The sequence below is a fragment of the Bradyrhizobium sp. A11 genome (genome assembly GCF_042077125.1).
GTDB classification, from domain to species: Bacteria; Pseudomonadota; Alphaproteobacteria; order Rhizobiales; family Xanthobacteraceae; genus Bradyrhizobium; species Bradyrhizobium japonicum_B.
In genome coordinates this window covers 2,052,296-2,109,966 of the sequence record NZ_CP149509.1, presented here as the reverse complement: position 1 = coordinate 2,109,966, position 57,671 = coordinate 2,052,296, and the positions used below count along the sequence as shown (strand labels likewise).

The following is a 57,671-nucleotide window of genomic DNA, read 5'->3' as shown; positions in this document are numbered from 1 at the left end:
CGCGCCCGCCTGCGGACCTCATCGAGCAGCTATGCAGCGAAGCGCAGCGGCGGCTGCCAGGCTGATATGATACTCTCCCTTACAACTATCAAGAAAATAGAACAGGGAGAGAACCCGTGCTCAACCGACGCAGCGTCTTGCTTGCCTCCCTTGCCGCCGGAACAGCCATGACCAGCAGAGCTCACGCGCGTGCGGCGCAGCCCGCGACGCCGGTCAACTTCGACGTTCCCGCGCATGCCTGCGACTGCCACACCCACATCCATGGCGATGTCGAAAAATTTCCATTCTTCGCAGGCCGCGTCTATACGCCGGAGCCGGCAAGCCCTGAAGAAATGGCCGCGCTGCACAAGGCGCTGCATATCGAGCGCGTGGTGATCGTCACCCCGAGCGTCTACGGCACCGACAATTCCTCCACCCTGTTCGGCATGAAGGCACGCGGCGCGACCGCGCGCGGGGTCGCCGTGATCGACGACAAGGCCACCGAGGCACAGCTCGATGCGATGCATCAAGCCGGCTTCCGCGGCATCCGCCTCAATCTGGCGACGGGCGGCGTCAACGATCCCAATGTCGGCCGGCCGCGCTTCACCGCCGCCGTCGAGCGCATGAAGGCACGCGGCTGGCACGTGCAGCTCTACACCACGCTGGCGATGATCTCGGCGATCAAGGACCTCGTCGAGGCGGCGCCGGTGCCGGTCGTGTTCGACCATTTCGGCGGGCTCGAGGCCTCGCTCGGCCTGGAGCAACCCGGATTTTCCGACCTGATCGCGCTGGTCAAGTCCGGCAAGGCGTATGTGAAGATCTCTGGCGCCTATCGCTCCTCGAAGCTCGCACCCGACTACCAGGACATGGTGCCCTATGCCCGGGCGCTGATCGCGGCTAATGCGGACCGCATCGTCTGGGGCACCGACTGGCCGCATCCGGATTCCAGCCGGGTCGAGGGCCGCAAAGCAACCGACATCGCGCCGCTCTACCAGATCGACGACGGCCGCCTGCTCAACCAGCTTCCGGTGTGGGCGCCGGATGCGGAGGTACGCAAGAAGATCCTGGCCGACAACGCGGCGCGGCTGTACGGGTTCTGACGCTCAGCGCCCGCGGCGCGAGAAGAACGAGATCAGGACCGGCAAGGTCACGAGGATCACGACCGGCGCTAGCATCATGCCGGTGACGACGACGACCGCGAGCGGCTTCTGCACCTGCGAGCCGATCCCCTCCGACAGCGCCGCCGGCAGCAGGCCGACGCCGGCGACGATGCAGGTCATCAGCACCGGCCGCAGCTGCAACTCTCCCGTGCGCACCACCGCGGTCATGCGGTCCATGCCTTCTTCGATCAGCTGGTTGAACTGCGACAGGATGATGATGCCGTCCATCACCGCGATGCCGAACAACGCGATGAAGCCGATCGCCGCGGAGACGCTGAAGGCCGTGCCTGAAATCAACAGGCCGAGCACGCCGCCGAAAATCGCCATCGGGATCACGCTCATCGCGAGCAGCGTGTCGGTCATCGAGCCGAAATTGAACCAGAGCAGCACGCCGATCAGCGCCAGCGAGATCGGCACCACGATCGACAGCCGCCGGATCGCGTCCTGGAGATTGCCGAACTCGCCGACCCATTCCATGTGCGAGCCGGGCGGCAGCTGCACCTGCTCCGCGATCTTCTGCTGGGCCTCGCTGATCGCGCTGCCGAGGTCGCGCTCGCGCACCGAGAACTTGATCGGCAGATAGCGTTCCTGCTGCTCGCGATAGATGTAGGCCGCGCCCGAGACGAGGCTGATGTCGGCGACCTCGCTGAGGGGAATCTGGGTGACGCTGCCGTTCGGCCCGGGCGCGCCGATCCGCAAATTCTGGATCGCCTCCGCGCTCCTGCGATATTCCGGCGCGAGGCGGACAATGATCGGGAAGTGACGATCGCTGCCAGGTTCGTAGAGGTCTCCCGCGGTGTCGCCGCCGATCGCAACCTTGATCGTGGCATTGATGTCGCCCGGCGCAAGGCCGTAGCGCGCGGCCTTGGCGCGGTTGATGTCGATCTGGATGGTCGGTTGCCCGAGCGAGGTGAAGACCGCAAGGTCGGTGACGCCCTGCACGGTGGCCAGCACTTGCTTGATCTTGTTCGCGGTGTCGGTGAGCGCCTGCAGGTCGCTGCCGAACAGCTTGATCGAGTTCTCGCCCTTCACGCCGGAGACGGCTTCGGAGACGTTGTCCTGGAGATATTGCGAGAAGTTGAATTCGACGCCGGGGAAGCGATCGTCGAGCTGCTTGAGCAGCTGCGCGGTCAGCTCTTCCTTGTCGCGGGTGCCGGGCCACTGGCTCACGGGCTTGAGCGGCGCGAAGAACTCGGCGTTGAAGAAGCCGGCGGCATCGGTGCCGTCATCGGGACGGCCATGCTGCGATACGACGGACTCGACCTCGGGCCGGGCGCGGATCAGCTTGCGCATCTCGTTGACGTAGGAATTGCCTTCCTGGAGCGAGATGGTCGGCGGCAGGGTGGCACGAATCCAGAGATTGCCCTCCTCCAGCTTCGGCAGGAATTCGAGGCCGAGCAGCCGGCTGAGCGCCACCGTCATCAGCACCAGGCCGGCCGCGCCGCCGAGCACGACATTGCGATTGGCGACAGCCCATTGCAGCAGCGGCGAGTACAAGCGATGCAGGATCAGCATGACCCTGGTCTCGGTTTCCTCGACATGCGCGGGCAGGATGATCGCGGACAAGGCCGGCGTGACGGTGAACGTCGCAAGCAGCCCGCCGGCCAGCGCATAGGCATAGGTGCGCGCCATCGGCCCGAAAATGTTGCCCTCGACGCCAGACAGCGTGAACAGCGGCAGGAACGCCGCGATGATGATCGCCGCGGCGAAGAAGATCGAGCGCGAGACGTCGGCGGCCGCGCTGAGGATGGCGTGGCTCTTCATGCCGAACGTCGTCTCGGGCGACATAAGCCCGGCTTCCGAGATCGGCGTCGTGTGCGTCAGGCGGCGGAAGATCGCCTCGACCATGATGACGGTGGCATCGACGATCAGGCCGAAATCGATCGCGCCGACCGACAGCAAATTGGCCGATTCACCGCGCAGCACCAGGATGATGACCGCGAAGAACAGCGCGAACGGAATCGTGGCCCCGACGATCAGCGCGCTGCGGAGATCACCGAGGAAGATCCACTGCAACAGCACGATCAGGACAATGCCGACCACCATGTTGTGCAGCACCGTGTGGGTGGTGAGCTCGATCAGGTCGCCGCGGTCGTAGATGCGTTCGATGCGCACGCCGGGCGGCAGGATGCTGGAACTGTTGATTTGCTGGACGAGCTGATGGACACGCTTGATGGTCGGCGAGCTCTGCTCGCCGCGCCGCATCAACACGATGCCCTGCACGATGTCGTCGGCCTCGTCGAGGCCGGCAATGCCGAGGCGCGGCTTCTGGCCGACGGTGACGGTGGCGACGTCCTTGACCAGCACCGGATTGCCGCCGGTCTGCGCCACCATGGTGTTGGCGAGATCGTCGATCGAGCGGATCAGGCCGACGCCGCGCACCACGGCCGATTGTTGGCCGATATTGACGGTGTTGCCGCCGACATTGACGTTGGAATTGCCGACCGCCTGCAGCAATTGCGGCAGCGTCAACCCATTGGCGACCAGCTTGTTGAAATCGACCTGGAGTTCGTAGGTCTTGCTCTTGCCGCCCCACCCGGTGACGTCGATGACCCCAGGCACGGCGCGGAAGCGGCGCTGCAGGATCCAGTCCTGAATGGTCTTGAGGTCGAGCACGCTGTAGTTCGGCGGACCCACGAGACGGTAGCGGAAGATCTCGCCGATCGGGCTCAGCGGCGAGATCTGCGGCTGCACGTTGCCCGGCAGCGGCGCAAGCTGCGCCAGGCGGTTCAACACCTGCTGCAACGCCTCGTCATAGGTGTAGGCGAAGGAGAACTGAATCTTGACGTCGGAGAGACCGTAGAGCGAGATGGTGCGGATGGTCGTGATGTTTTTCAGGCCGGCGACCTGGGTCTCGATCGGGATCGTGATGTAGCGCTCGATCTCCTCCGCCGACAGTCCCGGGCTCTGCGTCACGATATCGACCATCGGCGGGGTCGGATCGGGATAGGCCTCGATGTTGAGCTGATTGAACGCGATCAGGCCGCCGATCAGCACGGCGACGAACATGCCGACCATCAGGAAGCGCCGGTTGACGGCAAGAGCGACGAGACGATCCATTCAGGTCTTCAATTTCTTGGGTCGTCGTCAGCTGCCGGACGCCGCGCGGTCGATGAACAGGCTGCCTTTGGTGACGATCTGCTCGCCGGGCTTCAGGTTGCCGGTGACCTCGACGAGGTTGCCATTGACGAGGCCGATCTTGATCTGGCGCAGCTCGACCGATTTGTCCTCGCGCGCGACCCAGACACGAACCTTGTCGGCTTCATAGATCAGGGCCTGTTTCGGCACCGCCGGCGCGGCGCGATCACCCGCCGAGTAGATCGTGACGTTGGCGAACATCTCCGGCTTGAGCAAGCCGTCCTTGTTGTCGATGGTGGCGCGCACCAGCAGGCGGCGGGTGTTGGGGTCGATCGCGGCGGCGACATAGTTGATCTTCGCGGTGAGCGGACGGCCCGGCAGCGCCATCACGTTGACGGTGACGTCCTGTCCGATGCAGACCGCAGCCGCATCACTCTCGCGCACGAAGGCGGTGAGCCAGACGGTGGAGAGGTCGCCGATCACGAAGACCGGATCGCTGGCGCCAGAGTTGACGTATTGGCCAGGGCCGATCTTGCGCTGCACGATGGTGCCGGAGATCGGCGAATAGATCGTGATCTCCCGATCGATGACGCCTTTTTCCCGGAACGCCTTGATGGCCTCGTCGGTGAAGCCGAGGATGCGCAGCTTGTTGCGCGCCGCTTCCAGCGCCGTCGCCGAGGAGCGCATGTCATTCTGCGCCTGAACCTGCGTCGCTTCCGCCTGCTGATAGTCCTTCAGCGGAATGGCATGGCCCTCATAGAGATCCTTGGCGCGCTTGAACTGGATGTCGGAGAGCTCGAGCGCCGACTTCGCCTTGTTCTGGGCGGTCATCGCCGCGATGAAGTCGTTCTGGGCCTGCACCGTATCGGCGGCTTCGATCGTGAACAGCGGTTGCCCCTGCTTCAGCGTCTCACCCGGCTTGGCCAGCAGCTTGGTGACACGGCCGGCATAGGGCGAGAACACCGGCGTCGACCGGTCCTCATCGACGGCGATCTTGCCCTCGGTGACGTATTCGGCGCGGAAGGCGCGGGCCTTGACCGGCTCGATCGTCAGCGTCGCCCATTCGGACGGCGTCGGCGTGAAGGTCTGCGCATTCCTGCGCGACTGGCTGGAGATTTCGGAGTGCTTCTTTTGCTTGGGCCCCATAGCGAGGAAGCCGTAGGCGCCTGCGCCGGCGAGAGCTAGTAAAACTACGGACGTGATCAGCCGCTGTCTGAACAGCTGCAGTCGCTGGGTATTTTCAACCACCATGGAGCCCGGCCGTGTCTGCGACGATCTCGGCAGATGTCTGCCTTGTCGGTTGCGCTAATAGTGCCGAACTGGAATTTCAAACAACCTAAAAAACGCTGGTGCCTTTCGGTTTGCGTAAAAAATATCGCGACATGTCAGCTTCATGTCAGCTTCGCGCCGGCCAATGCGCCGGATGAGAGCCGAGCGGCATCGCCGGACGAGACCATTGCGCCGGTGTCGTCGACAGCAGCGCCGAATGGCGCACCGCCTTCAGCATGCCGAATCCGGATGGCATGCTCTCGATGAACGCGGCATATACGGCCTCACCCGAAAGATCCGGGGTATTCAGCCCGCCATCGAGCCGGCCGAGATTCCATAGCCAGCGTCCGGTCTGCGCCAGCGACACACTTACGTGCCAACTGCCGCCGTCGCGGGCTTGGCGCATCTTGGCCATCATCGCACCGAGCGCCATCAGATAGCCGGTGGCGTGGTCGAGCATCTGCGCCGGCAATTCCTTGGGAGCATCGAGGCCGGCGGCTCGGCCCTCGGCGTGATTGAATCCGGTCGTGGTCTGCACCAGGGAATCGAAGCCGCGGCGCTCGGCCCAGGGCCCGGTGTGGCCATAGGCCGACAGCGTCACATAGACGATGCCCGGACTGATCTTCGCTGCATCCTCCGGCGAAAAGCCGAGCGCGGCAAGCGCACCCGGGCGATAGCCTTGCGAGAAGATGTCGGCGTCCTCCAGCAGGTCGCGCAATTGCGCCCTGCCCGTGTCGGTCTTCAGCTCGATGAAGGCGGTGAGCTTGCCGCGGCCGGTATCGATGGTGAGCCAGTCGATGGCGGGCAGCGCCGGCCCCGACACCAGCAGCACATCAGCGCCGTGCGCGGCGAGCGTGCGGCCGGCAACGGGGCCTGCGATGACGCGGGAGAGATCGAGCACGCGAAGACCTTCGAGCGGACGATCGCCTTTTGGCCACGGCTTTGGGGAGGCTTCGCCGATCTTCTCGATCGAGATCAGCGGCAATCGCGCGAGCGCGCGCGCCTGCGGCAGTGCAGACCATTCGTCGTAGCTCCGCATCAGCGCAACCACACCGCCCGCCGCGTAAGCTGCCGTCTCGAAATCCTCGCCTTTCCATTGCATCAGCGCAGCCTGCACCTTGTCGCGCGCCGGCTCGCAACCGAGCACATCGCAGACGGCCTTGCGATGATGCGGGAAATTGGTGTGGCAGCGAACGAAGCGGCCATCGCCGGTCCTGTAGACGCCGGCGATCGCATCCCAGGCCGGCGGCGGCGGCTTGTCGTCGACACGTAGATAGCGCTCGGAGCGGCATTCAGCGACGGCGTGGCGCATGTCGACGGAGACGTCTTGCATCTTCCCGCTGCGCAGCCGCCAGATCTCGGCCGCGGCGAGGCCGGCGGCGGCGATCGTGGCTTGGCCGGCGACGGCCACGCGAAATGAAGAGGGAATCTGCGGCTCGTCGCCGCTCAGCCGCACGCGTTCGAGCGCGGCCGGATCGCCGCCGGCCGAGGTCCAGATGTCCTTGAGGATATCGGCGGGGCTTTGCATGGCTGCTTCTCTCCCTTACCCTTTTTGCGACCATCCATCAGCACATAAGGGAATGCAATGGCCGCCATCGATCCCCTCATCGCAGGTGCCGTATTCATCGCGACGGCGGCCACCGACGCCGTCTACGTCATGTTCACCTCGGCCGTGATCGCGCGCAAGCGCATTCCGGCGGCGAACTGGAGCGCGGTCTGGTACCTGCTGTCCTCTTATGCCGTGATCAGCTACACCGAAAACGCATTCTACGTCGCCTTCGCGGCAATCGGCTCCTGGACCGGCGCCTATGCGTCGCTGACCTTCCTGCACCGCCCGCCCGGCGGCCCACCGGTGGGAGCGGCGCCGGAGTGAGGTGGGCGAGGTCTCTCTCCACGTCATTGCGAGGAGCTCTTGCGACGAAGCAATCCAGACTGTCGCCGCAAATGCATTTCTGGATTGCTTCGCTGCGCTCGCAATGACGAATTGATAGTTCAGCATTCCTGCCAAAACAGCTACTCTCTCTGCGCCAACAACAAGGACAACCAAACAATGGATCTCGGTCTCAAGGGAAAGAACGCCATCGTGCTCGGCGGCACGCGCGGCATCGGACGGGCGATTGCGGCAACGCTCGCCGGTGAAGGCGCCAATGTCGCGGTGTGCGCACGCAATGCGGAGCAGGTTGCGGCAACGGTCGCGGAGCTGAAGGCGAGCGGCGTCAAGGCTGTCGGCGGCGCCGTCGACGTCACCGACGGCGCCGCGTTGAAATCGTGGATCGAAGGCGCGGCGAAGGAGCTCGGCGGCATCGACCTGCTGTTCTCCAATGCCGGCGCAATGGCGCAAGGCGGCGATCCCGCGTCGTGGGAGCAGAATTTCCGGCTCGACGTTCTCGGCGCCGTGCACGCCTTCGACGCCGCGCGGCCGTTTCTCGAGGCGAGCGGTGCCAGCAGCGGCGACGCGGCCGTCGTGATCATCTCCTCGATCTCGGCGGCGCAGGCCGACACGGCCAGCTCCTACGGCCCGATCAAGGCGGCGCTGATCCACATGGCCAAGGGCCTGGCGCGGCAATACGCCAAGAAGAAGATCCGCGTGAATGTGGTGTCGCCGGGCACCGTCTATTTCAAGGGCGGCGTCTGGGAGATGATCGAGAAGAACATGCCGGAGCGCTACAACGACGCGATGAAGCGCAACCCGACCGGCCGCATGGCAACGCCGCAGGAGATCGCGAACGCCGCGGTGTTTCTGGCGAGCCCGGTATCGGGATTCACGACCGGATCGAATCTGGTCGTGGACGGCGCGATCTCGAACCGGGTGAATTTTTGAGGGCGCGCTGCATCGTCAGCGCAGAACGCGTAGGGTGGGCAAAGCGAAGCGTGCCCACGCTTCCGTTTCCGTATCGGACAGGTGGTGGGCACGGCGCTGACGCGCCTTTGCCCACCCTACGGCAGTAGATGTGTGGCGGCATCCCACGCCACACCCTCAATGAAAATCCCGCGACGGCGGCAGGATGCGGACGTTGCGGGGGTGACGGATCTTCTGCGCCGGCATGTCCGCGAGCGCGCGAGGGTCTTCGTTGAGCGGCTCGACCAATGTGGCGCCTGCCGGCACCGGGTGCTGGCGGCTCAGCGCGTCGTTGGCGAGGCCGACCAGATCGTGCGAGCGGTCGATCATGCGCTGGGCGATGAGGTGCGTCACCTTTTCGGGGCTGCTCTGGATATAGCCCTGGACCTCGATGAGCCGCGCGCCCATCACTTCCTTCCGGTACTGCTCCATGATCTTGGGCCAGACCACGACATTGGCGATGCCGGTTTCGTCCTCCAGCGTCATGAACACGACGCCGCTGGCGCTGCCCGGCCGCTGCCGCACCAGCACCACGCCGGCGCAGCGGACGCGGCGCCGCTCGTTCTCATGATTGATCTCCTTGCAGGCGACGATCCGCTCGCGCGTAAACATCTCGCGCAAGAACTCCATCGGATGGCCCTTCAGCGACAGCCGGATGGTCTGGTAGTCCGCGACCACCTGCTCGGCGCGCGGCATCAGCGGCAGCGGTCTTGCGCCTTCGTCCGGCTGCTCGCGCGCGGTGGCCGCCTCGAACAGCGGCAGCGGCACGTCGTCCGGCAGCCGTCGCACCTGCCACAGCGCCTCGCGGCGGTCGAGCCCGAGCGAGCGGAACGCGTCGGCATCCGCCAGCAGGATCAGCGCGCGCTTGGGCAGACCGGTGTCGCGGGCGAAATCCTCGAGCGAGGTGAAGGGTCGGCGATTGCGGGCGGCGACGATGCGGTCGGCCCAGTCCTGCTGAGGCATCGGCCGCGCTACACCTCTCCCATAGGGAGAGGTGAACGGAGCCTGCGGCAAGACCGGCCCAATCACGGAAAATTCTTCAGGCAAGCCCCGGAATGACAGCTGGGAGCGTTTCAGCCTCTCCTCATCCTCGTCCAGCCAGTGGAAGCCGTCGATCTGGCGGAAGCCAAGGCGGACGGCACAATATTTGCCGCTCCCCTGCTCCAGCGTATTTTGCGCAAAGCTGTAGGACACGTCGATGTCGCGGACCTCGACGCCGTTCTTGCGGGCGTCGCCGACGATTTGCGCCGGGGCATAGAACCCCATCGGCTGCGAGTTCAACAGGCCGCAGCAGAACGCATCCGGGTGATAATGCTTCAGCCATGAGGAGATGTAGACGAGCTGCGCAAAGCTCGCGGCATGGCTCTCCGGGAAACCGTAGGAGCCGAACCCCTTGATCTGGTCAAAGCAGCTTCTGGCGAAGTTGGGATCGTAGCCGCGGGCGACCATGTTGCCGATCAGCTTCTCCTCGTATTGGCCGATGGTGCCGACATTGCGGAAGGTCGCCATCGAGCGGCGCAGGCCATTGGCTTCCTCGGAGCTGAAATGCGCCGCTTCAATCGCGATCCGCATCGCCTGCTCCTGGAACAGAGGCACGCCAAGCGTCTTGTGAAGCACCTTGTAGAGCTCGTCCCTGTCGCCATGCTCCGGCGACGGCGAGGGATAGCTCACCTTCTCCACCCCGTTCCGCCGCCGCAAGTAAGGATGCACCATGTCGCCCTGGATCGGCCCGGGGCGCACGATCGCGACCTCGATGACGAGATCGTAGAAGGTCCGCGGCTTCAGGCGCGGCAGCATGTTCATCTGGGCGCGGCTCTCGACCTGGAACACGCCGAGCGACTCCCCGGCACACAGCATGTCGTAAACCCTGGGATCGTCCTGCGGGACGCTCGCCAGCACGAAACGCTCGCCCTTGTGCTGGTCGATCAGGTCAAAACACTTCCTGATGCAGGTCAGCATGCCCAGCGCGAGCACGTCGACCTTCATCATGCTCAACGCATCGACGTCGTCCTTGTCCCATTCGATGAAGGTGCGGTCGTCCATGGCGGCGTTGCCGATCGGTACATAGGTGTCGAGCCGATCCTGGGTCAGCACATAGCCGCCGACATGCTGGGACAGATGGCGCGGGAATTCGATCAGCTCGGTTGCGAGCTCGACCGCGAGGTTGATCATGGGATTTTGCGGATCGAGCCCGGCCTGCCGAACCTGCATCTCGTTGAGGCCCTTGCCCCAGCTGCCCCAGACGGTGTCGGCGAGCGCGGCGGTGACGTCCTCGGTCAGGCCCAGCGCCTTGCCGACGTCGCGAATGGCACTGCGCGGGCGATAATGGATGACGGTCGCGATGATCGCGGCGCGGTGGCGACCGTAGCGGCGATAGACATATTGCATCACCTCCTCGCGCCGCGAATGCTCGAAATCGACGTCGATGTCGGGCGGCTCCAGCCGCTCCTTGGAGATGAAGCGCTCGAACAACAGATCGACCTTGGTCGGATCGACCGAGGTGATGCCGAGCACGTAGCACACGGCCGAATTCGCCGCCGAGCCGCGGCCCTGGCACAGAATGTTCTGGCTGCGCGCATAGTGCACGATGTCATGCACGGTGAGGAAATAATGCGCGTATTTCAGCTCGGCGATCAACGCGAGCTCCTTGTTGAGCGTCGCCCGCAGCTTGCCGTCGATCTGGCCGTCGAAATACTTCTCGACACCCGCCCAGGTCAGATCCTCCAGATGCCCCTGTGCGGTCTTGCCCGGCGGCACCGGTTCATCAGGATATTGGTATTTGAGCTGATCGAGGGAGAAGTCGATTGCGTTTGCGAAGCGCATGGTCTCCGCGATCGCATCGGGGAAATCGCGGAACAGACGCGCCATCTCGCGCGGTGTCTTCAGGAACCGTTCGGCATTGGCTTCCAGCTTCCGCCCCACAGCCTCGATCGTGGTCTTTTCCCGGATACAGGTCAGCACATCCTGCAGCGGACGGCGGCCGGGATCGTGATACAGCACCTCGTTGGTCGCGAGCAGCGGCACTTTCGCCTTCATCGCGAGATCATCGAGCCGCGCCAGCCGGCGGCGGTCGTCGCCGCGATAGACCAGGCTCGCCGCCAGCCACACGCCTTCGGCGCGGCCCGCCTTCAGCTGCGCCAGAACGTCCAGCGCCTGGGCCGGGTCGAAGCGATGCGGCAGCGTCAGGATCAGGAGCTGGCCTTCGGAAAATTCCAGCAGATCGGCGAGGCTGAGACGGCACTCGCCCTTCTCGATCCGCGTGATGTCGTCGCCGCGCTTGCCCCGGGTCAGGAGCTGGCACAGCCGGCCATAGGCGGCGCGGTCGCGCGGATAGACCAAGATGTCGGGCGTGCCATCGATGAAGACGATGCGCGCGCCGATCAGGAGCTTCGGCTTGTGCAGCACCTTGTCATTGTCGAGCTCCTTGTAGGCCCGCACCACGCCCGCGAGCGTGTTGTGATCGGCGATGCCGATTGCGGGAATACCGAGCGCGCTGGCCTGATGCACATAGGCGCGCGGATCCGAGCCGCCGCGCAGGAAGGAGAAGTTGGTGGTGATGCCGATCTCGGCATAAGCGGGCATATTCATGCGAAGAGACCGTGCACATACCAGCCGGGCGAGGCGGGCTTGCCGTCGCCATCGAACACCTCCCCCTCGTAAAGTCCGTCGCGAAAGATCCAGAAGCGCCGGCCCTCGGCATCCTCGATGCGGAAATAATCTCGGGTCAGCTGCTTGCCGTCCTGCCGCCACCATTCCATCGCGATGCGCTCGGGCCCCTCCACCCGCACCACGGCATGCAGCGCGCGGCGCCAGGTGAATTGATGCGGCGGACCATCCGGCACGGCTGCGAACGGCACCTTGATCGGCTCCGGCTTGTCGAACAGCCTTAAGGGACGCAGCGGCGGCTCGCTCTCGATCCGCGCGGGCCATTCGGCCTGCATGGCGGCAGCAAGATGATGCTGCGCCGGGGCGGCCATCACTGCACATTCGGGAATATGGGTATCCTCAGGCAGGTGCACGACGACGCGTTTTCCCCCGATGCGCGCGGCGATGCGGTCGATCAGCGCGGCGAGCTCGTCATTGTCGTGGACATGGGCGTCGAGATCGCGCTGCTCCTGCACCACGATCTCGGTGCGGCTCGCCGACAGGCGCACCATGTCGAAGCCGAAGCCGGGATCGAGCGGATCGGCGAGCGCATCGAGACGCTCGCGGAACAGGCGGTCGATTACCGCGCTTTTCGTCACGGGACGTCCGGTCTCGACCATGATCGCGCGCACCACGCCGTCGGTGCGGAAGAAGGCGGCCTCCAGCCGGCGCGCGCCTTTGCCCTGCTTCTCCATGGACGCGATCAACGTGTCGGCCAGGCGCGACAGTGTCATCGCGATCATGGTGTCGGTTGCGATCGGCTCGGCGAAGCGCTTCTCGACGATGTAGTCGGGCAGCGGCTTGCGCGGGCTGATCGGCGCATCGCCCTGCCCCAGCGCATGCGCGAGCAGCGTGGAGAACCGGGCGCCGAACCGCGCCGTGATCTCGCTTCGTGTGCGCGAGGCGACGTCGCCGATGGTCTTCAGGCCGGCGCGGCGCAAGCCAGTGGTGATGGCTTCGCCCGCACCGAGCGCGGACACCGGAAACCGCTCGATCGCCGCCGCCTCGCCGCCATCGGCGACGATGCTGCCGGAAGCCTGCCGCGTCAGCGTACGCGCGCAGACCGACGTGCCGGCGATCGCCGCACCGACGGCAAAGCCCTGCCGGCCGAGCGCACGAACCAGCGTCGTGAGCAGCGCAACCTCGCCGCCGAACAGATGCGCGCAGCCGGTGATGTCGAGGAACAGCCCGTGCGGCGGATCGAGCGCCACCAGCGGCGTGAAGCGGTCGCACCAATCGGCGATATCGCTGAGCGTCTTGGCATCGGCCGCGACATCGGCGTCGAACACTTTCAAGTCCGGACACATCGCCCGTGCATTGGCCAAGGGTTGGCCGATGTACAGGCCGAGGCGCTCGGCGGTCTCGTCCAGCGCATGGATCACCAGCGCATTGTTGTCCTTGATGACGACGATGCTCGGATGCGTGGATTCACCCAGTCCGGCGCTGCCAAGGAACCGCTGAATCCGGTCGATGGGCAGACGCGGCAGCCACAGGCTGAGAATACGTCGACGGCTCACTGAACTGGCACTCATCACAATTCCATTCCATGATCCACCGGCCGCAGGGGCCATGACGATTGCGCAAGAGCTCAGCATCGAAGCGCGGCGCGCCCCAAACGCTCCACACAGGTCCCGGCGGCGAATGCGCCGCGCGCAGCATCCATCGCGTCTCCGCGGTGGAGGGTAGCGGTTGCGCGGCCATGCGCAGCATCAGGCCGGTGACGCCGGAGCCTTGCGCGGCCAGCGTCAGCTTGCGGCTCGCCACCAGATCGAACTGCCTGGTCTCGCCCCAGAGCTCGAGCACGACGGCGCCCAGCGCGTCGCAGGCAAGCGCATCGGCCGAGGTTCGCAGCGCGCTCTCGACATCGGCGGCGCGGACCATCACCACGCGGCGCGGATCGAGGCCGAGCTCTTTGAGCCCGCTCATCGATAGCGCGCCGGTTTCTATTTCCGAAAAATCCTGCCGCACCCACAGCAGCGGCTTGCGTGCCGTCACGCGCCCCGCAAGCCCCATCACAAAACCCGTTGCGGCCACGCCCTGGCGCCCCTCGCAAAACACCTCGTGGATCGCCGCACGCGCGAGCCCGCCCTTCAGCGCGTCGTCGATCCCGCTGTGGCCGAGCGCCACCCGATCGTGCTGATGCACGATCTCCGCCGTCTCGATGCGCTCGATCTGGCCGCGCAAGATCGCAAGCGCGCTCATACGTGCGCCGCTCATGCTCGCCGCTCCTTCAGGAATTGGTGCCGTGGCCTTCAAAAGAAGAACCAGCGGCTGGCTCATTTGTTCATGATATGTTCTAATATAAAGCTAACGGCGCGCGGAGAGTCAATCGAATTGGCGCGCTTTCGGATTCATCAGCGGAATCAATGGGATTTAGACATGGACGTGCAACGTAAGCTGGAGATCCTGGCCGATGCCGCCAAGTATGACGCGTCCTGCGCCTCCAGCGGCACCGAGAAGCGGGATTCAAGCGACGGCAAGGGCATGGGCTCGACCGCGCCCGGCATGGGCATCTGCCATTCCTATGCGCCGGACGGACGCTGCATCTCCCTGCTCAAGGTGCTGCTGACCAACGCCTGCAATTACGACTGTCTCTATTGCATCAACCGCGCCTCCTCGAACGTGCCGCGCGCCCGCTTCACCATCGAGGAGGTGGTCAAGCTGACGCTCGACTTCTACCGGCGCAATTACATCGAGGGCCTGTTCCTCTCCTCCGGCATCATCCGCAGCCCCGACTACACCATGGAGCAGGTGGTGAGCGTCGCGCGAAAGCTGCGCGAGGAGCATCACTTCCGCGGCTACATCCACCTGAAGACCATTCCCGAGGCCGACGATACGCTGATCGCGGAAGCCGGCAAATATGCCGACCGCCTCTCCATCAACATCGAGATGCCGCAGGAAACCAGCCTGCAGCAATTCGCGCCCGAGAAGGACGTGCGCGCGATCCGCCGCACCATGGGCCGGCTGCGGCTGAAGCTTGACGAGGCCGAGGAGAACCGCGCAACGAGAACGAAGGCCAAGCCGCAGCGCTTCGCGCCGGCCGGCCAGAGCACGCAGATGATCGTCGGCGCCGACAGCGCCTCCGACCACACCATTCTCCACACCAGTTCAAATCTCTACGGCTCATACAAGTTGAGGCGGGTCTACTATTCCGCCTTCAGCCCGATCCCGGACGCCAGCCGCGCCTTGCCGCTGGTGCAGCCGCCCTTGCTGCGCGAGCACCGGCTCTACCAGGCCGACTGGCTGATGCGGTTCTACGGCTTCGATGTCGCGGAGATCGTCGACGACAGCGCGATGCTGCCGCTCGAGATTGATCCAAAGCTCGCCTGGGCGCTGCGTCACCGCGACCGCTTTCCGCTCGACGTCAACCGCGCCAGCCGTGAGGAGCTGCTGCGCGTGCCGGGCTTCGGCACCAAGGCGGTCGAACGCATCATCGCGGCGCGGCGCACCACCACCATCCGCCTCGCCGATCTCGCGCGGCTGCATGTGCCCCGCAACAAGGCGATGCCGTTCATCGTCCTCAGCGATCACCGGCCGTCGCCACACCATCTTGACGACGCGCGGCTGATCGAACGGTTCAAACCGAAGGCAACGCAACTGGGGTTTGGCTTCTGATGCAGTACATCATCCTCGATACCGAAACCGATTTCGACGGCTGGCGCAAAGCCGCGCGCAGCCTCGTGCTTCACCACGTGCCGCCCAGCGATGTCACCTGGACCGTGCAAGGCGGTGAAGCAGACTTGTTCGCCCCGCCCGCGCCATCACCGATCCTCGAGGTGAACGACAGCACCTTCACCGTGTCAGGCAAATTCATCGAGCTTGCGAAAGCAGCGATCCTGCACCGCGATCCCGAGCGCTTCGCCATCCTCTATCGGCTGCTGTTTCGGCTGAAGGACAATCACGATCTCGTCGAGGTTGCGACCGACCCTGACGTTGCGCAAGTCACCGCCATGGCGAGAGCGGTCCATCGCGACGAGCACAAGATGCATGCCTTCGTGCGCTTCCGCGAGATCGGCAGGGAACGCGAGGCGCATTACGTCGCCTGGTTCGAGCCGGAGCATCACATCGTCGAGCTCGCCGCGCCGTTCTTCGCAAAACGCTTTGCCGACATGCCCTGGTCGATCCTGACTCCCGACCTCTGCGCGCATTGGAATGGCCATTCGCTTTCGTTCACGCCGGGCGTCAGCAAGAGCGAGGCGCCAAGCGAAGACCGGCTCGAGGAAACCTGGCGGCGCTACTACGCCAGCATCTTCAATCCGGCGCGGCTCAAGGTGAAGGCAATGCAGGCCGAGATGCCGAAGAAATACTGGAGGAACCTGCCCGAGGCTTCGATCATTAAGCCCCTGATCGAGGACGCCGAGCGCATGACCGGTGCTATGATCGCCAATGCCGCAACCGATCCGCACAAGCCCCAGAAGCGGCCGGAGGCTCCGATGAAACGCAAGCCCGCTGCCGACGATCTCGAAGCGCTCCGCGAGGAAGCCGCGCATTGCCGCGCCTGCCATCTCTACAAGGACGCGACCCAAACCGTGTTCGGCGAAGGCCCGAAGTCCGCCAACATCATGCTGGTCGGTGAGCAGCCCGGCGACAAGGAAGACCTCGCCGGCCATCCCTTCGTCGGCCCGGCCGGCCAGATGCTAGACCGTGCGCTGGAGGAGGCCGGCGTCGACCGCAAGAAGGTCTACGTCACCAACGCGGTCAAGCACTTCAAATTCGTGCCGCGCGGAAAGATCCGCCTGCACCAGAAGCCGAATACGCCGGAGATCCGCGCCTGCCGGCAATGGTACAAACGCGAAGTTGCGGCGATCCAGCCCGAACTGATCGTGGCGATGGGGGCAACCGCCGCGCAAAGCGTGTTCGGCAAGATCACCCCGATCGGCAAGAACCGCGGCCGCCTCATCGAGCTTCCCGAGGGGCGAAAAGCGCTGGTGACGGTGCATCCGTCCTATCTGCTGCGGCTGCCCGATCCGGAAGCCAAGGCGCTGGAATATCGGCGCTTTGTCGAGGACCTGAGGATCGCCGCGAGCTTGCAGAAGAAGGCGGCGCGCGCCGCGTGAACTACGACGCCGCCAGCTGTTCCTCGACCAGCTTCACCCAATAGGACGTGCCGTAGACGATCGCCTCGTCGTTGAAATTGTAAGCGGGGTGATGCAGCCCGGCGCTGTCGCCGTTGCCGCAGAAGATGAAGGCGCCGGGCCGCGCTTCCAGCATGTAGGCGAAATCCTCGCCGCCCATCAGCGGCGGCATCTCATGCACATTGGCATCACCTGCGACCTGCTTGGCGATGCGACGCGCCACCTCGGTCTCGGCGGCGTGGTTGTTCACGACCGGGTAGTTGCGCTTGTAATGCAGGTCGATCTTGGCGCCGGTGATCTGCGCCACGCCAGCCACGACCTCGTGCACGCGCTTCTCGACCAGCTTGCGCACCTCGGGCGAGAGCGTGCGGATGGTACCCCGCAGAGTCGCGGTCTGCGGAATGACGTTGCGGGCGTTGCCGGCGTGGAATTCGCAGATCGAGATCACGGCCGATTCCAGGGGATCGACGCTGCGCGCGACGATCGATTGCAGCGCCGTGATCACCTGGGCGCCAACCAGCACGGAATCGACGCATTTGTGCGGACGCGCGGCGTGGCCGCCGACGCCCTCGATCATGACGTCGACCTCGTCGGTCGCCGCCATGATCGGACCAGGCCGGATCGCGAACGAGCCGACCGGGATGCCCGGGCCGTTATGCATGCCGTAGACCTGTTCGATGCCGAAGCGCTCCATCAGGCCGTCCTTGACCATGGCCGCGCCGCCGGCGCCGCCCTCCTCCGCCGGCTGGAAGATCACCACGGCATCGCCGGCGAAATTGCGGGTCTCGGCGAGGTAGCGGGCTGCTCCGAGCAGCATCGCGGTGTGACCGTCATGGCCGCAGGCGTGCATCTTGCCCGGGATCCTGGAGGCGTAAGGCAGGTTGGTCTGCTCGTCGACGGGCAGCGCGTCCATGTCGGCACGCATGCCGATCACCTTGAGGCCTTCGCCGGCCGGCTTGCTGCCCTTGATGACGCCGACCACGCCGGTCTGGCCGAGGCCGGTCACGACCTCATCGCAACCGAACTCGCGCAGCCGGTCCGCCACGAATGCTGCGGTGCGATGAACGTCGTACAGCAGCTCGGGATGCTGGTGGATGTCCCGGCGCCAGGCCTGAATGTCGGATTGGAGGTCGGCGACGCGGTTGACGATGGGCATGGAGGTCTCGAGCTTTGTTGAAATACAGGACTGTCTACCATGCAAGCGTCGGTCCAGCTAACTCCCGCAGATCGAGGGTAGCCCTGTCCTCTCGTCATGGCCGCGCTTGCGGCCGGCTCGTCTCCAACTTGGCCTGAACTTGTCTTGAGCTTGTCTTGAGCTTGTCTTGGCCATCCACGTCCGACTATTAGGACAGAAAGCGCGTGGATGTCCGGGACCAGCCCGGCGTGACGCCTGTTTGGGTGGAAGCAGAATGCCAAGGCGGCTCGAAGGTGAGTTTGACTACATTGTCGTCGGGGCCGGCACCGCCGGCTGCATCGTCGCCAACCGGCTCTCGGCCGAGCCCAAGAACCGCGTCCTCATCCTCGAAGCCGGCGGCGACGACAACTGGATCTGGTTCCATATCCCGGTCGGCTATCTCTTCGCGATCGGCAATCCGCGCTCGGACTGGATGTTCAAGACCGAGGCCGAGCCCGGGCTGAACGGCCGCTCGCTCGCCTATCCCCGCGGCAAGGTGATCGGCGGCTGCTCGGCGATCAACGCCATGATCTCGATGCGCGGACAGGCTGCCGATTACGATCACTGGCGCCAGCTCGGCATGACCGGCTGGGGCTACGACGACGTGCTGCCGCTGTTCAGGAAGCTCGAAGATCATTTCCTGGGCGCGAGCGAGCATCACGGCGCCGGCGGCGGCTGGCGCATCGAAGCACCGCGGCTGTCATGGGACATTCTCGATGCGGTCGGCGACGCCGCCGAGGAGATGGGCATCAAGCGCATCCCGGATTTCAACACCGGCGACAACGAAGGCACCAGCTATTTCCACGTCAACCAGAAGCGCGGCCGGCGCTGGTCCTCGGCGCGCGGCTTCCTCAAGCCGGCCCTGAGGCGGGCCAACCTGCGGCTCGAGAAGCATGTGCTGGTCGACCGCCTGATCATCGAGCAAGGCCACGCCGTCGGCGTGCGCTTCATCCAGAACGGCGAGATGATCGAGGCGCGCGCGAAACGCGAGGTGATCCTCTCGGCCGGCTCGATCGGCTCGGTGCAGGTGCTGCATCGTTCCGGCATCGGGCCTGCCGACTGGCTGTCGCCGCTCGGCATCGACATCGTCATGGACAGGCCCGGGGTGGGTCGCAATCTTCAGGATCACCTGCAGCAGCGCGCGATCTACAAGGTCGAGGGCGTGCGCACGCTGAACGAGACCTACTACAATCTGTTCCGCCGCGGGTTGATGGGCCTCGACTACGCCTTCCGCCGTCGCGGTCCCCTGACCATGGCGCCCTCGCAGCTCGGTATCTTCACCCGCTCCGATGCGACGCGATCCCGCGCCAACATCCAGTTCCACGTGCAGCCACTGTCGCTCGACAAGTTCGGCGATCCCCTGCACCGCTTCCCCGCCATCACGGTGAGCGCCTGCAATCTCCAGCCGACCTCGCGCGGCACCGTGCGGCTGCGCTCGGCGAGCCCGGACGAGAAGCCCATCATCGCGCCGAATTATCTGTCGACCGGCGACGACCGCCAGGTCGCCGCCGACGCCATCCGCACCACGCGTCGCCTGATGCAGCAGAAGGCGCTCGCCAAATATCGCCCGAGCGAATATTTGCCCGGCCCCACCGTCGGCGACGACGACGCCTCGCTGGCCAAAGCCGCCGGCGATATCGGCACCACCATTTTCCATCCCGTCGGCACGGCGAAGATGGGGGCGGTCAGCGATCCCATGGCGGTGGTCGACGAGCGCCTGCGCTTCTACGGACTCGCAGGCTTGCGCATCGTCGATGCCTCGATCATGCCGACCATTACCTCCGGCAACACCAACACGCCGACGGCGATGATCGCGGAGAAGGGCTCTGCGATGATTTTGGAGGATGCGAAGTAGCGTCCCGCCATCATGATCAATCCACAGCGCTTTTCCATCGGCCCGGCCGGCGCAGAGATCGCCATGTTGCAGTGGGGCGAGCGCGGCAAGCCGCCCGCTCTCCTCGTGCACGGTACCGGCTTCGTTGCCGCCGTCTGGGACGAGGTCGCGTGCGAGCTCGCATCGGCCTACACCGTCTACGCGCTGGACCGCCGCGGCCATGGCGCCAGCCACAAGCCCGGGGCCTATCATTTCCTCGATTATGCCGATGACGTCCGCCGGGTGATGGATGCACTCGAGCTGCGCAACGTCCACGGCATCGGCCACAGCGCGGGCGCGACCGATCTTCTGCTCGCGGCGAAACTGCTGCCGGGACGCTTCGCGCGCCTGTTCGTGATGGAGCCGACCGTCATGGACCCCCGTGCGGCCCGTTCCGGAGGATTGAACGACGAATCCGTCGCCCGCCTGCAAGGCACGCTGCGCCGGCGCGCCGAGTTCGACAGCGCCGACGCCGTGTTCGAGCGCTACCGCGCGGCGCCGGCGTTTGCGGACTGGACCGAGACCTCGCTCCGCGCCTATGTGCGCCACGGCTTCGTGCCGCTCGATGATGGCCGGGTGCGACTCTGCTGCACGCCCGAGATCGAGTCCGCAATCCTGCATCCGATCTACGAAGCGATGGAGCAGGTTTACGTTGGCGATGCCCGCGGCAATCCGTTTGGCTTACTCGCCGAGATCGACTGCCCGGTGCGCGTCACGACCGCTGCGAAGTCGGGACCGATCTACTGGGAGATGGCGCGGCGCGCGCTGTCGCTGATTCCGCGGGCCAGCACGCAGGTCTTCGAGGACGCCGGACATTGCGTGGCTCAGGAAGTGCCGGCGGCCGTGGCCGCAGCCGTGCGGGAGTTCGCGAAATAGGTCTCGTGCCCCGGACGCAGAGCAGCACGCAAGTGATGCGCTGTAGCGCCGGGGCCCATCCTGCCGCATGTCGTACGGCCTGTTGTCCCGCCGCTCCGTGCTGCGAACGCCTCAGGCCGACCTTCTCACCGCGTTGTCCACCAGCGTCTTGCCGAGCGACCAGATCGCGCCGGGGACCTTGTGGCTGCCGGCGATGACGTCGTCGAACGACTTTTCGATCCAGCTGCAGTCTTCCTCGGTGATGGTGAGCGGCGGCAGCAGCTTGATGGTGTGGCTGCCGTGGCCGGCGACCTGCGTGAGGATCTTGTGGTCCTTGAACAGCGGCACGGTGATGAGCTGGCAGAACAGGCCCTTGTTGGCGGTCTCCAGCACGTTCCAGGAGGCGCGCAGGCGCAGCGATTTCGGCGGACCGAACTCGACGCCGATCATCAGGCCCTTGCCGCGGACTTCCTTCATCAGCTCGTAGCCGGGCACCATGCGCGTCAGCGCGAGGCGCAGCTCGGCGCCGCGCTTGGCGGCAGACTCGATCAGCTTCTCGGATTCCATGACATCGAGCGTGGCGATACCGGCGGCCATCGCGAGGTCGTTCTTGGAGAAGGTGGAGCCGTGCACCACGGCGCGGTCCATCTGGTTGAAGATCTTGTCGAAGATGGCCTTGCGCGTCAGCACCGCGCCGACCGGCACGTGGCCGCCCGACAGCGATTTCGACAGCAGCACCATGTCGGGCTCGACGTTCCAGTGCTCGACCGCGAGGAAGCGGCCGGTGCGGCCCATGCCGGTCTGGATCTCGTCGGCGACGAACAGCGTGCCGTATTTCTTGCAGAGCGCCGCCGCGCCGGGCAGGAACTCGTCGGTGGGCATGTTGACGCCCTTGCCCTGGATCGGCTCGACGACGAAGGCCGCGACCTCGCGCGAGGCCAGCGCCTTTTCCAGCGCCGCCAGATCGTTGAACGGGATCGGGGTGCAACCGGGCAGCAGCGGCTCGAAGCCGTTGCGGAAATTCGAATCGCCGGTGAGCGACAGTGCGCCATAGGTCAGGCCGTGATAGCCGTGCGCGCAATAGACGATGCCGGGACGCCCCGTCGCGCCACGCGCGAATTTGATCGCGGCTTCGACGCATTCGGCGCCGGAATTGGCGAAGAACGCCTTGTCGAGATACGGCACGTATTTCAGCAGCCGCTCGGCCAGCACGCCGGCGAGCGTCGAGACGTCGAACTGGACGAGGTTGGGCAGGTCGGCATCGAGCACGCTCTTGAGCGCCTCGCGCATGACCGGATGATTGCGCCCGATCGCAAACACGCCAAAGCCGGACAACAGGTCGAGATAGCGGGCGCCGTCGCGATCGTAGAGATACTGCCCCTGCCCCTTCTGGAAGCCGACGTCGTAGCCGATGGTCTTGAGGACCCGAACGAACTGCTCGTTCAGATACCGATTATGCAGGGTGCTGCGCTGGGCCTGACGGTCCGCGAATAGCTGAGACATGTCTGGATTTGGGCTGTGCATCCGTTACATACTTCGGTTGAGGGCCGGCTCGTCAACTGAAAAGGGACCGTTGCTGAAAACGGTCTGTGCGGCCTTTTGCCCTTTTTCGGACCATCTTCGCAAGCACAGCTTTAAACCATGTTGCACTGCCGAGGAACTACCATGCGTTTAGCCCTTTACACCGGTCTCATCCTGGCTGGCGGTTACACCTGTCTGACCCCGGCGCTCGCCGCCGACCCCACCGGCGACTGGCGGGTCGCCGACGGCGTCGCCAACATCCGCGTCGCCCAATGCAATGGCAGCATGTGGGGCGCCGTAGCCTGGGAAAAGAAGCCCGGCGGGCGCGACGAGAACAATCCTGATGTCTCGAAAAAGAACAGGCCGACGCTGGGCATGGTGACGCTGATCGACATGAAGAAGAAGGCGGGCGCCGATCAGTGGGAGGGACAGGTCTATAACGCCCAGGACGGCCAGATCTACAGCGCGACCATCACGCCTGTCAGCACCGACCAGCTCGAAATCAAGGGCTGCGTGATGGGCTTCCTGTGCGGAGGCGAGACCTGGACCCGGGTTGGCCCGCCGATCCCCTCGAGCACCGCCAATGCCATGGCCAAGGGCGCGCCGAAGCCCACCGGCGCGGCGCCGAAAGCCGCAGGTACGACGGTTGCCGCCGCGCCAGCGCCTGCGCCCGCGGCCCCGAAGCCCGCCGCCGCAGCCAAACCCGGTCAGAAGAGCGCCACCGATCCGGTCGGCGACATCTGCCTACTCCCTGAGATTGCGGGGTTTGCCCATTAGGGCCGGCTGGAACAGCAGCACGGCCGCGAGCGTCGTCACCAGCGAAAGGGCCAGCAGCTTGCCCATGCTGGACGTGCCGGGATGGCTCGACAGCCACAGGCTGCCGAACGCTGTCGCCGTCGTCAGCGCGCTGAAGAAGATCGCGCGTGTCAGGCTGGTCTGGAGCAGGTTGGTCCTGCCCGAGCGCCAAGCCACGACATAATAGATCTTGAAGGCGACGCCGACGCCGAGCAGCAGCGGGAATGCGACGATGTTGGCGAAGTTGAGCGGCAGGCCGATCAAGACGCAGATCTCGAGCGTGACCGCGCCGGCAACCAGGAGCGGCACCAAGGTCATCAGCACGTCGACGAAGCGGCGCAGCGTGATCCACAGCAACAGGCCGATCACCAGCAGCGCATAGATGCCGGCATGGATGAACGCCCGCACCACGGTGTCGCCGGATTTCAGGATCGAGACCGGCCCGCCGATTGCGGTCGGCTCGGCAACGAGCACCGCCGCCGCAAATTTGCGCAGCGTGTCGTTGTCGTTGGGATCGCCCTTGGGCAGCGCCTCGACGCGGATGACGCCGTCCTTGCTCTTCCAGGCACTGACGAGGTCGGGCGGTAGCGATTTCAGGGTGACGGGCTCGGCCTGCATCGCGTTCTTGAGCTGGTCGAACACGATCTTCATCGGCGTGACGAACACGTCCTGCGCCTTGTTGCGCGTGGCCTCGTCGCCATTGGCGAGCTTTTCGAGCGCGTCCGCCAGACGGCGCGAGGCGACCGCACCCGGTCCCTTGGCATCGCCCGCGGTCCGGCGCAGATTGTCGACGGAGGATTTCAGCGCCTCGACGTTCTCCTGGTCCGACGGCGCCGCATCGATCTGATCGGGGTTGAGCGCGGGGTTCAGCACCTTGGCGCCCTGCGCGAGCAGCTTCAGCTTCGGCGGCTGGTCCTGCGGCACGAAACTGTCGAGCGACATCACCCTGAGCACCTCGGGCACCTTCTCCAGCTTCGCCTCGATCTGTCGTGCCTGCTCTTCGGACGTGGCCATCACGTTGATGGCATTGGCGCCGGTGTTGGGGTCCTTGCGCAGATCGAGGAAGGTCGCGATCGATTCGGCCTTCGGATTGCGCAGGTTCATCGGGTTGAAGTCGAACTTCATGAAATAGAGCAGCGGCAGGCCACCGAGCGCCAGCAGCAGCGTGCCGCCGACGATCAGCACGCGGTGCTTCTCCAGGAAGTGGTCGAGCGGCGCCAGGAAGGCGTAGCCGACCGGCTCCTTCTCGCCCGGCGGGTTCAGCAGCTTCAGCATGGCCGGCAGAACGGTGATCGACGAGATGAACGCCACCAGCATGCCGACGCCGGCGATCTGGCCGAGCTCCGCGATGCCCTGGTAGTCGGTCGGCATGAAGCAGAGGAAGCCGGCGGCGGTCGCCATCGCCGCGAGCGACAGCGGCACCGCCGAGCGCTTGGCCGCCAGAACCAGCGCGCCCGTAAGATCGTTGTGCTTGTAACGCTCCGAGCGGTAGCGGACGCTGTACTGGATGCCGAAATCGACGCCGAGGCCGACGAACAGCACCGCGAACGCGATCGACAGCAGATTGAACGATCCGACCATCATCAGGCCGGCCGCGGTCGTGAGCGCAAGGCCGACGAACAGATTGACGAACACGGCGAAGATGATCTTCGACGAATGCAGCGCGAGCCAGAGGATGACCAGCACGACGAGAACCGTGCCGACGCCGTTGATGACGGCGCCCTCCTGGACGGTGGCGTATTCCTCGTTGGCGATCGGGACCGGGCCGGTCAGCCGCACCCGCGCCTGGTACTTGGCCGGGAAATCCAGGTCCGCAGCGGCCTTGCGGATCGCATCGGTGGCATCCTTGCCGGGCTCCAATGCGTTGTAGTCGAGGATCGGCTTGAACTCGATGAAGGCGCGCTTGTCGCTATCCTTCAACGGCTCGTCGCTGACGAGCTCGCGCCAGGAGAAGCTCGCATCGCCCTTGTTGAGCACGGTCTCGACCGTCTGCGCGATCAGGTTGAAGGGCCGCTCGGTGTTGTCGAGCTTGACCTGGCCGCGCTTGACGCCCGCAAGTCCGGTCTCCAGCGCGCCGGTCAGGCCGCGGATCGAGGGATCGCCGGCCATGATCTCGATCAGGGGCGCGGCGGCTTCGAACTGGCCGGTGATCTTGCCGACCTCTTCGGTCGGCAGGAACAACAGGCCGTTCTTCTCGAAGAACTCGCCGCCGCCGAGCTGTTGCATCGAGTGGAAGTTGGTCTTGTCGCCCTTCAGCCTGGCATAGAGCGCGTCTGACGCTGCGCGCGCCATCTCGGGCGTTCGGGCTTCGACCACGGCCAGGATCAGCTCATTCTGGTCGAACGCCTTGTCGAATTGCTGGTCACGCTTGCGCCAGTCGAGGTTTTGAGAAATCAGCGAATTGATGTCGGTGTTGATGGCGAAGTGCCGGGACGCGTAATAGCCCGCGCCCACCGAGAGCAGGAGCCCGAGAACGACGACGAGGGAGGCAAACCGGGTGCAGGCCCTGACGATGGCAACGACGACGCTTTGCAGCACTTCTTTTCTTTCTGCGGTTAACAGCTTGCCGGAAACGCCCGCTGTTTATCGGAGTTCCCAGGCGAAACCTATTGCTGTTTTGGGTGGTTCTCGCCGCAACGAGGTTCGAAGTAAACGGCGGGAGACCGGGCAAAATCATGCGGGGGCAGCCGGTATAGCCGGGGAGTTGAGGCGGGAAAGTGACGAAAGACTGGGCACTTTCGACGCGCTTGGCACTTGGGGAAGTTTACGTATTATAATACCTCCGTCGGGACTCGAACGGGGCCGGAGGTTTCATTTGACCTTTCCTTGCTGCCGATTTTTTGACACAAAGTCTTGCGCCTCCATGCGCCGGCGCCCCGATGGGGGTGGGCGGCTACCGCGTGCGCGAACCAATGGTGCGGATATTGCAACTCATTGGTCAGTATCGGCATGCCGCCGGGGACTTTGAAGCGGATTGGTGCAACTTGCGTGATGGGCAACCCATGGAAGTTTATCTGGCGCAGCCGCGCGGCTTCTGCGCGGGCGTGGTGCGAGCAATCGAGATCGTGGAACGGGCGCTGGAGAAGTACGGCCCGCCCGTCTACGTGCGCCACGAGATCGTGCACAACAAATACGTCGTCGAGAGCCTGAAGAACAAAGGGGCAATCTTCGTCGAGGAGCTGTCCGAGGTCCCCCCGAAATCGGTCACGGTCTTCAGCGCCCACGGCGTCGCCCGCAGCGTCGAGGAGGAGGCCGCCGCGCGCGACCTCCCGGTGCTCAACGCCACCTGCCCCCTGGTCACGAAAGTTCACAATCAGGGGAAGCGCTACATCACCAAGGGCCGCACGCTGATCCTGATCGGCCATGCCGGGCACCCCGAGGTCGAGGGCACGATGGGCCAGGTTCCCGCCCCCGTCCTGCTTGTTCAAAGCGTTCAAGAGGTTAAGGCCCTGACGCTGCCGGCGGATATGCCAGTGGCCTACATCACCCAGACCACCCTGTCGGTCGACGACACCAAGGACATCATTGCGGCCCTTCAGGCCCGCTTTACAGATATTCAAGGTCCGGATATCCGGGATATCTGCTATGCGACACAGAACCGCCAATCTGCGGTAAGGGACTTGAGCAAGCTGGTCGACGTGATCCTGGTGGTGGGCGCCGCCAACAGCTCGAACTCGAACCGGCTTCGCGAAATCGGCACCGAGGCCGGCGTCGCGAGTTATCTGATTGCCGACGGCAGCGAGCTCGATCCGGAGTGGCTGAAGAATGCGAGGACCGTGGGCATCACGGCCGGCGCTTCGGCGCCCGAGGTACTCGTGGATGACGTCATCGAAGCGATGCGGCGGATCGGACCGGTGAAGGTCCAGGTGTTGCCGGGCCGCGAGGAAAACATCGAATTCCGGCTTCCGGCCCAACTGGCCGCGAGCTGACCCACCCGAATTCAAAAGCCCAGAAAGAAACTTGTAATGGCTATCCCGTTCTTCAAGGAAATGCGTATCGGCGGCTATTTGCTCAAGCAGAAACTGCTTGGCCGCAAGCGCTACCCGCTCGTGCTGATGCTGGAGCCGCTGTTTCGCTGCAACCTCGCCTGCGTCGGTTGCGGCAAGATCGATTATCCGGATGCGATCCTCAACCGCCGCATGACCGCGCAGGAGTGCTGGGACGCCGCCGACGAATGCGGCGCGCCGATGGTCGCGATTCCCGGCGGCGAGCCGCTGATCCACAAGGAGATCGGCGAGATCGTGCGCGGCCTCGTCGCGCGCAAGAAGTTCGTCTCGCTCTGCACCAACGCGCTGTTGCTCGAGAAGAAGCTCGATCTGTTCGAGCCCTCGCCCTATCTGTTCTTCTCGGTGCATCTCGACGGCCTGCGCGACCACCACGACAAGGCGGTGTCGCAGAAGGGCGTGTTCGACCGCGCCGTCTCCGCGATCAAGGCGGCCAAGGCGCGCGGCTTCACCGTCAACGTCAACGCCACCATCTTCGACGGCCATCCGGCCGAGGAGATCGCCAAGTTCCTGGACCTCACCGTCGAACTCGGCGTCGGCGTCTCGATGTCGCCTGGCTATGCCTATGAGCGCGCGCCGGACCAGGAGCACTTCCTCAACCGCACCAAGACCAAGAAGCTGTTCCGCGACGTCTTCGCCATGGGCAAGGGCAAGAAGTGGAACTTCATGCATTCCGGCCTGTTCCTCGACTTCCTCGCCGGCAACCAGGAGTATGAGTGCACGCCCTGGGGCATGCCCGCGCGCAACATCTTCGGCTGGCAGAAGCCCTGCTATCTGCTCGGTGAAGGCTACGCCAAGACCTTCAAGGAGCTGATGGAGACCACCGACTGGGACAGCTATGGCACCGGCCGTTACGAGAAGTGCGCCGACTGCATGGCCCATTGCGGCTATGAGCCGACGGCGGCGACCGCCGCTCTCAACAACCCGCTGAAGGCGATGTGGGTGTCGCTGCGCGGCATCAAGACCTCCGGCCCGATGGCGCCGGAGATCGACATGTCGAAGCAGCGCCCGGCGCAGTACATCTTCTCGGAGCAGGTCCAGAAGAAGCTGTCCGAGATCCGCAAGGACGAAGCCGAGGCCGCGCAGGCAAAGGCCGCGCAGAAGGCTTCGACGGCGGCGTAGGCGCGGACGCACTCAAATCTCACGACAAAGGCCCGGCCGCGATCGCGACCGGGCCTTTTGCTTGTACGGGATAATGCCGCAAGGATGGGTCTTCGTGTCCCGGACGCGCTGCAGCGCTCTTTGCGCTGCTGCGCAGAGCCGGGACCCAGCAGCCGCGTGGCGTGACGATGCATGGGCCCCGGCTCTGCAGCGCACCGCGCCCGACGATGCTTCGCATCGCGGGGGGCGCGCGCTGCGTCCGGGGCACGAGAGGGGATCGGATCATTCTCTCTCCGCCGTCATTGCGAGGAGCACTTGCGACGAAGTAATCCAGACTGTCACCGCGGAAATATCCTGGATTGCTTCCGCCTTCGCCAAAGGCTTCGGCGGACAAGTCGCTGCGCTCGCAATGACGGAGTATGTGCGTCGGCTTGCTTCCTCAGCGCTCTCATCGCAGACACGCCTTCCCGTTCTCGCGACGCATTCGCCCGAGGCTTGCTGTCGTTTCGCGCCCCATGAAAGACCAAAGGGCGCAGGGAAGGCCGGGCGCCGGCGGCACCCGCAGATCCGTGCACAACGAAAAATGCACACGGGGTGGATCACAGGTGTGCCGGTCGCCCGGCCTTCCCTGCGCGGATGGTTTTAACGGTGTCCTTCGTGCTCTCCTTGGGGAGCGTTGCACTATTGCCCCCGTCACCTCGCCGCTGATCGATGCACATTCCGGTTGGCTGCCGCATCACGGCGAGGTTTGACGCCAGAACCCCGGGCGTCGGGACCACACGACTTCTCCGTCCGCGGGCGTCCCTGCCTCAGCATCCGGAGCCCGATGTGCGCGCCCCCAACCATCAACAAGACCGCTGTGACCGCGCCGTGTCGTAGCGCGCCGCGCATGACTCAACGGTCACCCGTCCCTGTCACCGCCTCTCGCGCCGGCGCTACCGCGTCCACCGCACCCCGACCCGCATCTCGTGACGATCGCGAAGCGCCCCTCTGGCAGGGCCGGGATGGATGCTCTATGCCACAAATCCGAAATTCTGGAAAGTAGAATATTTTCACGGGGAGGGATTGACGGATGTTCTGGTGTTTTGCCCGACGGCTCTCGTGGGCCGGCCCCGCGGGTCGTCATGTGGAGCTTGGCAACCATCCTGCCGATTGCACCAGCGATCAGTCGGATGATGGCCGCGATTACGGAGAGCGAGGATAGGAGAGCGATGGGTTTCGCAAGGGCTCAACCCATCCTACGAAGCGGACCTGTAGCCCGGATGCAGCGCAGCGAAATCCGGGACGGTCTCTCCGCGTTGCACGGCCCCAGATTACGCTTGCGCTCCATGGGCCACGAACACCAGACAAAAAAGGCCCGGTCGCGCGACCGGGCCTTTTCCTCTGTCAGTTCGAACGAACCCGCTTACGCCGCCTTCGACACCAGCACTTCGCTCTCGATCAGCTCCGTCCCGATCAGGTAATCCCGGCAGCCGCGCAGGCTCCGCAGGGCGCGGTTGAAGTCGATGCCGGTCGAGACCAGGGCGTGCAGCGTTGCCGGATTGCGCGCGATGCCGCGCAGCACGGCGGCGAGGTCGATCTGGCCGTTCGGCTTGATGGCGGCACGGGCGATCGCCGGCAGCGCGCGGTGGGCGGGGTCGCTGATGACGCGAACCGCGGCAAAGGGCAGCCCGGCCTCAGTGGCGTAGGCGGCGGCGATGTGGCTTTCCATGTCGACCGCGGCGGCGCCCGTCTCCGAATGCAGCGCCGCCTTGCAGGCGCGCTTGGTGACCACTTCCTCGGCGCCGGCGAGGCTGCCGCGCACCACGCGGCGGCGTCCCGACGTCAGGCGCTCGATCAGATCGTCGCCGAGCGAGAGCCCCGCGGCCCAGCGGGCGTCGCCCGAGAGCACCTCGGTCGCCAGCACGACGTCGCCGGAGCGCAGGCTCGGGTCGAGCCCGCCGGCGACGCCGAACGAGATCACGCCGCGAATCGTTTCGGGGTCCACCACGGTCAGAAGCGCCCGCAATTGCGTCGGGCTGCTGGATGAACAGATGACCGCCATTCCCGGCCCGGCCGCGATGCGGGCCTCCTGCACCAATCCGGTCACGATCAGTATCGGCCGCGGGTCGATGGCCTGACCCACGGTAAAATAGTCCCCCGTCCCCAAAGTCACATTCCGACCCCTACCACCCTGCTGTTGGTGTTCCGCAAGTTCCGATACCGCGCCAACGCCCACAGCGGAAAGAACTTTGGGTAACCATGATACCGCAGATAGAACACGCGGGGGAAGCCTGTGGCGGTGTACCGCTGCTCGTCCCACAGTCCTTTTTTGTTTTGTGTTGCAATCAGGTACTCCACCCCACGGGCGACGGCCGGGTGATCAACCTCGCCTGCCGCCATGAGGGCAAGCAAGGCCCATGCCGTTTGCGAGGCGGTCGAGGGGGCGGCTTCCCAGCCCTTGTAGTCCAGCCGGTAGCTGACGGCGTCTTCGCCCCAGCCGCCGTCCTCGTTCTGGATCGAGGCCAGCCAGGCGGCGGCTTTGCGAATCATGGGATCCCCGTGGTCGACGCCGGCCATGTTGAGGGCGCAGAGCACCGACCAGGTTCCATAGATGAAATTCATGCCCCAGCGGCCGTACCAGGAGCCCTCGGGGTGCTGGGTCTTGCGCAAATAGGCGACCCCGTCGGCCACGTGCTTGCTGGTCGCCGCGGTCTCGCCGAGCTGGGCCAGCATCGAGATGCAGCGCGCCGTGACGTCCTCGGTCGGCGGATCGAGCAGCGCGCCATGGTCGGAGAACGGGATGTTGTTGAGGTAATATTCGAGATTGTTGACGTCGAAGGCGGCCCAGCCGCCGTCGTCGCTCTGCATGCCCTCGATCCACTCCCGGCCCCGGGCAATCGCGGCGTCGTAGCCGGTGGCGCCGTGCTCCCGGCGCATGCGGTCCATCGACATCACCACCACGGCGGTGTCGTCGAGGTCGGGGTAATGCGCGTTGTTGTACTGGAAGGCCCAGCCGCCCGGGCGCACGTCGGGCCGCTTCACCGCCCAGTCGCCCTTCAGCTCGAGCTCCTGCCTCGGGATCAGCCAGTCCAGGCCCTGCTTGGCCGCCGGCACCGCCTTGTCGCCGCCGGCCTCCAGAAGCGCATGCGCCGTCAGCGTCGTATCCCAGACCGGAGAGACGCAGGGCTGGCAATAGGCCTCGTCGTCGTGGATCACGAGCAGCTTGTCGATGCCTCGCCGCGTGATCGCGCGCGGCGGATAATTCTCATCCTTGCCGAGCGCGTCGTACATCATGACGATGTTGGCCATGGGCGGATAGATCGCGCCCATGCCGTCCTCGCCGTTGAGGCGCTCCTCGGTGAAGGCGAGCGCGGCGTCGATGGCACGCTTGCGCAGGCTCTTGGGAAACAACGGCTCGATCACGCGCAGGATGGCGTCGAGCGAACGAAAGAGCAGGAACCAGGCCAGGCTCTGGTGCGGCGCCTTGGCGGTCATGCCGATCGAGCGCGGATCCTGCAGGAACAGCTCGTCGATGCCGACGCGCTTCGGATTCCTTGCCAGCGGCTTCAGCGCGGCGAGAACCATCAGCGGCACCATGGTGGTGCGCGCCCAGTACGAGATCTTGTTGAGGTGGAACGGCGACCAGAACGGCAGCAGCACGATCTCGATCGGCAGCACCGGCACCGCGCGCCAGGTCACCACGCCGTACATCGCAAGCAGGAAGCGGGTGAAGACGTTGCTGTGAATCGCGCCGCCGCGCGCGTGGATCGCCTCGCGCGCACGCACCATGTGCGGGGCGTCGACGGAATCGCCGATCATCTTCAGCGCGAAGTAGGCCTTCACGCTGGCGCTCATGTCGAACTCGCCGTCATGCACCAGCGGCCAGCCGCCATGGGCGCCCTGGATGCGGCGAAGATAATTGGCGATCTTGGCTTCGAGCACGGCATCGACCGGCTCGGCGAGATAGTGGCGGAGCAGGACGTATTCGGCCGGAATCGTGCAGTCGGCCTCGAGCTCGAACACCCAATGGCCGTCCGCCTGCTGGAAGTCGAGGACGCCCTGCGTCGCCGACGCAATGCTCGATTCCAGGATGCCCGGTTGCAAGGTCCCCGGCTTCAGGGCTTCGCGGCTGGTCGCGTTCACGGAATCCATCTCGCTCGATTGCTCCGTTAGTGGATCGGAATTGGCCGGGACGTTTGCCCGTCTGGGCCGCCCTTCAGGATGCTTTGGCGGCCAGAACCAGATCGGCGGCGCGATCTCCGGACCGGACCGATCCCTCGATGGTTGCAGGCAATCCCGTAGCAGTCCAATCCCCGGCAAGGAACAGGTTTTTCAGCGCGGTGACCGGCCCCGGGCGCAGGGCGTTCTGCGCCGGCGTCGCCGCAAATGTGGCGCGGCGCTCGCGCACGATCTGCCATGGCGGCAGCTCGCCGGACACGCCGCCGGCCTTGCAGACGTCGTTCCAGACCGCCTGCGCGAGCTCCTCGCGCGGCATGTCGACCAGACGGTCGCCATTGCTGATGGTGACGGAAAGCCGGTTCGGGAACGCGAACAGCCATTCCACGATTCCGCCGATCACGCCGAGGAGCGGCGGCGAACCCGGCGGCGGCGTGATGCGGAAATGCGCATTGACGATGGCGCGGAACTCGGTCGGCGTTTTCAGGCCCGGCAGCAGGCTGGCGGCAGCGCGCGGCGGCACCGCCATCACCACGACATCGCCCTCGCCGAGCTGAATCACATCCTCGCCGCCGAAATTCAGCGCGCTGGCCTTGCCGTTGTTGCTCGCAAACGAACGCAGCTCATGGCCGAGCTGAACAATGTGGCCGCGTTCCTGCAAAAACTTCACCGCGGGCTCGATCAGTACGGCACTGAGACCGTCGCGCGCGATCAGCGGCCGGCAGGCCTGCCCGCCGGCCAGCAGCGTTTCGCGCACGATCGCGCCGGCAAGCCCCGCCGAGCCCTCGGGCGGATCGACGTTGAGGGCCGCGAGCAGCAGCGGCTGCACCAGACGCTGGTAGAGCACGCCTTCGCAAGGAATCGACTTGCCGACCAATGTCTGTTCCGACGCCCAGATCAGCGGCGCCAGCTTCAGGTAATCGGCAAGGCCCGTGTCGGGCACGCGGCGGCTCTCGTCGAGCACCCAGGTCGGCAGCCGGCCGCTGCCGAGATCGATCTGCCAGCGCTGCCCGGTCTTGATGTCGACGAACGGAAACTGCGCGCTCTCCGGCCCGACCAGGCCCGCCTCGGTGCCGATCGCGCGCGCATAGGCCCGCGCATGGCTGTTGCCCGACAGCAGCAGATGATTGCCGTTGTCGATGGTGAGGTTGGTGGCGCCGTCGAAATAGGAGCGGCACCGGCCGCCGGCCTGGTGCGTGGCCTCGTGCACGGCGACCTTGAAGCCTGCATTGGCGAGCCGCACGGCGGCGGAGAGGCCGGAAATCCCGGCACCGATGATGTGAGCTGTCTTTTGCATCAGATGAAAGCGTAACGGAGCAGGATCGCGATGCGTGTGACCTTCGACACGCGCACCGGCTGCCGCGGCGCGTTGAAACCGCGCGCGATCAGCAGATCCAGAATGGAATGATAATATTTCGACATGATCCGCGGCGCGCGCACGACGCGGCGCTTGTTGCGGTTCATGATCTCGTCCGACTTCTCGAAATGTGCCTTCGCACGCTGCGTCAGCGGCAGGCAGGCCTTCGGCAGCGCGCGCTCGGCGATCACGCGGTTCGGATCATCGGAGGTGATACCGGCATGCAGCAGCGCCTCGCGCGGCAGATAGAGCCGGCCGAGGCCGGCGTCCTCGTCGATGTCGCGCAGGATGTTGGTGAGCTGAAGCGCGCGGCCCAGGTGATAGGCGAGCTGGATGCCGTCGTCCTCGGGCAGGCCAAAGACCCGCACCGACAGCCGTCCCACCGCGCTGGCGACGCGATCGCAATACAGATCCAGCGTCGCCATGTCGGGCGCGCGGATGTCCTGCGGCACGTCCATCTCCATGCCGTCGACGATCGCCAGGAAGTCCTCGCGCTTGAGGCCGAAGGTCTTCACCGAGGCGACGTAATCCTTCAGCCGCGGCGGCGGATTGCCCTGATAGAGCGCGTCGATGTCGTTGCGCCATTCTTGCAGCGCGGCGAGCCGCTGCTCGCGCGGGCCGTCGGAATCGGCGATGTCGTCGACCTGGCGGCAGAAGCTGTAGATCTGGAACATCGCTTCGCGCTGGTCATGCGGCAGGATGCGCATCGCGGCGTAGAAGGAGCTGCCGGATGCGGTCGAGCCATAATCGGCGCCGGGCGAGGTCGCCTCAAGCGTCATGTGCGGTCCCCGGTCTGGATATGGGCTTTCGTCCCATCGCGCGGCGGCCGGCCTCACCGATCATCCCGGCAAGGCTGAAGACGAGCAGCTCGAACTTGTTCAGATGCACCCGCTCGCGCAGGGGATCGCGCACCTTCAAGAGGCGCACGATGCGGTCGGCGTAGGCCTGGATCACCGCGACGTCGACGCCGAGGCGAAAATCCCGGATCTCGGCGGCCAGCGACCTGCCCTCGTCGAGCAGCGCTTCGTTGCGCGCGGCAAGCCCGTGCAGGCAGGCCAGCATCGCCGGCGGCGACTGCGACAGCCCGAGCTGCTCGGCCGAGGCGCCGTGTGCCGCCAGCGCATCGCGCGGCAGATAGACGCGGTTGAGCTCGCGGAAATCCTTGCCGCAATCCTGCAGGTGGTTGTTGATCTGCAGCCCTGCGCAGAGCGCATCCGATGCGACCCAGGTCGAGGTGCTCTCGCCGTGGACGTCGAGCATGAAGCGGCCGACCGGCATCGCCGAATAACGGCAATAGTGGATGACCTCGTCCCAGGTCTCGTAACGCAGCTTGGTCACGTCCATGCGGAACGCGGTCAGCACGTCCAGCGCATGGCGCGGCGCCATGCCGCGCTCGGCAAGCGCCCGCCGCAAGGCGACGGCCTCGGCCTGGCTATCGCCTTTGCCGAGCAGTTCCGCCTCGAGCAGGTCGAGATAGGCGAGCTTCTGGTCGGGCGGGAGCGTCGCATGGTCGGCGATGTCGTCGGCGGTGCGGACGAAATTGTAATAGGCCAGGATCAGGGTGCGATGACGTGGATGAATGATCCAGGACGCGACGGGAAAATTCTCGTCGCGGTCTCCCTTGCCGGATCGCAATTCGCTCGCAGAGGTCATCGAGGGCTGGTTTACAATCGTTGGGACAGAAAGGGCTTGTTCGCTCGCGGGCTCGTGCCGGCGATCCGCCGCGGCCCCCATATAGGGGAATACGGCCGCAAAACCAATCCTGTCTGGCGATGGCCGCCCTTCGCAGACTGCCCCGAAAAGGCGGCCCGCAAGGCCGCCTTTGTGGGCCAGTGGCCGAGCTTACTGGTTGTGGTTCTTCAGGACCTGGTCGCAGGCCTGCGAGATCTTGGAGCGGTTCTCCTTGAGGCAGGCCAGGATGGTGAAATCGCCCTGGTCGATGACCGGACGGCAGAACTTCTGCACGTCGCGGGTGCAGGCCTTCTGCTCGGCGTCCGTGCCGCGTCCTGCCTGGGCGAATGCCGCGGTCGAAAGGGAAGCCGACAGCAGGGTGAGAGCGACGAGAAGCTTACGCATTGTATTCCTTCATTCTGGCGGCAGAATCGCACCGGACCCGGACTGCACTGGGCGGACGACCGGAACGGCTTGTTCTGATGGCAAATCGCCGCGGACATAGCGGCTTTCAGAGAAGGCACAAGCACTGGCAAATGCGGCCAAATTGGCGCCGCGCCCACCAAATCAGGTCTTCCCTCGGCCTTGATTGACAGATGTAAGGGATTGATACTACGTCATAATTCAAGGGTGCGGTGTTTTAGTGCAGACCTGTTGCAGAGCTGCATCTCTCCATCCCGCCTTTGCCGCCGGAAACATGCCGAAACAGCGCAAATCGGCGGCTCCCGGGCTGGCGCGAGGCGTCGTGAATGGCCATCTCTGGCGGCCAAGCTTTGAACCTGCCACTGGCTCAGAGCACTAAACTTTCGATGTGGCGAGACGTTATCACGCGCAAGCGGGCGTCATTCTAAAACGGGATATTCGAGATGACATTCTTTGGGCGATCTGGACTGGCAATCAAGGCGGCCGGCATCGGGGCGGCGCTGCTCTTCTCGGTTTCGGCAAGCCACGCTCAGTCGTCCGGGCCGTTTGCCGGTTTCGACGGCGCATGGAGCGGCACCGGCACGGTGTCGCTGTCCGACGGCTCCACCGAGCGCATTCGCTGCAAGGCCGACTATAAGGTCGCCGGCAGCGGCCTCAACCTGAAGCAGGCCCTGCACTGCGCTTCCGACAGCTACAAGTTCGACCTCACCAGCGACGTGACCAGCCAGGGCGAGCGCATCTCGGGCAATTGGAGCGAGTCCAGCCGCAACATCTTCGGCAATCTCCAGGGCACCGCCGGCGGCGGCCAGATCGAGGTGTTCGTCGAGGCCAACGGCTTTGCCGCCAACCTCTCCCTGCGCACCAACGGCACCAAGCAAACCGTGCAGATCTCCTCCAAGGGCGAGATCCGCGGCGTCAACATCACCATGACGAAGAGCTGATCCCGTCACGCTGCGAAAGGATACGGCCCCCGGCTCTCGCGACCCGGGGGCTTTTTGCTGACATCGTCGCAACCATGAACCCGACTCGCAGACACGTCCTGATGGCGGCCGGCTTCTTTGCCGCCAGTCGCGCTTTCGCCAATGAGCAACCATCGATTCGGCAAGGGGCGGCCATGCAGCCTTCGACCGTGAAGCCGCGTCACGTGCTCTGCTTCCTCGGCAAGGACGAGGGCCTGCTGCATCCTCCCGAAGCAGTGGTCAAGACGATCGCGGATTTCAACTTCGAGATCGACCGCACCTATTCGCAAGCCAAACCTGATCCGCATATGGAGCGATCGTTCGGCGTGTGCTGGGACCGCGTCTTTCCCAAGGCGTGGTCCGAGGCCGACGAAATGGCCGTGTTCAACCACAAGGCCGTGCTCTACGTGCTGAGCCCGCCGATGGAGCAGCAGAAGACGGTGGCCTATTCAGCCGCCGCCTTGCGCATCGTCGAGGAGATGATCGAGGCCGGCGCCACCGCCGTGAAGGGCGAAAGCGCGGGCGTTGCCCACGGCCTCGCGCGGTGGCGGCAACTGGCCCGGGAGTGCAAGGCGGCCGCGACCACGAACCAGGGCCTTGCCGTCACGGCAGCGATGAGCCGGAGCTGCCGCCTCGCTTTCGCCAAGCGTCCGCTCGCCGGCGACACCTACAACGAAAGTGTCGGCTTCCACCTCGTCGGACTGCCCGATATCTATGTCGCGCGATCGCGCGGCAGCGACCGGAACGCGGCGAAGCTGATGGACGAGATCGCCGACGCCATGGCCGGGCGCGGCATCGAGGCGACGCTGCGCGACCGCAAGCTCACGCTGTCGCGGGAGCAGGACTACGCCGAGGGCGACTTCAAATTCAATCCCTACGGGATCATCCGCATCGGAGCGTGAGGGTGCCGGGCAGCGTCCGGCGCCAGCCGCTCAGATCGCCGGCTTGTCGCCCCCCTGCAGCCTGGCGTGCAGATTGATCAGCCACATCGCCGTCGGCCTGAGGATGAAGAGGTCGGCGACGAGGGCCATCACCATCGAGAAGGCGCTGAGCCAGCCGAACAGCCGCAGCGACGGCAGGTCGGAGAACACGGTGACGACGAGGCCGCAGGCCAGCACCACCGTGGTCAGGATCAGCGCCGGTCCGACCAGCACGGTCGCCCGCTCCACCGCGAGCGCAGAGCCGACCCCCGGCCTGTTCTCCAGGCGCAGACGGTTGAGGAAGTGGATGGTGGCGCTGAGGCCGAGGCCGAACGAGACCGTGAGCGCGACGACGCTGGCGAATTGCAGCCCCTCGCCCATCGCCCACAGCACCGTGCCCGACATCACCACCGGGAAGATGCCCGGCAGGATGCAGGCGAGCGTCACCACCCAGGAGCGGAACGCGAGGCCGATGAAGATCGCGACCAGCGCAAACTCGATCGTGAGGCCGTGGTTCAGCTTCTCGATCATGCTCGCCGAGTTGCGGGCCGCAATCGCTGCCAGGCCCGTCACCGCGATTTCGTAACCGGGATGCTTGTTGCGGACGGTGTTGAGCTCGCTGTCGAGCTTGTCGACGATCGGCAGCAGCTGGCTGGAATCCTTGTCCGGCACGCGGCCGGCGACCACGACGGCGTCCTGCTCGGCATCGATGAATCGCCGCACCAGATGCTCGGGGATGACGCTGACATATTCCTTCAGCGTCGCGACGTCGGCGTTGCCGGCCTTCTCCGCCAGCCAGCGGCGCAGCGTTTCCAGCGACCAGACGTTGCCTACCCCGGCGGATTTCTCGACCGTCGCATGCACCTCGGCGATGGTCTGGAGCGTTTCCGGGGAATAGAGCGACTGCCCCTTCGGAAACACGATCAGCACGTTGACCGGATTGGCGCCGGTGAGCTTGGCGTCCAACCGGTCGCTGGCGGCGACCGCCTGGCGCTTGTCCGGCACCTGGTCGGCGAGCCGGTAGCGCGGCTCCAGATTGGCGTAGATGACGCCGAGGCCGCCGACGAACAGCACGGCGATCAGGCTGAACAGGCCGGGCCGGCCGACCATGCGCACGGCGATCCAGTAGCAGAAATTGCGCAGCGCCTGGACGCCGGCATCCGCGCCCTGGAACTTGACCGCAAACACCTTCTCGTTGCGCACGAACAGCACGCCGAACACCGGCACCAGCGACAGCACCGCGACCAGCGCGATGATGGTGGCGGCGAGGCCCGCCTCGCCGAACTTGCGGATCAGATCGGAGTCGGAGAATTGTAGCGCGATGAAGGAGATGCCGGCGGTGCCGTGCGTCAGCACGCAGGCCGGGCCCACCACCAGCACCGCGTTCTTGAACGCGGTGAACTTGTCCTGGCCTGCGATCAGCCGGTCACGCGCGGCGAAGGTGAGCTGCATCGAGTCCGAGAAGCTGATGACCATGATGAGCGGCGTCATCACGTTCAGGAACATGTTGAGATTAAAATTGGCCCAGCCGAGCGCGCCGAGCGCCAGCAGGATCGCGATCATCGGCGGGAACGCCGCCGCGATCATGAACGAGACCTTGCGGAAGAAGATGATGGCGATGATGCAGCCGGCGAGAATGCCGAGGATGTTGTAGGTCAGCCCGTCGCGCTCGACGGCGTTGCGGATCTCGAGCTGCATCACCGGCACGCCGGAGAGCTGCACGTTGAGCCCGGTGTCGCCGAGACTCTCCTTCATCAGCGCGCGGATGTCGGCCACGGTCTTGGTCAGCTTGTTGGAGGCGACGACCTCCGGATCGAGCGACAGCACGACGAGCGCCAGCGTCCCGTCTTCCGACAACAGCTTGCCGCGGATGATCTCGTTGTTCTTGACCGTCTCGATGAACTTGTCGTAGTCGGCGCCTTCGGGCAGCTCGGCCGGGAACAGAGCCGCCGGCAGCTTGCCCGGCGCCGGCGCCTGGCGCGCCGAGAACAGCGAGACCAGCCCGCGCGTGCCGTCGACCAGCTGCAAGTCGGTGACGAAGTCGCGCAGCTTCTCCAAATTGTCGCGCGCCAGCAGGTTCTTGCCCTCGACCACGACAAGGACGTCGAATTCCTCGGCCGGGAACTTCTTCGTCACCTCTTCATACTGCTTGAATTCGCGGGTATCGGAGCGAAACAGCTGCGACAGCGAATCGTCGATCTTGATCCGGTGGATGCCGAACACGGCGCCGATGATCAGCGCGACCAGGACGATGCAGGAGACGATCGGCGCCCGGACGGCGATCAGTCCGAGCCGCTCCAGCCCGAAGGCGATCGAGGACGTAGGTCCCTGCTCGACCTTGTCGACATGAACCTCATTCTCGCTGTGCTTTTCGAGCATGCCTTGTCCAGTTCCTAAATCATCGGTCTTGAGAGCTTATTGCGCTCCGCGAGCGGCTTGAAAACGCCATACCAATGGGAGGCTTGCCCTTTGAAAATGCGCGGAAAATCGCCGCGAGGGGGTTTAGCAGGTCAATTGCCCCTCTCGCAAGCCAGCGAAGCGTGGGCGAATCGATCAAGATGCGGCGATTTCGGGCCCTTGCCGCGGGTCACCCGGGCGAGAATGTGCCAATTCGACGCGGCGCACGGTCCGCGCTCTCGTCCTTCAGCGCCACGCCGCTGACCTGCCGGGCCAGCCCCTCGCGGACCAGCCAGGCGATCTTGAAGGCGGCCTCGTCATAGCTGAGCCCGGCGTGGTGGATGTTGGACACGCAATTGCGCTCGGCATCGGTGCGGCCGGGCTTCGGCGCAAAGGTCAGATAGGCGCCGAGACTGTCCGGCGCCGACAGGCCGGGCCGTTCGCCGATCAACATCACGACCATGCGCGCGCCGAGAATGGCGCCGATCTCGTCGCCGAGCGCAACGCGCGCGCCTGAGGCGACGACGACCTGGCCGACGGCGACGGCATCGCCTTCCGCGAGCAACGGCAGCAGACGGCTCACCAGGGTCGCCGCATGGGCGTGGACCGCCGCCGCGGACAGCCCGTCGCCGATCACCAGCGCAAGCTGGCATGGCGCGGAAGCTGCTCGCTTCAAGACCTCGACCGAGCCGGGCTCGAGCCGTCGCCCCAGATCCGGCCGCCGCAGATAATCCCTGCGGTCGACCGCCTGGCTCCTCGCCTCGGTGACGTCGAGGCCGAGGCCACGGAGATCGGCGAGCAGGCGCGGCGCATCGAAGGCGGCATGCACGGCATCACGAGCGCGGGCATGGTCGAGCGTGAAATCGAGCAGCGCCCTGGTCGGCACGCTTGCGCCGGTGCGGCCCAGCGCGACGCGCGCGGGCGTGAACGACCTGAGGTCGATAGCGGGGCGGGCAGGAACCGACGGGTCGCTCATTCGGCCGGAACGGCGGCCTCGCGCAGCCGGATCGAATAGTTCGAGGCATTCTGCCTGCCGCTGGAGGCCGCGCGCGCAAAGGTGATGAGATGATGCGCGACCAGCGTGCATCCGATCAGGCCTTCGAGATCGCCGCGCATGATGCGTCCCAGCGCGAACTTCCAGAACACGCGCCTGTAGTCGCCGAGCACGCCGACCTTCCAGAAGATGTTGCGCAGCATGACGAGACCGCGACGGATGTTGGGCCAGGTCTTCATCTCGTCCGACACCGGCACCTTGAGACGCTGCGTGTAAACATGATCGCACTGATGCTGGTAGCGCGCGTAGACCTTGTCGGGCGCGTAAGCGACCGCCATGGCGTGCTTCCAGGACGCGACGACCTCGTCATAGGGCAGCAGGAAGTCGACGTTGGAATCGCGGCCGTCGTCGTGGATCAGGCGGCCCTCGCGCTCGAGCCGGTCCCACAGCGGCGTCTTCGGCAGCGCCTGGAGCAGGTTGATGGTGAGCAGCGGAATCCGGGACTCCTCGACGAAAGAGAGGAGCGCCTCCGAGGTGTTCGGCTTGTCGGTGTCGAGCCCCATGATGATGCCCGAGACGACCTCCATGCCGTAGGAGTTGATGGTGCGCACGCCCTCCAGGATCGGGACCATCATGTTGTGGTCCTTCTGCATCGCCTTCAGCGCATCGGGGTCGGGCGTCTCGATGCCGCAGAAGATGGTGACGAAATAGGCCTCGCGCATCTTCTCAAGGATCTCGGGCCGCTTGGCGATGTTGAGCGTCGCCTCGCAGGCGAGCCGGACCACGTAGCCGGTCCGCTTCTGCCATTCGACCAGATGCGGCAACAGGTCCAGCGCCGCCTTGCGGTTGCCGATGAAATTGTCGTCGACGAAATAGACCGTGTCGGTCATGCCGCATTCGCGCAGGCGGTCGAGCTCGGCGATGATCTGCTGCGGCGTCTTGATGCGCGGGTTGCGGCCGTAGAGGCCGGGGATGTCGCAGAACTCGCACTGATAGGGACAGCCGCTGGAATATTGGATGCTGCCGAGAAAATACTTCTTCACGTCGGCAAGCTCGTAGGCCGGGATCGGAAACTCCGTCATCGGCACGCGATCCTTGGTGGTCAGCACGACCTGGCTCTCGGGGCGAGAGGTGTCGCGCGACAGGATCTCGATCAGCTGGTTGGTGGCATCGCCGAGCTCGCCGACATGGAGATAATCGAACGAGGGATAATAATCCGGGCAGGCGCTGACGGAGGGGCCGCCAAGCGCGACCGGCAGGTCGAATTCATGCGCACGGCGGCAGATGTCGTTCATCTGCTGGCGCTGGATGTGCATGCCGCTGACGAAGATCGCCTCGGCCCATTCGAACTCTTCCCTGGTCGTGCGGCGGAGATTCTCGTCGACGAATTTGACCTGCCAATCCTGCGGCAGATAGGCCGAGATCAGCAACAGTCCCTGCGGAGGCATGAAGGCTCGGACGCCATCGGTCAGGGGATAGGAATGCTCGAACGTACCGAACGAGGAGGTGTAGCGCGGAAACACACAGAGGATCCGCCGGGACGTTCCGTTACTTTCAGCTCGCATCTAAGCTCCCCCGCCACGCTCGACCTGGTTGCGGAAATTGCCAGCCAGACACATAGCGTAATGCTGCAGCCGGAATTTCTCAATATTGTGGCATAAGCATAATTCCTGGAGCCGCCGATAGTTTCCTGAGGAAGCGAGTTTGGCGCTTTGCGCCGCCTCACGCGATCAGACGCGAGGCAAAATCGGGCAGCAGGCCCGCATCGCCGGCAAGCCGGAAATCGGCGCCGGTGATGCCCGACCGCGCCAGCCAATCGTCGAATTCCGGCGCGCGGCGCAGACCGAAGACGTCACGGACATAGAGCGCATCGTGAAAAGACGTCGACTGGTAGTTCAGCATGACGTCGTCGGCGCCGGGGACGCCCATGATGAAAGTGACGCCGGCAGCCGCGAGCAGCGTCAGCAAATTGTCCATGTCGTCCTGGTCCGCCTCGGCGTGGTTGGTGTAGCAGATGTCGATCCCGAGCGGCAGGCCGAGCAGCTTGCCGCAGAAATGATCCTCCAGCCCGGCGCGGATGATTTCCTTGCCGTCATAGAGATATTCCGGGCCGATGAAGCCGACCACGCTGTTGACCAGGAGCGGGGCAAAGGCGCGGGCGACCGCATAGGCGCGTGCCTCGCAGGTCTGCTGGTCGACGCCGTGATGGGCGCCCGCCGACAGCGCCGAGCCCTGGCCGGTCTCGAAGTACATCACGTTCTGACCGACGGTGCCGCGCTTCAGCGACAGGCCGGCCTGCTGCGCCTCCTTCAGCAGCGCAAGGTCGACGCCGAAGCTGCGGTTGGCGGCCTCGGTGCCGGCGACCGACTGGAAGACGAGATCGACCGGCACGCCCTGCCCGATCAGCGACAGCGTCGTCGTGACGTGGGTCAGCACGCAACCTTGCGTCGGAATCGTCAGCCGCGCGATGATCTCGTCGAGCAGGCGCAGCAATCGCGCGATCACGGCCGGATCGTCGCTGGCGGGATTGATGCCGATGCAGGCATCGCCCGCCCCGAGCAGGATGCCGTCAAGGATCGAGGCCGTGATGCCCCGGGCATCGTCGAACGGATGGTTGGGCTGCAGCCGCGTGCTCATCCGCCCCTTCAGGCCGATGGTGTTGCGGAAGGCGGTGGTGACCTCGCATTTCCGCGCCGCCAGGATCAGATCCTGGTTGCGCATCAGCTTCGACACCGCCGCCGCCATCTCCGGCGTGATGCCGTCCGCCAGCCTGCGCAGGACCTCGGGCGTTGCGGCATCCGACAGCAGCCAGTCGCGGAAGGCCCCAACCGTCAGGGATGCCACCGGCGCAAAGGCCGTCGCGTCGTGGCTGTCGATGACGAGGCGGGTGACCTCGTCGGCCTCATAGGGGATGACCGCCTCTTGCAGGAATCGGGCGAGCGGGACGTCGGCCAGCGCCATCCGGGCCGCGATCATCTGCTCGGCGCTGTCGGCGGCGATCCCGGCCAGCCGGTCGCCGGAGCGCGGCGGGGTCGCCTTGGCCAGGAGATCGCGCAGGTCCGGGAACGTGTGGGTCGTGGCGTCGATGGTGTGGCGGTAGACCAAGGCCCTCTCCGGGGTTCATCGGCCGTTGGCCGACTCCAAGACGATCCGGAGACTATATCTTCGGATCAAGACACTGAAATATCTTAGCTTTCCTTCGACCAATGGCCAACAGGGCCGACCAACGTGTTAACGCGGCATCCATCTTCATCCTGCATAGTTTTGCATCAATTCTGCACGCCCTCGTTCACCGGCCGTTTCAGGCCATTCCGGGCCCCCTGAGTACCATGACAACAAACCGATCTGGGAATGCCGCCAAGCTGGCGGGCCGTTTCACGCTTGCCACCAAGCTCTACGCGATCTTCGCGCTGTTCGCGCTGCTCACGGCGGCGATCGCCGTGCTGTCCGACTATAACAGCCGCCGCAGCGCCGAGCTGACCAACGCGATCGAGACGGCGAACGCCGCCGCGCTGAACGTCGAGCGGGTCAACTCGCTGGTCTATGCGGTCGTGATGGAATCGCGCGGCGTCTACATGTCGACCGAGCCCGCCGTGGTGAAGAAATACGGCGACGGCCTGCTCAAGTTCAACGCGCAGATCCTGGACGTCGTGAAGCGCTGGGAGACCATCGTTAGGGACGACGATGCCGAGCAGTTCGCCACCTTCAAGAAGCGGATCGAGCAATTCGTCGAGTTCCGCAAGGAACTGGTGCGGCGCGGCGTCGAGATCAATGCGGCCGCGGGGCGCGAATGGGGCGACAACGACGCCAACCGCGCCGTGCGCTCGGCGCTGAACAAGGATCTCGAGGCGCTGTCCAAGGTCTATGCCGAGCGCGCCAGGCAGATCGCGCAGCAGACCGAGGCCAACCACGGATTATCCTTGGTGCTGACCTGCCTCGGCGGCGTGGCGCTGGCCCTGGTCGTGATCGGCATCGTCATCATCGCCCGCTCGATCGCCCGGCCGCTCGCCGCGATCACCGCGACGATCAAGCAGGTCGCCGATGGCACCGAGGACGTCGTGGTGCCGCACTCCGACCGCGCCGACGAGATCGGCGCGCTCGCCCGCGCGATCCAGGTCTTTCAGGAAGCCATGCGCCGCAACCGCAACCTCGCCTCGCAGGTCTCGCAGGACTCCGCCGCCCGCGAGGAGCGCGCCCGCCACATCGAACGATCCTTCGAGCAGTTTCGCGAGGCGATCGGCGCGATCATGCGCGGCCTCAGCGACAACGCCTCCGTCATGCGCCAGACCGCGCAGACCATCACCCGCGTCACCGCGGATGCGAATAGCCGCGCCGGCACGGCGGCCAACGCCACCGCGCAGGCCGCCCACAACGTCACGGCAGTGGCGGGCGCGGCCGAGGAGCTTTCCGCCTCGGTGGTGGAGATTGGCCGCCAGGTGCGGCAGAGCGCCGGCGCGGTCGAGCAGACCGGCCAGCGCACCGAGAAGTCGATCTCCGAGATCGAGAGCCTTGCCGCGGCCACCCAGCGCATCGACGGCGTGCTCAATCTGATCCAGGCCATCGCCGAGCAGACCAACCTGCTGGCGCTCAACGCCACCATCGAAGCCGCGCGCGCCGGCGATGCCGGCCGCGGCTTTGCCGTGGTCGCCCATGAAGTGAAGGCACTCGCGGGCCAGACCGCCAAGGCCACCGCCGAGATCAGCGAGAACGTCGCGATGATCCAGTCCTCGACCCGCAACGCGGTCGACGCCGTGCGCGAGATCGGCGGCGCGGTGCGCGAGATCAACGAGGTCACCTCGGCGATCGCCGGCGCCGTCGGTCAGCAGGACGCCGCCACGCGCGAAATCTCGTCCAACGCGCAGAGCGCCGCGCAAGGCAATGCGACGCTGGTCGCCAACATCACCTCGCTGCGCGACGCCATCGGCGAGACCGACACGGCCGCAGCCTCGGTGCTGAGTGCGGCGGGCAGCGTGGCCGAAACCGCGGACACGCTGTCGCGCGAGGTGGAGAAATTCTTCCAGAACCTGCGCGCGGGGTCGGAAGACGGGCGGATCGCCAAGGCGGGATGACGGCGCAATCGGACCACAGCGCTCGCTTGAGCAATTCGCCGGCATGAAATCGGCATTCACCCTGGGACGGTTTGTGTTGACCCAGGTCAATGCCGCGCTTGCGCGTTCCGGTCTGATGGCACCTCATGGAACTCGCGATCAAATTGCTCATCGGCGGCACGGGCAGCCTCGCTTCCTATTTGGCGGCGCATGTCCTGCTGTGCTTGTTGCCGGCCTTCTTCATCGCCGGGGCAATGGTGGCACTGATCCCCAAGGCCAGCATTACGCGCTGGCTGGGACGTAGCACGCCGGCCTATGTATCCTACCCGGCGGCTGCCGCAGCCGGCTCCGTGCTGGCCGTGTGCTCCTGCACCATCGTGCCGTTGTTTGCAGGCATCTACCGGAAAGGCGCGGGCATCGGCCCGGCAATCGCTTTCCTGTTCTTTGCGCCTGCAGGCAACATCATGGCGTTGACCTACACCGGCAGCATACTGGGACTGGAGTTTGCTGTCGCCCGCGTGGTGATGTGCCTGCTGTTCGGCATTGGAATCGGCCTGCTGATGGCACTGCTGTTCTGGCGCGACGATGTCGGCCATGACGCCCAGACGGACGCCCTGTTCGCCGAGCAGGCTGCCGTTTCCCCGGCGGCACTGGGCGTGCTGTTGTCGCTTGTAGCGGTGTTGATTGCCGGCACCATTAAATTGTGGCCGTTCACGGCCACGATGGCGACCGTTCATCTGCCCTTGCCATGGGCCGAGGCCTGGCAGACCTTGCTGTTTCAATGGATGCCTTACGACGTTGGCAAAGGCGAGGAAGGTGTCGGCTTTCACGGATCCGTTCTGATTGTCTTGCTGTTGCTCATTGCCGCGACCGTGTGGAAAGGGATGGAGAACATCATCGAAGGCGCCAATCTCTGGACCTGGCTGGCACTTGGCCTCTCCGCCACCACCTTGCTGGTGGCCGCCGCGCGCCTGACGCCCGAGCCGGGCGGACTGGAGGTGGGACTGACGGGACGCGTGCTGGCGGTTGCCCTCAGCATGTGGGCGGTGTGGCACTTCGCGAGCAAGCTGGCTGCCGATGATTGGCGGTCGTGGCTGTGGGAGTCCTGGCGCTTCGTGAAGCAGATCTTTGCGCTGCTCCTGGTGGGCGTGTTTTTGGTGGGCATGGTGCGTCAGGTCATTCGACCGGAATGGATCGAGAGCCTTGCCGGCAGCAACACCCTGCTCGCCAATGCACTGGGGGTGGGCTTTGGCGTCTTCATGTACTTTCCAACTCTGGTGGAAGTGCCGGTGGCACGCATGTTCCTCGATCTCGGCATGCATCGCGGTCCGCTGCTGGCTTACCTGATGGCCGACCCCGAATTGAGTCTTCAGAGCATGTTGATGGTGGCGGTCGTGATCGGCCGCGCCAAGACCGCCGCCTATGTGGGGGCCGTGGCGTTGTTCAGCATCACCGCAGGCCTGATCTACGGCGCGTGGGTCGACGGCATGGGTTGGGCGCCACTGGCTCTCACGCTGACGTTCATCGTGGCCGCAATAGGCGGCTCGCTGGTCTGGCTACGGCAGCGCCAGCGCGCGGCCGCTCCCGCGTAGCACGTTCACACGATGGAAGGAGAAGATGAGCATGATAATTGTCAAGATCCTCGGCCCTGGCTGCGCCAACTGCAAGAAGCTCGAAGCTGTTGCGCGCGAAGCCGCCAGCCGCGCCAACATTCCAGCCGAATTCGTCAAGGTCACCGAAATGAAGGACATCATGGCCTATGACGTGTTGTCCACGCCGGGTCTTGTGGTCAATGAAAAGCTGGTCAGCAGCGGACGCATTCCGACTGTCGCCGAAGTACAGAAGTTATTGGCGGTTTAAGAGAAGGCCCTAAGGTTATCGCGGCTTGTGTCCGCGTTCGGGATGGCGGTCGTCGCACTCCACCTGAGATCGGTGTGAGCCAAAATCAATCTCGCCCGAATTGAACTGTCGGGACGGTAACCGGTACGAGAGATCGTCACGATTGCATCGAAGGCGCCGGCAATGGAGCCAACGCCCTACCCCATCACCCCGCCGCGCCGGATCAGCTCCTTCCCCAGCGCAGCCAGATGCACCTGGTCCGGTCCGTCGCCGATGCGGATGAAGCGGGCGTAGACGTAGGCGCGGGCGAGGAAGGTGTCCTGCGAGACGCCGGCAGCGCCGTGGATCTGGATGGCGCGGTCGATGACGCGGGCGGCCATGCCGGGCACCACGATCTTGGCCGCGGCGATCAGGTCGCGCGCGGCCTTGTTGCCTTCCCGGTCCATCTTGTCGGCGGCCTGCAGCGTCAGCAGGCGGGCCTGCGCGATCTCGCAGAAGGAGTGCGCGATGTCCTCGCGCACCGAGCCCTGCTCGGCGAGCGGCTTGCCGAAGGCGACGCGCGACACCGCGCGCCGGCACATCAGTTCGAGCGCGCGCTGGGCGCAGCCGATCAGCCGCATGCAATGATGGATCCGGCCGGGACCGAGCCGCCCCTGCGCGATCTCGAAGCCGCGGCCTTCGCCGAGCAGGATGTTCTCGGCCGGCACGCGGACGTTGTCGTAGACGATCTCGGGGTGGCCGGCCGGGGCGTCGTCATAGCCGTAGGTCAGCATGTCGCGGACGATGCGCACGCCGGGCGTGTTCCTGGGCACCAGGATCATGGATTGCTGCCGATGCCGGTCGGGATCATCGGGCGCGGTCTTGCCCATCACGATCAGGATCTCGCAATCCTCGTTCATCGCACCCGAGGTGAACCACTTCCGCCCGTTGATGACGTAATCGTTGCCGTCGCGCGTGATGGCGCACTGGATGTTGGTGGCGTCACTGGAGGCGACCTGCGGCTCGGTCATCGAGAAGCCGGAACGGATGCGCCCTTCCAGCAGCGGCTTCAGCCAGCGCTCCTGCTGCGCCTTGGTGCCGTAATTCGCCAGCACCTCCATGTTGCCGACGTCCGGCGCCGAGCAGTTGAAGACCTCCGGCGCCCAGAGGATGCGGCCCATGATCTCCTTCACCGGCGCGTAGTCGAGATTGGACAGACCCGGTCCGTGCTCGCCGGAGAGAAACAGGTTCCAGAGCCCCTGCTCGCGCGCCAACTTCTTCAGGTCCTGCAGCACAGGCGGCGTCCTGTAGCGCGCCGCTTCCGGCTTCACCTGCTCGTAATAGAGCTCCTCGACCGGCTCGACATGCGTCCGCATGAACTGGCGGACGCGCTCCTGAAGCTCCAGCGAACGGGCCGAGTTTTGAAAGTCCATGGTGGTCTCCTGTTCTCCTCGTCGCGCGTCAGTGTCGTAGGGTGGGCAAAGCGAAGCGTGCCCACGCATTGTTTGCGACCGAGAGAGGTGGTGGGCACGGCGCAAGGGCGCCTTTGCCCACCCTACGATTCCTGACTCGCGGAGAGATACCCCTCACGTCCCCTTCAGCAATTCGCTTGCGACCACCCAATCGTTGCCGTCGAATTGCAGCATGTAGCCGTCCTTGATCGGGCGGAAATCCTGCGGCGTGGTGTTCAGGGTGATGCCGGGCAGCAGCAGCGACAGCGGCACGTTCTTCAGGTTCGCGGCCTGCGCCATGATGTTCTCGCGCGTCAGATTGTCCTTGCACTGCTTCAGCAGCACCACCAGGGCCTCGGCGACGGTGTAGCCGTAGAGGCCGGCGACGTTGTTGACGTCGGCATTGGGCAGGCGCTTCTTCATGAAGTCGATATAGGCCGTCATCGCCGGATCGTTCTTCGGCGTCTCGACGAACGGCTTCAGTGCGCCGAGCGAGAGCACGCCCTTGCCGGCTTCGAGGCCCGCCGGCACCATGACCGTGGCCTTGTTGGCGCAGCCGCTCGCGATGAAGCGCGTCGGCTGCCAGCCGACCTCGTGCGCCTTGCGGATCGCCTGGGCGCAGGCGCGCGGCGTCACCGAATAGATCAGGAAGACGTCGGCTTTCGTGTTCGCCAGCGTCAGCACCTGGGAATCGACCGTGGGGTCGGCGACCTCGAAGCTCGAGGCCATCGCGATCGCCTTGTCGGCCTCAGTGCCGAGGGCCTCCTTGACGCCGCGCAAATATTCCTTGCCGGCGTCGTCGTTCTGATAGAGCACCGCAAAGCGCGCATTCGGGTTCTTGGCGCGGGCATAGGCGACGTCGATCGCGGCCTCGCTGGTGTAGTTCGGCGCCCAGGGCAGCGCCATCGACCACGGCATGTTGGCCGGATCGTTCCACTTCGAGGCCGAGCTGATCAGGAACAGCTGCGGCACCTTGTTGCTGTTGAGGTACTTCGCGATCGCCGAGCTCGGCGCCGTGCCCATGGTGGCGAAGATGAAGGCAACGCCGTCGCCTTCGACCAGGCGCCGCGCCGCCTCCATGGTCTTGGGCGGCGAGAACGCGTCGTCCAGCGAGATCAGGTTGAGCTTGCGGCCGTTGACCCCGCCTTTCTCGTTGACCTCGTCGAAATAGGCCGCGATCACCTTGCCTGTGATGCTGAGCGGCGAAGCCGGCCCGCTATAGGGCATGGTGTTGCCGATCTTGATCTCGGTGTCGCTGACGCCGGGACCGTAGGATTTCTGCGCGGAGACAGGGGTCGACAGGCAGGCGGCAGCCAGAGCTGCGGCCAGGACCAAAGCGGCTTTCATGGTTTCTCCCCGATGATTATCGCCGCGGCGTCATGCGTGAACGCGCGGCGCGCTGCTTTCTTGTCAGCGCGTCAGCTCAGCGGAGTTCCGCAAGGGGGTCTTGCGTCGAGTTGCTGATGGTCCGGCACCCAGCGCGCAGGAGCTAGCGGCGCTGCTTCAAGCTGAGACCAAGGCTGACCCAGCCCGCACCCGCCATGATCAGGTCGATGCCGAGAAACAGGCCGAGGATGTAGACGCTGTTCACCGGCCAGCGCGCCAGGATCAAAAGCCCGAGCAGCAGCGTGACGACGGCCGACAGCGCCACCCAGACCCACGGGCTCTCGCGCTTCATGCTGAAAGCGAGAAACAGTCTGACTGCGCCGGAGGCCAGCAGCGAAGCGCCGAGAAAGAGAGTGAGCAGCACGGCGGCAAAGAGCGGATTCTCGAAGGTGAGGAATCCGGCAACGATGTAGAGCGCGCCGAGCAAGGCCCAGATCAGGAACTTGCCCCAGCTTTTCATCTGGAATGCGCCGATCACCTCGGTCACGCCGGCAACGACCATCATCGCGCCGACCACGATCACGCTCGCCACCGTTGCCATCATCATGCTGCCGAGCGCGACGAAGCCGGCGATGAGGTAAACGACGCCGAGGGCAACGATCCAGCCCCATTTGGCATGTAGCGCCGAGATACCCGAGCCGAGACCGGAAGGGTGAGGCGCATCTGAAACACTTGTCATGGGCCACTCCTGCATGCGAAGCCCGCGGGCACACGCCAGGATAGCACGCACCGCACCGGGACGACAGCCAGCAGATCAGCCCTTAACCGCCGCAACGTTGACGCAAATCAAGATCGGGCGCGCCGCTTCAGCCGCGCGAGCGCTCCATCTCCAATTCGGCCTTGAGATTGTCGAGATCGCGATAAATTGAAGCGACCGCCAGCACGCGGCCGCCCTTACGGTACTTCAACAGGCAGTCCTTTTCGGAGATGCTGCCGTCGATCGCGATGTCGTCGAAGTTCTCGGCGTGACCGACATAGTTGATCGGGACATCGTAGTGCTGGCTCCAGAAGAACGGCACGGCGTCGAAGCGCTCGCGCCTGCCGAGCATGTTGCGCGCCGCCGTCTGCCCCTGCCGCTCCGCCACCACCCAGTGCTCGACGCGGATGGTCTGCCGCGAATGCGGATCGGGCCAGCGAGCGATGTCGCCGGCCGCAAAAATGCCGGATGCGCTGGTCTCCAGATATTCGCTTACGCTGACGCCACGATCGGCCGCCAGCCCCGCCTGCTCGGCGAGCGCGAGGCGCGGCTTGACGCCGATGCCGACCACGACGAGGTCAGCCTCGATGACGGCGCCGCTCTTCAACGTGGCGCGCATGCCGTCGAGCCTCTCCACCGTATCCTTCAAGTGGAAGATGACGCCGTTCTCCTCATGCAGGGACCGGACGAAGTCGCCCATCTCGGCGCCGAGCACTTTCTGCATCGGCCGCTCGTCCGGCGCGACCACGTGCACCTCGATCTTGCGGGCCCGCAAGGAAGCCGCGACTTCCAGCCCGATGAAGCTCGCGCCGATCACCAGCGCGCGCCTGGTACTCCCAGCGGCCTTGATGATGGCGCGGCTGTCGGCGACCGAGCGCAAGGTGTGAACGTGCGGCTGGTCCGCGCCCGGAATCTGCAGCTTGACCGGCTCGGCGCCGGTCGCGAGCAGCAGTCGGTCGAATGGCAGCTTGTCGCCATTTCCGAGCGTGACGCTGCGCGTCTTCGCATCGATGGTGGCGACATCGGTGTCGAGCCTGAGATCGATGCCGGCGTCCTGGTAATAGTCCTTACCGCGCAACGGCAACCAATCTTCCGGCGCGTTGCCCGCGAGGTAATCCTTGGAGAGGTTGGGCCGGTCGACCGGCATCGCTCCGTCATTGCTCAGCATGGTGATGGCGCCGGCAAAGCCCTCGCGCCGGAGCGTCTCGGCAGCGGAAAAGCCGGCGGCGCCGCCGCCGACGATGACGAACTTCTCCGGCGTCGGCGCGTTGCGATGTGCGGCCGGCGGCGTCAATGCCTCGCGCTTGCGCCGAACGACGATGCTGTCCCGATCGCGCGCGACCTCCCAGATCGCCAATGCATTCAACGCCGGTGGGCGGGTGGCTTCGCCCGTGCGCAGGGAGAAGCAGGCATGATGCCAGGGACAACGGATGGTATCGCCCACCACCAGGCCCTCGGCGAGCGGACCGTGATAGTGGCTGCAGGCCGGCTCGATCGCGAAGATCTCGCTGCCCGCCTGCACCAGCAGGACGTCTTCCTCCCCGACGTGACCGAGCAATTTGCCGTCCTTGAACGCGCTCAGCGATACGCCCTTGCTCAGATCGGGTCCGCTCGGCTTATTGTCCTCGGCCATGGCGAGGCCTCCTTCTTGCGCGCGCAGGATCAATCGTCCGAATTGGCGAGCCCCAGCAGCTCCTGGCGCGTCAGCGCATTGTCGCGGAACACGCCCAGCATGCGGCTGGTGACGAGATCAGTCCCAGGCTTGTGCGCACCGCGCGTGGTCATGCAATGATGCGTCGCCTTGATGATGACGCCGACGCCTTCGGGCTTGAGCACGTCGTTGATGGTGTTGGCGATCTGCGCCGTCATCTTCTCCTGGATCTGCAGCCGTTTGGCGTAGACGTCGACCACGCGCGCGAGCTTGGAGATGCCGACGACGCGCCCTTGCGGGATGTAGGCCACCCAGGCGCGGCCGACGATCGGCGCCATGTGGTGCTCGCAATGGCTCTCGAAGCGAACGCCGCGCAGCACGATCATCTCGTCATAGCCCTCGATCTCCTCGAAGGTCTTTTGCAGGATCTCGGTCGGGTCCTGCGCGTATCCGGAAAAATATTCCTCGAAGGCGCGTGCGACCCGGTCCGGCGTGTCGCGCAGGCCGTCGCGCCCGGGATCATCGCCGGCCCAGCGGATCATGGTCCGGACCGCCTGCTCGACCTCCGCCTTGTCGGGCCGTTCGACCGGCGCCTGCGCCACCGCGACACGTTCTAGCTTACGCACGTGCGACTTCATCGAGATCCTCCCCTGCAAAGAGCCTGCATCCAGAAGCGGCCCCACAGCTTGGACGGTTGCCATCGGAAAAGGTTCCCGCAGACCAGGGAAATTTGGGGCGGAGTGCTTGGCCCGGCGCCAATACGCCAAAACCTCATGGTGAGGAGCGCCGACGGCGCGTCTCGAACCATGCAGGCCCGGCTGCGGGACCTTTCATCCTTCGAGACGCCCGCTGCGCGGGCCCTCAGGATAAGGAGTTAGACTGCCGATGCCGCAACCGCCGCCTTCCGCACGTCGATCACGGCCTGCGCCCATTCCGCCGGCCGCTCCTGCGGCAGATTATGACCGGCATCGGTGAAGACGCGCCGCTCGAAGAAGCCCTCGAACTTGCGTGCGTGATGGGCGGTGCCGGGATTGACGCCGTCGCTGTCGCCGTCGATCGCAATGGTCGGGACGCGGATCTGCGGCTGGCTGGCGAGGCGCGCCTCGATCTCCGTATAAGCGGGGTCGCCCGCGACCAGCGCGTAGCGGTGGCGGTAGGAGTGGATCACGACATCGACGAAATCGGGGTTGTCGAAAGACACCGCGCTCCGCTCGAACGTTGCGTCGTCGAACGCCCATTTCGGCGACCACATCGCCCAGAGCTGGCGCGCGAAGCCGCGCCGGTTGCGCTCCAGCGCGCGGCGGCCGCGCTCGTTGTGGAACAGATATTGATACCAGAGCGCCGCCTCCTCGGGCGGCGAGGCCGGCTCCATGGCGCGGGCGATGTTCTGGATGTTGTAGGAATTGCCGGAGACGAGGCCGATCACGCGATCCGGATGAAGCGCTGCGACCACGCAGGCCGCACGCCCGCCCCAATCATAGCCGCCGACCACCGCGCGCTGGATATTGAGCGCGTCCATGAAAGCCAGGAGATCGGCGCCGAGTGCGGCCTGTTCGCCGGAGCGCAATGTCGAGGCGCTGCGGAAGCGCGTCGGCCCGTAGCCGCGCAGCCAGGGCACCAGCACGCGCGCACCGGCCTCGGCGATAGCAGGCGCGGTCTCGGCATAGGCGTTCACGTCGTAGGGAAAGCCGTGGCCCATGATGCAGGGCCAGCCGTCCGGCGCGCCGTATTCGCGATAGGCGATGTCGAGGATGTCCGTGGTTACGATCTTTTGCCGCATGCACGTCGTTGGCTATTTCTGCGGCCCGGACAGCGAGATGTCGCGCTCGGCGCGGAACACGTTGCTGTAGAGATTGGCGATCCATTGCCGGCCGATCTCGGTCTTGTTGAGGTAGCCGATCTCGGTCTGGATGTGCGGTGCGACGCTGTTCCAGTAGAACTGCGGATAGCGGTTCACGATATCGGCCGGCGAATCGTAGCCGAGCTGGCGATTCATGCCGACCTCTTCGAATTCGTAGTAGAGCGCATTGGCCTTGCGCAGATAATTGGGATCGCCGAGCTGGCCGATGAAGTCGGCGGCGCGCAGGATCGAGGCCTCGTCGTCATAGTCCTGCCCTTCGCGGGCCGGAAAGCGCGTGCCCTCGATGGCGCGGGCCACGCGCTCCGGATCGACGCCCGGAATATGCCGCAGCCGGCGCGTCACGTAGAGCTTCGAGCGATCGACGTGATACATCATCAGGCTCGCGTCCGACGCGCCGCGCGGCAACGAGATCTTGTTGTTGGCCGCGTCGATGACGAAGCCGTCGGCATCGTCCTCCTCGAACAGTCCGCGCACATAGCCGATGTCATGGGCCAGGCAGGCGATCAAGATATGGACGTAGTCGTCACCCGATAGATGGGTATGAAGGCTTCGGCCACGCAGGATGGCCTGGGCCGCCAACGTCACCAGCATCGTATGCTCGATATTGTGATAGAGCGCATCGCTGTTGCCGATGCATTCCATCGCAGTGCGGGTGGCGCTCGCGATAATGCCGGCGGACGCCTCATCGTACCGCCGACGCATGAACTTACCGAGGAAGTCCTCGAGGGATTCAGCCGCCAGTCTCGGTAAGGTTATCATGGATGCAGCCCCGTCCGCCGCTGGTGTCCCACGCTCTCTCCCGACGTCTCTATTGTTCTCGACGCAGCACCAGCATAGCCCATCTTGGGCCGGCTGACCAAACTCCGCATCAAAAATTCGTAATTATGTTATATTCCCGCTGCGCAACATCACGGTTGCGGTCACGCCCGGCTACAGCCTGAAGGCGACGGCGCCGGAAAGACCCGGGACCGACCACCGCTTTATGGGGCGGACAAGATGTCAGCGCCATCCGCCGAGCGCGAAAGGCTTCTGGCCAGATAGAACAGCTCGACAAGCTTGCCGCGTTTGCCGGCCAGCGAGAAGATATATTCGGGCGATTCCGCCTCCATTTCCGCGATCGCCACCTTGGCGATGCGGTCGATACGGCTCGAGCCGTGCTCCCAGACGAAGCCGACACCGAGCCGGTTGGCGACGGCCTCCAGCATTCCCTCGCGCGTGTTGACGACGATCGCCGGACTCGCACGCAGATTGACGGCGCGAAATGCCCGGTCCACGACGCGCTGAGTCGCGGAATCCCGGGTCCGGAACACCAGCGGATATTGCATCAAGCTGACGGCGGACACGCGCGATTCCCGGCTGAGGTCGTGAACGGGATGGCAGATCGCGACGACGCGCTGCTGCACGCAGGGTTCGCGACGGAAGCGATTGTCCTGCGGTACCTCCGGCAGCACGGCAACGTCGACACGCTGATCGACCACCGCCGCCATGATCGCCGACCAGCTCCCGATCTCGATGTTGATCTGGATCTTCGGATACATATTGCGAAAGGCCGCGATCAGCGCCATGCCCGGCATGGCGTTGCCGAGCCCGATGCGAAGCTCGCCCCCCGTCAGCTCATCGCGCTGCTGGAGGATCGCCAGCGCATCCACCTCGAGTGCCTGCATCCGATTCGTTGCGGCGTAGAGGCGTCGGCACAACGGCGTCGCGATCAGCGTCTGGGCGTGCCGGTCGAACAGCGCAACCGCAAACTCGGCTTCGAGGTCGCGCACGAGCTGCGCCACCGCCGGCTGCGACACGCCGAGCCGCCTCGCCGCAGCGGCAAAGCTGCCGGTCTCGAACACCGCATTGACCGCCCGGACGCGCGAGGAGGTCAACGCCACGACAAGCAACCCAAGATCGATATTCCCCGTCTTCCGGCCCCGAAAGCAAAACCTGGGGCGACCATAAGCCGGGCCATTGACCGTTATGTGAATGTCAGATGCGCTTCCTACTCCTCGTGCGCCGCAACGGGCCAGCAGGGGATCAGCGCGCATGGCGCAAATCGAACTTTCCGCAATCCGCAAATCCTTTGACGGCACCGACGTCCTCAAAGGCATCGATTTCCGGATCGAGGATGGCGAGTTCATCTCGCTGGTCGGCCCTTCCGGCTGCGGCAAGTCGACCCTGCTCCGGATCATCGCCGGGCTGGAGCCGCAGAATTCCGGGCAGGTCCGCATCGACGGCGGCGGCGTAGACCACATTCGTCCCAGCGCGCGCAACCTCGCGATGGTGTTTCAATCCTACGCGCTCTATCCGCATTTGAGTACCTTCGACAACATTGCAGTGCCGTTGCGGATGCGGCGCCTCTCGGCGATCGAACGGCTGCCGCTGCTGGGGGCGCTGCTGCCGGGCCGACGCGCCAAGGAACGCGTCATCCGCGCCGACATCGCGGCCATCGCCGAGCAGCTCGATATCGCGCCGCTGCTGCGGCGCAAGCCCGGGCAATTGTCCGGCGGACAGCGGCAACGCGTTG

44 protein-coding genes (2 of these 44 running past the window's edge) are annotated in these 57,671 nt (G+C 65.2%); 17 read left to right on the top strand and 27 right to left on the bottom strand.

What is annotated here, in order from left to right; all coding sequences use genetic code 11:
* Nucleotides 1–65 carry the end of a hypothetical protein gene (locus WI560_RS09720; RefSeq protein WP_375307825.1) on the top strand. It extends 496 nt beyond the left edge of the window, so the window shows 65 of its 561 coding nt (coding positions 497–561); the start codon falls outside the window, past its left edge; its stop codon occupies nt 63–65.
* 51 nt (nt 66–116) lie between these two features.
* Nucleotides 117–1,079 (top strand): amidohydrolase family protein, encoded by a 963-nt coding sequence (locus WI560_RS09715; protein WP_375307824.1) that lies wholly within the window; start codon nt 117–119, stop codon nt 1,077–1,079.
* A 3-nt stretch (nt 1,080–1,082) separates the two neighbouring features.
* Here the strand turns inward: WI560_RS09715 and WI560_RS09710 are convergent, their stop codons facing one another.
* The 3 genes from WI560_RS09710 to WI560_RS09700 form a co-directional block, all read right to left on the bottom strand.
* Complete coding sequence (locus WI560_RS09710; protein ID WP_375307823.1) at nt 1,083–4,199, bottom strand: efflux RND transporter permease subunit; 3,117 nt, start codon at nt 4,197–4,199, stop codon at nt 1,083–1,085.
* A gap of 27 nt (nt 4,200–4,226) precedes the next feature.
* Nucleotides 4,227–5,468, bottom strand: a complete 1,242-nt coding sequence (locus WI560_RS09705; RefSeq protein WP_375307822.1) for an efflux RND transporter periplasmic adaptor subunit — start codon at nt 5,466–5,468, stop codon at nt 4,227–4,229.
* A 145-nt stretch (nt 5,469–5,613) separates the two neighbouring features.
* Nucleotides 5,614–7,014, bottom strand: a complete 1,401-nt coding sequence (locus WI560_RS09700) for a CoA transferase (protein ID WP_375307821.1) — start codon at nt 7,012–7,014, stop codon at nt 5,614–5,616.
* A gap of 57 nt (nt 7,015–7,071) precedes the next feature.
* Here WI560_RS09700 and WI560_RS09695 point away from each other — a divergent pair, with 57 nt between their 5' ends.
* Both WI560_RS09695 and WI560_RS09690 read left to right on the top strand, forming a co-directional pair.
* Entirely contained in the window at nt 7,072–7,359 is a 288-nt protein-coding gene (locus WI560_RS09695) for a hypothetical protein (RefSeq protein WP_257177478.1), read from the top strand.
* A gap of 177 nt (nt 7,360–7,536) precedes the next feature.
* The gene (locus WI560_RS09690) at nt 7,537–8,307 is read left to right on the top strand and encodes an SDR family NAD(P)-dependent oxidoreductase (protein ID WP_375307820.1); all 771 of its coding nucleotides are present in this window, start codon (nt 7,537–7,539) and stop codon (nt 8,305–8,307) included.
* Nucleotides 8,308–8,463: 156 nt separating this feature from the next.
* Here WI560_RS09690 and WI560_RS09685 read toward each other — a convergent pair whose 3' ends face one another.
* From WI560_RS09685 to WI560_RS09675, 3 genes are read right to left on the bottom strand one after another with little or no spacing between them, the layout of a single operon-like run.
* Nucleotides 8,464–11,913, bottom strand: a complete 3,450-nt coding sequence (locus WI560_RS09685; RefSeq protein ID WP_375307819.1) for an error-prone DNA polymerase — start codon at nt 11,911–11,913, stop codon at nt 8,464–8,466.
* Nucleotides 11,910–13,502, bottom strand: a complete 1,593-nt coding sequence (locus WI560_RS09680) for a DNA polymerase Y family protein (protein WP_375307818.1) — start codon at nt 13,500–13,502, stop codon at nt 11,910–11,912. The genes WI560_RS09685 and WI560_RS09680 overlap by 4 nt, the downstream gene beginning before the upstream one ends.
* Nucleotides 13,399–14,187 (bottom strand): ImuA family protein, encoded by a 789-nt coding sequence (locus WI560_RS09675; protein ID WP_375308803.1) that lies wholly within the window; start codon nt 14,185–14,187, stop codon nt 13,399–13,401. The genes WI560_RS09680 and WI560_RS09675 overlap by 104 nt, the downstream gene beginning before the upstream one ends.
* Before the next feature lie 162 nt (nt 14,188–14,349).
* Between WI560_RS09675 and WI560_RS09670 the strand changes: the two genes are divergently transcribed.
* Entirely contained in the window at nt 14,350–15,585 is a 1,236-nt protein-coding gene (locus WI560_RS09670; protein ID WP_375307817.1) for a putative DNA modification/repair radical SAM protein, read from the top strand.
* Nucleotides 15,585–17,027, top strand: coding sequence for a UdgX family uracil-DNA binding protein (locus tag WI560_RS09665; RefSeq protein WP_375307816.1), 1,443 nt, complete (start codon nt 15,585–15,587; stop codon nt 17,025–17,027). The genes WI560_RS09670 and WI560_RS09665 overlap by 1 nt, the downstream gene beginning before the upstream one ends.
* 1 nt (nt 17,028) lies before the next feature.
* Here the strand turns inward: WI560_RS09665 and WI560_RS09660 are convergent, their stop codons facing one another.
* Nucleotides 17,029–18,201: a M20 aminoacylase family protein gene (locus WI560_RS09660; protein WP_375307815.1), complete on the bottom strand. Its 1,173-nt coding sequence runs from the start codon at nt 18,199–18,201 to the stop codon at nt 17,029–17,031.
* Between the two features lie 253 nt (nt 18,202–18,454).
* On the opposite strand from WI560_RS09660, the gene WI560_RS09655 reads away from it, so the two are divergent.
* Both WI560_RS09655 and WI560_RS09650 read left to right on the top strand, forming a co-directional pair.
* Nucleotides 18,455–20,074 carry a GMC family oxidoreductase gene (locus tag WI560_RS09655; protein ID WP_375307814.1) on the top strand — a complete coding sequence of 540 codons (1,620 nt, stop codon included), beginning with the start codon at nt 18,455–18,457 and terminating at the stop codon, nt 20,072–20,074.
* 12 nt (nt 20,075–20,086) lie between these two features.
* Nucleotides 20,087–20,968, top strand: a complete 882-nt coding sequence (locus WI560_RS09650) for an alpha/beta fold hydrolase (protein ID WP_375307813.1) — start codon at nt 20,087–20,089, stop codon at nt 20,966–20,968.
* 111 nt (nt 20,969–21,079) lie between these two features.
* Here WI560_RS09650 and hpnO read toward each other — a convergent pair whose 3' ends face one another.
* Complete coding sequence (hpnO, locus tag WI560_RS09645; RefSeq protein WP_375307812.1) at nt 21,080–22,471, bottom strand: aminobacteriohopanetriol synthase HpnO; 1,392 nt, start codon at nt 22,469–22,471, stop codon at nt 21,080–21,082.
* A gap of 141 nt (nt 22,472–22,612) precedes the next feature.
* Between hpnO and WI560_RS09640 the strand changes: the two genes are divergently transcribed.
* Entirely contained in the window at nt 22,613–23,245 is a 633-nt protein-coding gene (locus WI560_RS09640) for a DUF2147 domain-containing protein (protein WP_375307811.1), read from the top strand.
* On the opposite strand, the gene WI560_RS09635 is transcribed toward WI560_RS09640, so the two are convergent.
* The gene (locus WI560_RS09635; RefSeq protein ID WP_375307810.1) at nt 23,213–25,801 is read right to left on the bottom strand and encodes an MMPL family transporter; all 2,589 of its coding nucleotides are present in this window, start codon (nt 25,799–25,801) and stop codon (nt 23,213–23,215) included. The genes WI560_RS09640 and WI560_RS09635 overlap by 33 nt on opposite strands.
* 464 nt (nt 25,802–26,265) lie before the next feature.
* Here WI560_RS09635 and ispH point away from each other — a divergent pair, with 464 nt between their 5' ends.
* Both ispH and hpnH read left to right on the top strand, forming a co-directional pair.
* Entirely contained in the window at nt 26,266–27,192 is a 927-nt protein-coding gene (gene ispH / locus WI560_RS09630) for a 4-hydroxy-3-methylbut-2-enyl diphosphate reductase (protein WP_375307809.1), read from the top strand.
* Nucleotides 27,193–27,228: 36 nt separating this feature from the next.
* On the top strand, nt 27,229–28,389 hold the full coding sequence (hpnH, locus tag WI560_RS09625) for an adenosyl-hopene transferase HpnH (protein ID WP_028135332.1): 1,161 nt from the start codon (nt 27,229–27,231) through the stop codon (nt 28,387–28,389).
* Between the two features lie 1,384 nt (nt 28,390–29,773).
* Here the strand turns inward: hpnH and WI560_RS09620 are convergent.
* From WI560_RS09620 to WI560_RS09595, 6 genes are all read right to left on the bottom strand, one after another.
* Entirely contained in the window at nt 29,774–30,586 is an 813-nt protein-coding gene (locus WI560_RS09620; RefSeq protein WP_375307808.1) for a phosphorylase, read from the bottom strand.
* A complete protein-coding gene (gene shc, locus WI560_RS09615; RefSeq protein WP_375307807.1) occupies nt 30,520–32,502 on the bottom strand; it encodes a squalene--hopene cyclase in 1,983 nt (660 codons plus the stop codon). The genes WI560_RS09620 and shc overlap by 67 nt, the downstream gene beginning before the upstream one ends.
* Before the next feature lie 64 nt (nt 32,503–32,566).
* Nucleotides 32,567–33,823 (bottom strand): hydroxysqualene dehydroxylase HpnE, encoded by a 1,257-nt coding sequence (hpnE, locus tag WI560_RS09610; RefSeq protein ID WP_375307806.1) that lies wholly within the window; start codon nt 33,821–33,823, stop codon nt 32,567–32,569.
* A complete protein-coding gene (hpnD, locus tag WI560_RS09605; protein ID WP_375307805.1) occupies nt 33,823–34,662 on the bottom strand; it encodes a presqualene diphosphate synthase HpnD in 840 nt (279 codons plus the stop codon). The genes hpnE and hpnD overlap by 1 nt, the downstream gene beginning before the upstream one ends.
* Entirely contained in the window at nt 34,652–35,536 is an 885-nt protein-coding gene (hpnC, locus tag WI560_RS09600; RefSeq protein WP_375307804.1) for a squalene synthase HpnC, read from the bottom strand. Before hpnC ends, hpnD begins: the two co-directional genes overlap by 11 nt.
* A 189-nt stretch (nt 35,537–35,725) precedes the next feature.
* Complete coding sequence (locus tag WI560_RS09595; protein ID WP_028135323.1) at nt 35,726–35,959, bottom strand: hypothetical protein; 234 nt, start codon at nt 35,957–35,959, stop codon at nt 35,726–35,728.
* A gap of 461 nt (nt 35,960–36,420) precedes the next feature.
* Here WI560_RS09595 and WI560_RS09590 point away from each other — a divergent pair, with 461 nt between their 5' ends.
* Both WI560_RS09590 and WI560_RS09585 read left to right on the top strand, forming a co-directional pair.
* Nucleotides 36,421–36,918, top strand: a complete 498-nt coding sequence (locus WI560_RS09590; protein ID WP_375307803.1) for a hypothetical protein — start codon at nt 36,421–36,423, stop codon at nt 36,916–36,918.
* A 74-nt stretch (nt 36,919–36,992) separates the two neighbouring features.
* Nucleotides 36,993–37,838 (top strand): hypothetical protein, encoded by an 846-nt coding sequence (locus WI560_RS09585; protein WP_375307802.1) that lies wholly within the window; start codon nt 36,993–36,995, stop codon nt 37,836–37,838.
* A 30-nt stretch (nt 37,839–37,868) separates the two neighbouring features.
* On the opposite strand, the gene WI560_RS09580 is transcribed toward WI560_RS09585, so the two are convergent.
* The 4 genes from WI560_RS09580 to WI560_RS09565 form a co-directional block, all read right to left on the bottom strand.
* Nucleotides 37,869–40,235, bottom strand: a complete 2,367-nt coding sequence (locus WI560_RS09580; protein WP_375307801.1) for an RND family transporter — start codon at nt 40,233–40,235, stop codon at nt 37,869–37,871.
* A 208-nt stretch (nt 40,236–40,443) separates the two neighbouring features.
* Nucleotides 40,444–41,229, bottom strand: a complete 786-nt coding sequence (gene eutC, locus WI560_RS09575; protein ID WP_375307800.1) for an ethanolamine ammonia-lyase subunit EutC — start codon at nt 41,227–41,229, stop codon at nt 40,444–40,446.
* Complete coding sequence (locus WI560_RS09570; RefSeq protein WP_375307799.1) at nt 41,226–42,812, bottom strand: B12-binding domain-containing radical SAM protein; 1,587 nt, start codon at nt 42,810–42,812, stop codon at nt 41,226–41,228. The genes eutC and WI560_RS09570 overlap by 4 nt, the downstream gene beginning before the upstream one ends.
* Nucleotides 42,813–42,969: 157 nt before the next feature.
* Nucleotides 42,970–44,352, bottom strand: coding sequence for an ethanolamine ammonia-lyase subunit EutB (locus tag WI560_RS09565; RefSeq protein ID WP_375307798.1), 1,383 nt, complete (start codon nt 44,350–44,352; stop codon nt 42,970–42,972).
* Between the two features lie 224 nt (nt 44,353–44,576).
* Between WI560_RS09565 and WI560_RS09560 the strand changes: the two genes are divergently transcribed.
* The 3 genes from WI560_RS09560 (at nt 44,577) to WI560_RS09550 (ending at nt 48,155) form a co-directional block, all read left to right on the top strand.
* Nucleotides 44,577–46,316: a methyl-accepting chemotaxis protein gene (locus WI560_RS09560; RefSeq protein ID WP_375307797.1), complete on the top strand. Its 1,740-nt coding sequence runs from the start codon at nt 44,577–44,579 to the stop codon at nt 46,314–46,316.
* A gap of 125 nt (nt 46,317–46,441) precedes the next feature.
* Entirely contained in the window at nt 46,442–47,887 is a 1,446-nt protein-coding gene (locus WI560_RS09555; protein ID WP_375307796.1) for a permease, read from the top strand.
* A 25-nt stretch (nt 47,888–47,912) separates the two neighbouring features.
* Nucleotides 47,913–48,155: a thioredoxin family protein gene (locus WI560_RS09550; protein ID WP_375307795.1), complete on the top strand. Its 243-nt coding sequence runs from the start codon at nt 47,913–47,915 to the stop codon at nt 48,153–48,155.
* Between the two features lie 176 nt (nt 48,156–48,331).
* Here WI560_RS09550 and WI560_RS09545 read toward each other — a convergent pair whose 3' ends face one another.
* The 8 genes from WI560_RS09545 to WI560_RS09510 form a co-directional block, all read right to left on the bottom strand.
* Complete coding sequence (locus tag WI560_RS09545) at nt 48,332–49,546, bottom strand: acyl-CoA dehydrogenase family protein (protein WP_375307794.1); 1,215 nt, start codon at nt 49,544–49,546, stop codon at nt 48,332–48,334.
* 153 nt (nt 49,547–49,699) lie between these two features.
* Nucleotides 49,700–50,911, bottom strand: a complete 1,212-nt coding sequence (locus tag WI560_RS09540) for an ABC transporter substrate-binding protein (protein ID WP_257177449.1) — start codon at nt 50,909–50,911, stop codon at nt 49,700–49,702.
* Between the two features lie 142 nt (nt 50,912–51,053).
* Nucleotides 51,054–51,629, bottom strand: a complete 576-nt coding sequence (locus WI560_RS09535) for an HdeD family acid-resistance protein (RefSeq protein ID WP_375307793.1) — start codon at nt 51,627–51,629, stop codon at nt 51,054–51,056.
* Between the two features lie 127 nt (nt 51,630–51,756).
* Entirely contained in the window at nt 51,757–53,280 is a 1,524-nt protein-coding gene (locus WI560_RS09530; RefSeq protein ID WP_375307792.1) for an FAD-dependent oxidoreductase, read from the bottom strand.
* Between the two features lie 29 nt (nt 53,281–53,309).
* Nucleotides 53,310–53,936 carry a GTP cyclohydrolase I FolE gene (gene folE / locus WI560_RS09525; RefSeq protein ID WP_375307791.1) on the bottom strand — a complete coding sequence of 209 codons (627 nt, stop codon included), beginning with the start codon at nt 53,934–53,936 and terminating at the stop codon, nt 53,310–53,312.
* A gap of 236 nt (nt 53,937–54,172) precedes the next feature.
* Nucleotides 54,173–55,078 (bottom strand): alpha/beta fold hydrolase, encoded by a 906-nt coding sequence (locus WI560_RS09520; RefSeq protein ID WP_375307790.1) that lies wholly within the window; start codon nt 55,076–55,078, stop codon nt 54,173–54,175.
* Between the two features lie 12 nt (nt 55,079–55,090).
* Nucleotides 55,091–55,918, bottom strand: a complete 828-nt coding sequence (locus WI560_RS09515; protein WP_375307789.1) for an HD domain-containing protein — start codon at nt 55,916–55,918, stop codon at nt 55,091–55,093.
* A 221-nt stretch (nt 55,919–56,139) separates the two neighbouring features.
* On the bottom strand, nt 56,140–57,039 hold the full coding sequence (locus tag WI560_RS09510; RefSeq protein WP_375307788.1) for a LysR family transcriptional regulator: 900 nt from the start codon (nt 57,037–57,039) through the stop codon (nt 56,140–56,142).
* Between the two features lie 151 nt (nt 57,040–57,190).
* Between WI560_RS09510 and WI560_RS09505 the strand changes: the two genes are divergently transcribed.
* Nucleotides 57,191–57,671 carry the 5' end (the start) of an ABC transporter ATP-binding protein gene (locus WI560_RS09505; protein ID WP_375307787.1) on the top strand. 671 nt of this gene lie beyond the right edge of the window, so the window shows 481 of its 1,152 coding nt (coding positions 1–481); its start codon is at nt 57,191–57,193; the stop codon falls past the right edge of the window.

What these genes read in the sequence shown, in the direction of transcription:
- WI560_RS09710 (WP_375307823.1), bottom strand. Translation starts at nt 4,199, where the DNA reads ATGGATCGTCTCGTCGCTCTTGCCGTCAACCGGCGCTTCCTGATGGTC.
- WI560_RS09705 (WP_375307822.1), bottom strand. Translation starts at nt 5,468, where the DNA reads ATGGTGGTTGAAAATACCCAGCGACTGCAGCTGTTCAGACAGCGGCTG.
- WI560_RS09700 (WP_375307821.1), bottom strand. Translation starts at nt 7,014, where the DNA reads ATGCAAAGCCCCGCCGATATCCTCAAGGACATCTGGACCTCGGCCGGC.
- WI560_RS09695 (WP_257177478.1), top strand. Translation starts at nt 7,072, where the DNA reads ATGGCCGCCATCGATCCCCTCATCGCAGGTGCCGTATTCATCGCGACG.
- WI560_RS09690 (WP_375307820.1), top strand. Translation starts at nt 7,537, where the DNA reads ATGGATCTCGGTCTCAAGGGAAAGAACGCCATCGTGCTCGGCGGCACG.
- WI560_RS09685 (WP_375307819.1), bottom strand. Translation starts at nt 11,913, where the DNA reads ATGAATATGCCCGCTTATGCCGAGATCGGCATCACCACCAACTTCTCC.
- WI560_RS09680 (WP_375307818.1), bottom strand. Translation starts at nt 13,502, where the DNA reads ATGAGTGCCAGTTCAGTGAGCCGTCGACGTATTCTCAGCCTGTGGCTG.
- WI560_RS09675 (WP_375308803.1), bottom strand. Translation starts at nt 14,187, where the DNA reads ATGAGCGGCGCACGTATGAGCGCGCTTGCGATCTTGCGCGGCCAGATC.
- WI560_RS09670 (WP_375307817.1), top strand. Translation starts at nt 14,350, where the DNA reads ATGGACGTGCAACGTAAGCTGGAGATCCTGGCCGATGCCGCCAAGTAT.
- WI560_RS09665 (WP_375307816.1), top strand. Translation starts at nt 15,585, where the DNA reads ATGCAGTACATCATCCTCGATACCGAAACCGATTTCGACGGCTGGCGC.
- WI560_RS09660 (WP_375307815.1), bottom strand. Translation starts at nt 18,201, where the DNA reads ATGCCCATCGTCAACCGCGTCGCCGACCTCCAATCCGACATTCAGGCC.
- WI560_RS09655 (WP_375307814.1), top strand. Translation starts at nt 18,455, where the DNA reads ATGCCAAGGCGGCTCGAAGGTGAGTTTGACTACATTGTCGTCGGGGCC.
- WI560_RS09650 (WP_375307813.1), top strand. Translation starts at nt 20,087, where the DNA reads ATGATCAATCCACAGCGCTTTTCCATCGGCCCGGCCGGCGCAGAGATC.
- hpnO (WP_375307812.1), bottom strand. Translation starts at nt 22,471, where the DNA reads ATGCACAGCCCAAATCCAGACATGTCTCAGCTATTCGCGGACCGTCAG.
- WI560_RS09640 (WP_375307811.1), top strand. Translation starts at nt 22,613, where the DNA reads ATGCGTTTAGCCCTTTACACCGGTCTCATCCTGGCTGGCGGTTACACC.
- ispH (WP_375307809.1), top strand. Translation starts at nt 26,266, where the DNA reads ATGGAAGTTTATCTGGCGCAGCCGCGCGGCTTCTGCGCGGGCGTGGTG.
- hpnH (WP_028135332.1), top strand. Translation starts at nt 27,229, where the DNA reads ATGGCTATCCCGTTCTTCAAGGAAATGCGTATCGGCGGCTATTTGCTC.
- shc (WP_375307807.1), bottom strand. Translation starts at nt 32,502, where the DNA reads ATGGATTCCGTGAACGCGACCAGCCGCGAAGCCCTGAAGCCGGGGACC.
- hpnE (WP_375307806.1), bottom strand. Translation starts at nt 33,823, where the DNA reads ATGCAAAAGACAGCTCACATCATCGGTGCCGGGATTTCCGGCCTCTCC.
- hpnD (WP_375307805.1), bottom strand. Translation starts at nt 34,662, where the DNA reads ATGACGCTTGAGGCGACCTCGCCCGGCGCCGATTATGGCTCGACCGCA.
- hpnC (WP_375307804.1), bottom strand. Translation starts at nt 35,536, where the DNA reads ATGACCTCTGCGAGCGAATTGCGATCCGGCAAGGGAGACCGCGACGAG.
- WI560_RS09595 (WP_028135323.1), bottom strand. Translation starts at nt 35,959, where the DNA reads ATGCGTAAGCTTCTCGTCGCTCTCACCCTGCTGTCGGCTTCCCTTTCG.
- WI560_RS09590 (WP_375307803.1), top strand. Translation starts at nt 36,421, where the DNA reads ATGACATTCTTTGGGCGATCTGGACTGGCAATCAAGGCGGCCGGCATC.
- WI560_RS09585 (WP_375307802.1), top strand. Translation starts at nt 36,993, where the DNA reads ATGAACCCGACTCGCAGACACGTCCTGATGGCGGCCGGCTTCTTTGCC.
- WI560_RS09580 (WP_375307801.1), bottom strand. Translation starts at nt 40,235, where the DNA reads ATGCTCGAAAAGCACAGCGAGAATGAGGTTCATGTCGACAAGGTCGAG.
- eutC (WP_375307800.1), bottom strand. Translation starts at nt 41,229, where the DNA reads ATGAGCGACCCGTCGGTTCCTGCCCGCCCCGCTATCGACCTCAGGTCG.
- WI560_RS09570 (WP_375307799.1), bottom strand. Translation starts at nt 42,812, where the DNA reads ATGCGAGCTGAAAGTAACGGAACGTCCCGGCGGATCCTCTGTGTGTTT.
- WI560_RS09560 (WP_375307797.1), top strand. Translation starts at nt 44,577, where the DNA reads ATGACAACAAACCGATCTGGGAATGCCGCCAAGCTGGCGGGCCGTTTC.
- WI560_RS09555 (WP_375307796.1), top strand. Translation starts at nt 46,442, where the DNA reads ATGGAACTCGCGATCAAATTGCTCATCGGCGGCACGGGCAGCCTCGCT.
- WI560_RS09550 (WP_375307795.1), top strand. Translation starts at nt 47,913, where the DNA reads ATGAGCATGATAATTGTCAAGATCCTCGGCCCTGGCTGCGCCAACTGC.
- WI560_RS09545 (WP_375307794.1), bottom strand. Translation starts at nt 49,546, where the DNA reads ATGGACTTTCAAAACTCGGCCCGTTCGCTGGAGCTTCAGGAGCGCGTC.
- WI560_RS09540 (WP_257177449.1), bottom strand. Translation starts at nt 50,911, where the DNA reads ATGAAAGCCGCTTTGGTCCTGGCCGCAGCTCTGGCTGCCGCCTGCCTG.
- WI560_RS09535 (WP_375307793.1), bottom strand. Translation starts at nt 51,629, where the DNA reads ATGACAAGTGTTTCAGATGCGCCTCACCCTTCCGGTCTCGGCTCGGGT.
- WI560_RS09530 (WP_375307792.1), bottom strand. Translation starts at nt 53,280, where the DNA reads ATGGCCGAGGACAATAAGCCGAGCGGACCCGATCTGAGCAAGGGCGTA.
- folE (WP_375307791.1), bottom strand. Translation starts at nt 53,936, where the DNA reads ATGAAGTCGCACGTGCGTAAGCTAGAACGTGTCGCGGTGGCGCAGGCG.
- WI560_RS09520 (WP_375307790.1), bottom strand. Translation starts at nt 55,078, where the DNA reads ATGCGGCAAAAGATCGTAACCACGGACATCCTCGACATCGCCTATCGC.
- WI560_RS09515 (WP_375307789.1), bottom strand. Translation starts at nt 55,918, where the DNA reads ATGATAACCTTACCGAGACTGGCGGCTGAATCCCTCGAGGACTTCCTC.